Raw genomic sequence first — 48528 nt, 5'->3', positions numbered from 1 at the left:
CGCTCCCCCACCCGACCGCCCATAGAATACTGCCGTTGGGTGGTCGGGTGGGGGAGCGGGCCGGTGCCGCCTCGAAAATCGCTCTTTCGCGATTTTTCAAACAGTCGCTCAGTCGCGCTCCAGCTTCCACGCGGCGTCGAGATAGTCCTCCGCCGCGCGCCGCAATGCCGGCGCCTTCTCGAACGCCTCGGCCGGCAGCGGCGCGATCCCCAGCCCGTCCATCAGCGTCCAGAGCGCGAATTTCCGGCCCGCATCGCGCTCGACGCCGAAATCAACCGCCAGCTTTTCCTTGCCCAGCGTCAAGGCGTCCTCGGTGATCGCGTCCAGATCGTCGGTACCGAAATAGTGGCGGATCAGGGTTTCGAGATTCATCGACGGGGCCCGACTTCGAGTGCCTGTGCGACCGTCATGGAACACGACCGCGCACATGTCGTTGAGCGATTATCGAAAGAACAAGGGGAGAGCGAGATGCTCTGGACGATCGTCGTAATTCTTCTGGTCCTGTGGTTGCTCGGCTTCAGCATGAGCATCGGCGGCGGGATCATTCATCTGCTGCTGGTGGTCGCGCTGGTGATCGGACTGATCCAGCTCTTCACCGGCCGCCGCGTCGTATAGCACACCCGGTCGCCCGCCCCGCCGCGCGGGACGGGCGCAAGGATCGGCCCGACCTGCCGCCCCGCGCCTCGGCACGGGGTGGCCGGTTACTTGGCCAGCTTCTCGATCTTGTCCTGAAGCTGCGCGAGCTGGGCCTTGAGCGCGGCGACATCGTCGGCGCTCTCGGACGGCGCAGCGGGTGCGGCGGTCGCGGGCGAAGCAGGCGCACCGCCTACGCCCTCACCCGGCTTGAACGCGCTCGCCGCGGCTTCGAACATCGCCATGTTGCGCTTGGCCATCTCGGCGAAGGGCGAGTTGGCGAAGGCGCCCTCGACCGCCGACTTGAACTGCTCCTGGTTGCGCCGGAAGCTGTCCATCGACGCCTCGAGATAGCCCGGCACCATCGCCTGCATCGAGTCGCCATAAAGCGCGATCAGTTGGCGCAGGAAGTTCACCGGCAGCATCGTCTGGCCGCGCGCTTCCTCCTCCATGATGATCTGGGTCAGGACATTATGGGTGATGTCGTCTTCGGTCTTGGCATCGACAACCTTGAAATCCCGCCCCTCGCGCGTCATCGCAGCGAGATGGTCGAGCGTGATGTAGGAAGAGGTTTCCGTATTGTAGAGACGCCGATTGGCGTACTTCTTGATGATGACCGGGCCGTTGCCGTTCGCCGTCTTCTTCATCGTCGTGGAACCTCGCCCCTGTGAGTTACTCCCGTCTATCACCGATTCATTCCGCGGCGCAACACGGCCCTCGCCCCTTGCCCCTGTTCCTCGAGCTGTTGCGCAGCGAAACTGCAGCATCGCCCGAACGTCGCGCCGCAGCATTGGCGGGATTGACCGCCTATCAGTCGGCCCCCCGCCCTGCCGCGCGCCCGCCCCGCAAGCTGATCGCACAGGCAGGTAGGGCGCGGCTGCTCGACCTTGGCGGCCATGGCCAGCCGGTCGTATTCGTCCCCTCGCTGATCAACCCGCCCCGGGTACTGGACCTCGCCCGCGGAAATTCGCTGGCGCGCTGGATGGGGCGCCAGGGGGTGCGGTCGCTGCTCGTCGACTGGGGCACGCCAGGCCCGGTCGATCGCGACCAGGACATCGCGTTCCATATCGAGACGCTGTTGCTGCCGATGCTGCGCACGCTGCGCCGCCCGCCGATACTGGTCGGCTATTGCCTGGGCGGTACGATGGCGACCGCCGCCGCGTGCCTGACGCCCGTCGCCGGGCTCATCAGCATCGCCGCGCCATGGCATTTCGCCGGTTATGGCGATGCGCTCGAGTCGATGAGCGCCCTGTGGGACCAGGCACATCCGGTCTGCGAGCGGCTGGGGCTGGTGCCGATGGAGGTCCTGCAGTCGGGCTTCTGGCAACTCGATCCGCGCCGGACGATCGCCAAATATGAGCGGTTCGGTAAGATGAAGCCAGGCAGCGCGGAGGCACGCGCCTTCGTCGCGCTGGAGGACTGGGCGAATGCCGGGGCGCCGCTGACCTACGCGGCAGGGCGCCAGCTGTTCGACGACCTGCTGAGCGCCGACCTGCCCGGCCGCAGCCGCTGGTCGGTCGCCGGCATGGCGGTCGGCCCCGATCGTCTCGCCTGTCCCTCGATCGGCTTCGTATCGCTGACCGACCGGATCGTCCCGGCCGCGACCGCGGCTGAGTTCGATCGCAACGTATCGCTCGCGATGGGCCATGTCGGCATGATCGTCGGATCGCGCGCGCGGGCGGCGCTGTGGGAGCCGCTGCGCGACTGGATCCTCGACCCCGCCTGAAATGGATCGGCATATGCTGGATATCGATGCTGCAGCGCACTAGATAGCCCGGGAAACAACACCGGAGTCCGCTGAATGTCCGCATCCGATATCGTCATTGCCGCCGCCAAGCGTACGCCGGTGGGCAGCTTCCTCGGCGCCTTCGCCGCGACCCCGGCCCACGAGCTGGGCCGCGTCGCGATCGAGGCGGCGCTCGCCCAGGCCGGCGTCGCGGGTGAGGACGTTTCCGAAGTGATCATGGGCCAGGTGCTGACCGCCGGCCAGGGCCAGAACCCGGCGCGCCAGGCCTCGATGGCCGCCGGCGTGCCCAAGGAAGTCCCGGCCTGGGGCGTGCAGCAGGTCTGCGGATCGGGCCTTCGCGCGGTCGCGCTCGCCTATCAGGCGGTGCTGACCGGCGATGCGAAGATCGTCGTGGCCGGCGGCCAGGAGAGCATGTCGCTGAGCCCCCACGCCCAGTCGCTGCGCCCGGGCGCGAAGATGGGCGATGTCAGCCTGGTCGACACGATGATCAAGGATGGCCTGACCGACGTGTTCAACGGCTATCACATGGGCATCACCGCCGAGAATCTGGCCGAGCAATATCAGGTCACGCGCCCCGAGCAGGACGAATTTGCCGTCGCTTCGCAGAACAAGGCGGAGAAGGCGCGCGCCGAGGGCCGGTTCAAGGACGAGATCGCCGCGGTGACCATCAAGGGCCGCAAGGGCGACACGGTGGTGGACCAGGATGAATATATCCGCGCCGGCGCGACGATCGACAGCGTCGCCGGACTGCGCCCCGCATTCAAGAAGGACGGCACCGTGACCGCCGCCAATGCCTCGGGCCTGAACGACGGCGCGGCGGCGCTGGTGATCATGACGCGCGAGGAGGCCGAGAAGCGCGGCGCGCCCGTGCTGGCACGCATCGCCAGCTGGGCCTCGGCCGGCGTCGATCCCTCGATCATGGGCATCGGCCCGGTCCCCGCGACCAGGAAGGCGCTGGAAAAGGCGGGCTGGACCGTCGGCGACCTCGACCTGATCGAGGCGAACGAGGCGTTCGCGGCGCAGGCCCTGTCGGTCGGCAAGGAACTGGGCTGGGATGCCGACAAGGTGAACGTCAATGGCGGCGCGATCGCCATCGGTCACCCGATCGGCGCATCGGGCGCCCGCGTGCTGACCACGCTGATCTACGAGATGGAAAAGCGCGACGCCAAAAAGGGTCTCGCCACGCTCTGCATCGGCGGCGGCATGGGAATCGCCATGTGCGTCGAACGCTGAACTGAAACACTCCGTCGCGGGGGCCCATGACCCCCGCGACATATCCTTTCGCGGCAGCGCGGCAAATGCGAATATCGTTACACCGCGACTTAAATAGCCGTCAAAAATCCTCAGCTTAGCGGCTTCGGTGTCGCAATAGTGCAACACCAGATGCACAAATCCTACGCCGCACTGCGATGCGACTTGCATCAGCGGGCCAAGGTTGGCCACCATAGCCCCATCAGGCATTCAGCCTGTAAAAGGGGCACATTCATGAAACTTACCAAGCTGTTGGGCGCGACCGCGCTCGCAGGTAGCCTGCTTGTATTGCCGGGAGTGGCATTCGCGCAGGAAACTGATGATCAGACGGTCACGACGTCCGACGAGACTGCCGAATCGAACCAGGGTAGCGAAATTCTGGTCGTCGGTTCGCGCATCCGTCGCAGTAACCTGACCTCCGCCGATCCAGTCACGATTATCGGACGCGAAGAGACCACGCTCGCCGGCTTCAACTCGACTGCCGACGTCCTCCAAAGCGCTCAGGTCACCGGCGGCACCAGCCAGATCAACAACTCCTTCGGCGGCTTTGTGACTGCCGGCGGTCCGGGCGCGAACACGCTGTCGCTTCGCGGTTTCGGCCCAAGCCGCAGCCTGGTGCTCCTCAACGGCCGTCGTATCTCGCCTGCCGGGTCGCGTGGTCAGGTCGGCGCTGCCGATCTAACGTCGCTACCCAATTCGATCCTCGAGCGCATCGAAGTTCTGAACACGGGCGCCTCGTCGATCTATGGCTCGGATGCGATCGCGGGCGTCGTGAACCTGGTGACGCGCACGGACATCAACGGTGTCATCCTTGAGGCGCAGCACAACATCCCGGAAATCGGCGCGGGTACCAGCCAACGCTATTCGGCGGTGTTCGGCACGCGTCGCGATGGCTTCAAGATTGCGGGCTCGCTCGAATATCTGAAGCGCGACCGCGTCACCCTGGGCGATGTCGACTTCACCCGTTGCCAGCTCGGTCTGCGCGGCAGCGCTGCCAACAACACGCCCGGCTCGGCCGATCTGATCGACCCGGCGACCGGTCAGCCCAAGTGCTTCGGTGAGATCAGCGTCACCGGCGCAAGCGGCGTGACCGTCAACACGATCGGCACCCGCGATTATGCGCCCGGCACGGTCGCACTTGCCCCCGGCGTTCCTGTCGGTTTCGGCTCGCTGCCGAGCTCGGCGGGCTACGGCACGATCGCACAGCAGGTCTGCAACCGGTTCCGGCCGAATCCGGCGGTGACTACCGGCGCGCTTCCCGGGTTCGAATGCGTTGGCGGCGGTCTTCTGCCCGTCGGCCTTCGCGACACCCAGCCGCGCAACTTCTTCGAGAACGACCTGGTCTCGGGTGGTGAGGTCTTCAACGGCTTCCTGCAGGCAAGCGTGGAAATCGGCGCGCTCGGCGATGCCGAAGTCTATGTCGAACTCCTCGGCAATCGCCGCAAGTCCAAGCAGATCAGCGGCAGCCGTCAGCTGACGCTCGACTATCCGCAGGGCAGCCCGCTGTACAACGCCGCGCAGTTCCCCGGTTTCGTGCTTGGGCCGCAGCCCAACGGCACCACGGGCACGAACAATATCGGCGTTCGCGTCTTCTCCGAATATGGCACCAACGAAAACCGTCAGACGGCAGACTATGTCCGCGGCCTGGTCGGTCTGCGCGGCAACCTGTTCGGGGGCTGGCGCTATGACGGCTACGTCCTGCGCAGCTGGTCGGACGCACGCTACGAGGTCGATTCGGTTCTCGTCAGCAAGCTCGCTCAGAGCGTCGACGTCGTCGCGTCGGGTTCCGGCTTCGTCTGTCGCAACCCGCTGAACGGCTGCGTCGCGGCACCGGCCTTCTCGGCCGATGTCGTCGCCGGCGTCAATCGTCCGCAGGCATGGTTCGACTTCATCAGCGACACCGTGACCGGCGTCACCAAGTATCGCGAGACGATCGCCAACCTGACTCTCGACGGTCCGCTGTTCCGTCTGCCGGGCGGTGATGTCTCTGCCGCCGTCGGCGTCGAATACCGCACCGCGCGGATCGACGACACGCCGGGTCCGGACAGCGTCTCGAACAACCTGCTCGCACTGACGTCATCGTCGCCAACGCGCGGTTCGGATTCGGTCAAGGAAGCCTTCGCCGAAATCGAAGCGCCGATCCTTGCCGACATGCCGTTCTTCTACCGTCTGACGCTGAATGCGTCGGGCCGCTATACCGACTATAAGTCCTATGGGTCGCAGTGGACCTACAAGGTGGGCGGTCTCTATGCGCCGACCGAATGGCTCTCGTTCCGCGGCAGCTATGGCACGTCGTACCGCGCGCCAGCATTGTTCGAGCAGTTCCTGGGCGCCACCAGCGGCTTCCAGCAGGGCACGAACGATGTCTGCAACAACTACGGCACGCGTGACGCTACGTCGAACCGCTACATCAACTGCGCCTCGCTCGGCCTGCCGACCACGTTCAACGCAACGACCGGCATCCAGGTGAACCAGCAGGGCGGCGCGGCAACCGGTCTGTCGGCCGAAACCTCGCGCGCATACACCTTCGGCGGCGTGTTCGAGCCCAAGCTGGGCAGCTTCGGCCGCCTCTCGCTCGGTGTCGACTACTTCAACCTGCTCGTGAACAACGGCGTTTCGCAGCTGACGTTCTCGAATATCCTGTCGACCTGCTACGACAGCGCGCCGGCGGAATTCAACGCACGGGTCGACACCTGCGCGCTGATCACCCGCGGCACGACTGCCCCGTACGCGCTGACCGTGACCACCGGCTATGTGAACATCTCGAACGCCGCGGTCAGCGGCATCGACTTCACCGCCCGGTACTCGGTGCCGCTGCTGGACGGCAATTTCCGCCTGAATGCGCAGGTCACGAAGTTCGACGAGCGCTATAACCAGACGCTGCCGACCGATCCGATCCGCAACCTGATCGGCTCGGTGAACAATCCGGAATGGACCGGGACGTTCGAGGGCGCGTACACGCGGGATCGCTGGACCCTGCGTTACGGCGTCGAGTGGCTGGATGGCACCAATACCTCCGCGTTCCAGCTCGGCACGACCGACGCGGTTCGGGCGACCTATTACTTCCAGACGCCCGATTACTTCCTGCACTCCGCTTCGGTGCGCTACCAGGCCGATCATTTCGGCCTGATCCTGGGCGTGCGGAACCTGACCAACTCGAGCCTGCCCGAAATCTCGTCAGGCGCGTACAACCGCGTTGGCAATGTTCCGCTCTACAGCGGCTACGATTATCTCGGCCGGACGTTCTTCGTGAACGTGACGACTGCGTTCTGATTTCCGCTGCCCCTGCGTGCGGGGGCAACGGTTTCACAAACTGAAGGGCCGGCAGTCGCAAGACTGCCGGCCCTTTTCTTCTCGCGCGTGACGACCGCCGCAGCTTCTATCGCTCGGCGGACTTGACCCGCTCATAGGGGATGAAGTCACCCAGGAGCACGAAGCCGTTCCAGATGCGCGAATAGCGGTCGACCAGGTCCACCTTGTCGGTCTGGCATAGCTGGGCACCGTACAGGGTCGTGACGAGCACATCGGCATCGTCGAGCGATTCGGCACCGGAACGAGGCCGATTGACGTACAAGGTCGATCCGCGGCGATAGACGATCGCGGTGCCGTCGATGATCGTGCTGCTATCCAGGGTATGGGATGGCAGGCAGCGCAAGGGCTGCCCCGCGGTGCGACCTTCGATCATCTCGGTCAGCCTCGCCTCTCCAGCCTGGTTGACCTTGTCCTGAGCGAATGCGGGCGCCTGGAAAGCGATCAGCGCAAGCGACGCAGTCACGATGAATATGCGCATCGTAATTCTCCCGTTCGTACGGGAACAACATGACGCCGCTGCAGCCGTTCCATCAATATCCGCTACGGATCAATCCCACACCCGGTCGAACCGCCGCCCCAATCCGGTCAGCAACTCGTATTGCGACAGCCCGCTGAGCGCCGAGGTTGCCGGCAGGTCATAGTCGAGCGACACCCAGTCGCCCTCGCCCAGTCCCGGCAGCGCATCGACCGCGATCGCGGTCAGGTCCATCGAGATGCGGCCGATCACGGGCACATCGACGCCATCGACCCGCGCCATGCCCTTGCTCGAGAAGCAGCGCAGATAGCCGTCGGCATAGCCGATATTGAGCACCGCCACGTCCATGTCGCGCGGCACGACGAAGGTGCCGTTATATCCGACGATCCCGCCCGCCGGCACGCGGCGGCGCTGGAGTACCTGCGCCTGCGGCGTCACCACCGGACGGATCGCCCCGCGATGCGCCTCGGCGGCGATCCCGCCATACAGGCTGATGCCGGGCCGGGTCAGGTCGAAGGCATAATCTGCGCCAAGCGCGATGCCGGCCGAATTGGCCAGGCTCATCCGCTTCGCCGAGGTGCGGCCGCGCAGCGCGGTGAACTCAGCGCACTGCGCGACATTGAGCGGCGAGTCCGGTTCGTCGGCACTCGCCAGATGGCTGGCCAGAACCTCGATCTCCAGCCCGTCGAGCAGGCCCGCGGCGATCTCGGCCGGCGCGACGCCCAGCCGGTTCATGCCGGTATCGACCATCACGTCGCAGCGTCCGCCGCCGCCCTCGCGCCAGCGGCGCACCTGATCGGCGCTGTTCAGCATCGGTCGTGCCGGGCCGTGCGGCGCGATCGCCATGTCCTCGTCGCGAACCCCGTGCAGCACCGTCACCGACAGGCCCTGCCCGGCCAGTTCGGCCGCCTCGCCCCAGCTGGCGACGAAAAAGTCGCGGCATCCCGCCGCCGCCAGCCGCTGTGCAACCCCGGTCGCGCCGAGGCCATAGCCATTCGCCTTGACCGCCGCGCCGCACGCGGCACGTCCGCTCATCCTTGCCAGCGCGCGCCAGTTCGACACGAGCGCTTCGGAATCGAGGATCAGGCGGAGCGGTGCGGCAGGATCGGTCACGTCCCGCCCGCTAGGCCAAATCGCCGCGCATGATAACCCCTCAGGGTGCCGGGACGCCGCGCGTCTCCTTCAGCCCCCACAGGGTCACGAGCAGCGCCATCGCCACCACCGCAAAGGTGTACCACAGGCCCGAATAGGGATCGCCGGTCCTGGCGACGACATATTGGCTGATGAACGGCAGGAACCCGCCGAAATAGCCGGTGCCGATATGATAGGGAATCGACATCGAGCTGTAACGGATGCGCGTCGGGAACATCTCGGTCAGCAACGCCGCGACCGGCCCGTAGGTGGCGCCTGCCAGGCACATCAGCCCCAGGATCGCCAGCACGATGACCGCGATATTACCCGCCGACGGCGTCTGCACCGACAGGTCATAGCCCGCGGCACCCAGCGCGGCATCAAGGCCTTGCGGGCTGATATCGGAGACCGGCTGGTCGCCGATCGACACGCCGACCGACGGCGTCCGCTCCTTGGTGTAGGACACGCCCCGCTTCGACAGATGATCGAGCAGCTGGCCGCAGAGATCGGCCTGCTTCGCCGCGAACGGATCATAGTCGCAGGCCGGACCGAACACGACCACCGGTGCGCGCCGCGCCGCATGCGCCAGCTCGGGATTGGCGGCGCCGCCGATCGCCCAGAACAGCGGGAACATCAGCACGAGCGTCAAGGCATAGCCGATCACGATCGGCGCCTTGCGCCCTACCCGGTCGGACAGCCTCCCGAAGAAGATGAAGAAGCCCAACCCGACCAGCGCCGATCCGCCGCAGATCAGCTGCGCGACCGTCGGCGTCACCCGCATCGGCCCCGTCAGGAACGACAGGACCGAGAACATCGCGGTGTACCAGATCACCGTCAGCCCCGCGGCGATCCCGAACAGGGCGACGAACAGCCGCTTGAGGTTGCCGGGATAGGTGAAGCTCTCGACGAACGGATTGGACGCGGTCTCGCCCGCTTCCTTCATCGCCTTGAACACCGGGCTCTCCGACAGCTTCAGCCGCATCCACAGCGAAATGGCGAGCAGCAGGATCGAGAACAGGAACGGCATCCGCCAGCCCCACGCCTCCCAATGATCCGCCAGCGCGAAGCGGAAGGTCAGCACCACCGCCAGGCTGAGGATGAATCCGCCGACGACGCTCGCCTGGATGAAGCTGGTGTGGAACCCCGCGCGCCCCTGCGGCGAATGTTCGGCGACATAGATCGCCGCCCCGCCATATTCGCCGCCCAACGCCAGCCCCTGGCAGATGCGCAGCAGGATGATGATCAGCGGCGCCGCCAGCCCGATCGACGCATAGCTGGGCACCAGACCGACGCCCGCGGTCGCCACGCCCATCAGCGTGATGGTGACGAGGAACGTATATTTGCGCCCCAGCTTGTCGCCCAGATAACCGAACAGCACCGCCCCCAGCGGTCGGAAACCGAACCCGACCGCGAAGGTCGCCCATACGAGCAACGTGGCGAAGATCGGCTGTTCGGACGGGAAGAAGGTCGTCGCCATCGTCGCGGCCAGCGTGCCGTAGATGAAGAAATCATACCATTCGAACACGGTGCCCGCGGACGACGCCGCGATCACCATCCGCATTTCCTTCGCGCTGGGCTCGCCCACCGCGCCTGGCGCATCCGCGATCGTCGCCATCCCCGTCCCCCGAACCCTGCTTTCACGTGAGTCTAGCGGGTTGCTGGCCCGCAGCAAGCTGCATGCGACGTACAATTCGGCCGTCGCCCGTTCGCCCGATTGCGCCTAACCTCGGTCGCGATGACGCCCCCTCCCCTTTCCCGTCGCGATCTGATCGGCAGGGCCAGCGCCGCGCTGGCATTCGCCGCCAGTCCGGTTCGCGCGAAGGAACGCCGCCGGGCGCGGCTCCGCGACCTGATGCCGGACTTCTGGCGTGTCCATGACGGGGTGCAGGGTCGGTCGGTGACCGAACGGGCAGACAGGATCGGCCGGTTGTTCTTCCAGCGCCATGCGGAGCTGTACGCGGCGCTCGGCATCGCGACCGGTCCCGGCATGAGCAGCCTGATCCACACATGGCTGGCCCGGCTGGATGCGGTGAATCCTCAGGCGCGGGCGGTCTCGCGGCAGGCGCCGCTCGCCTGGGCCGCGCGCGAGGCCCGCTTTCTCGCCACCTTTCCTGACCAGGCGGCAGGTTCGCCCATCTGGTTCCTGCCCAGCCTCGGCCAGTTCAACGGCCTTGGCCGCGTCTGGCGGCGACAGCCCGGCCTGTGGTTCGGGATCGACGGCATCGTCCTGTTCCAGGGTGCCGATGCCAACCTGCCGGTGCTGTTCGACCATGAGGCGTTCCACCTCTATTTCATGCAGGTCGGCCCGCGCGAGCCGCTGTCGCCCTTATGGTACCGGGTCTGGGGCGAAGGATTGGCGACCGTCGTCAGCGCACGCCTCAATCCGGGCGCGACGCGGCGCGACCTGCTGATGACCGAGACACTTGCCGCCACGACGCCGGATCAGCTGCGCAAGGCTGCCGCGGCCGTGCTGCCGGTGCTCGATGCCCGCGACCGCGCCGTGCAGGACCGGTTTCTTGCCGCGGACGTGTCGGACGGGTTGCCGGCGCGGACCGGCTATCTGCTCGGATGGCAGGCGATCGACGCGGTTGCAGGAGACACGCCACTGCCGACGCTGGCGAAGCTGCGCTCGCCGGACGCGCGCGCGATGCTGACGGCCGGGTTGGAGCGGCTGGCGAAGGGCTAATCTCCCTACCCCGTCATGCCGGCCGAAGTGCCGGCATCCATCGGTCGGCACATCCCGGAGCCGCGGGTGCGCGGGGCCGCCGGCCCCTGCCCCTGATGGTCCGGGATGGAGGAGGGGTGGGCCCCGGCACTTCGGCCGGGGCGACGAAAGCTAAGCGCTCAATCCAGGTTCGGTCGCAGCCAGCGCGTGGCCCGCTCGATGTCGACCCCGCGCCGCACGGCATAATCCTCCAGCTGATCCTGGCCGATCCGTGCCACGCCGAAATACTCGGCCTGCGGATGGCCGAAATAGAAGCCCGAGACGGCCGCGGTCGGCAGCATCGCGAAGCTTTCGGTCAGCGAGATGCCGGTACGGTGATGCGCATCCAGCATCTTGAACAGGATCGGCTTCAGGCTGTGCTCGGGACAGGCGGGATAGCCCGGCGCCGGGCGGATGCCGCGATATTGCTCGCGGATCAGCGCGTCATTGTCGAGTTGCTCGCCCTCGGCATAGCCCCACAAGGCGGTACGGACATAATGGTGCAGCCGCTCGGCAAAGGCCTCGGCCAGGCGATCGGCCAGCGCCTTCAGCAGGATGTCGGAATAATCGTCGATCGCCGCCTTGAAGCGCGCAAGGTGCGGCTCGATCCCGTGGATCGACACGGCGAACCCGCCGATCCAGTCGCCCTGCCGGTCGATGAAGTCGGCCAGGCACATGTTCGCCCGCCCCTCGCGCTTCTGGATCTGCTGGCGCAGCATCGGCAGGCGGACGTGGGCCTCGTCCTCGACATGGACGACGATATCGTCGCCGTCGCGGCGGCACGGCCACAGCCCGACCACGCCGCGCGCGGTCAGCCAATGCTCGTTCACGATCCGGTCGAGCATCTTCTGAGCATCGGCGAACAGCGATCGGGCACTCTCGCCCACCACCTCGTCCTCCAGGATCGCGGGATAATTGCCCGCCAGTTCCCAGGCACGGAAGAAGGGCGTCCAGTCGATATAGGTGCGCAGGTCCTTCAGGTCCCAGGCGTCGAACGTGTGAACGCCCGGCTGGCGCGGCTTGCCCGGCTTCAGGCTCATGTCCGCGTCGAAGGCATTGTCGCGCGCCTTGTCGATCGGGACCAGCTCGCTTTGGCCGCGGCCGGCGCGCGCGACGCGGACCTGCTCATATTCGGCCGCGATCTTCGCGACATAATCGTCGCGGATCGTGTCGCTGACCAACGTCGTCGCCACGCCCACCGCGCGGCTGGCGTCGAGCACATGCACCACGGGGCCCTTATAGGCAGGCTCGATGCGCAGCGCGGTGTGGACGCGGCTGGTCGTCGCCCCGCCGATCAGCAGCGGCATCGTCATGTTCGACCGCTGCATCTCCTCGGCGACCGTCACCATCTCGTCGAGCGACGGCGTGATCAGCCCCGACAGGCCGATCATGTCGGCATCATTCTCGTTCGCCGCCTCCAGGATCTTCGACCAGGGGACCATCACGCCCAGGTCGACGACCTCGAACCCGTTGCACTGCAGGACGACGCCGACGATGTTCTTGCCGATGTCATGCACGTCGCCCTTGACGGTCGCCATGATGATCTTGCCCTTGCCCTTCGCCCCGGGCTCCTTCGATGCCTCGATATAGGGCAGCAGATGGGCGACCGCCTTCTTCATCACACGCGCCGACTTCACCACCTGCGGCAGGAACATCTTGCCCGATCCGAACAGGTCCCCGACGACGTTCATGCCGTCCATCAGCGGACCTTCGATCACCTCGATCGGCCGGGCAAAGGCGAGGCGGCATTCCTCGGTATCCTCGACGACATGCGCGTCGATCCCCTTGACCAGCGCATGTTCCAGCCGCCGCGCCACGTCCCAGCCACGCCACTCCGCCGCCTGTTTCTCCGCCACCGCGTCGGTGCCGCGGAACCGCTCGGCCAGCGCGACCAGCCGGTCGCCCGCCTCGGGATCGCGGTTGAGGATGACGTCCTCGCACGCCTGGCGCAGTTCGGGGTCGATCGTGTCGTACACGTCCAGCTGGCCGGCATTGACGATCGCCATGTCCATGCCCGCGGGGATGGCATAATAGAGGAACACCGAGTGCATCGCCCGGCGCACCGGCTCGTTGCCGCGGAAGCTGAAGCTCAGGTTCGACAGGCCGCCCGAGATATGGACATGCGGGCAGCGCGCCTTGATCTCGCGGGTGGCCTCGATGAAGTCGACGCCGTAATTATTGTGTTCCTCAATCCCGGTCGCCACCGCGAACACGTTGGGATCGAAGATGATGTCCTCCGGCGGAAAGCCGACGCCGGTCAGGATCTTGTAGGCGCGCTCGCAAATCTCGATCTTGCGCTCCCGGGTATCGGCCTGACCCACCTCGTCGAACGCCATCACCACCACCGCGGCGCCGTACGCCATGCACTTGCGCGCATGGTCGAGGAACTGATCGACGCCTTCCTTCATGCTGATCGAGTTCACGATCGGCTTGCCGCTGACGCATTTCAGTCCTGCCTCGATGACATCCCATTTCGAGCTGTCGATCATCACCGGCACGCGCGCGATGTCGGGCTCGGCCGCGATCAGCTTGAGGAAGGTCGTCATCGCCTCGTGCGCGTCGAGCAGGCCCTCGTCCATGTTGACGTCGATGACCTGCGCGCCATTCTCGACCTGCTGGCGCGCGACCTCGACCGCCCTGGTATAGTCGCCGGCCATGATCAGCTTCTTGAACGCCGCCGATCCGGTGACGTTGGTGCGTTCGCCGACATTGACGAAGTTGGTGGAGGAAGACGTGGTCATGGTTTCTGTCTCACTCCCCTCCCGCGTGCGGGAGGGGCTGGGGGAGGGCTTGTCTAAGCTCGCGGCGGCATCGGTGGAGGGACAGGCCCTCCCCTGACCCCTCCCGCAAGCGGGAGGGGGACTAGGCCCCCATCACGAACGGCTCGAGGCCGGCCAGTCGGGTGCGCACTTCGGGTTTCGCGATCGCGCGCGGGGGCAGCGCGGCGACCGCCTCGGCGATCGCCCGGATATGCGCCGGGGTCGATCCGCAGCAGCCGCCCAGCACATTGACCTGGCCCTGGTCGGCCCATTCCCTGACCAGCGCCGCGGTGGTCTCGGGCAGCTCGTCATAGGCGCCCAGTTCGTTGGGCAGGCCGGCATTGGGATAGACCATGATCAGCGTGTCGCACAGCGCCGACAGCGTCTTGACGTGCGGGCGCAGCTGCTCCGCGCCGAACGAGCAGTTCAGCCCGATCGTCACCGGCTTCGCATGGCGCACCGCATGCCAGAATGCCTCGACCGTATGGCCCGACAGGTTGCGGCCCGACAGGTCGGTCAGCGTCATCGACATCATGATCGGCAGGTCGCGGCCCATCGCCTCGCCCGCCTCGATCGCCGCCATGATGCCGGCCTTGGCATTCAGCGTGTCGAACACCGTCTCGATCAGGACGAAGTCGATCCCGCCCTCGACCAGCGCGTCGATCTGTTCGCGGTAGACGTCCTTCAGCGTGTCGAAATCGATCTCGCGATAGCCGGGATCGTTGACGTCGGGCGACAGCGACAGCGTCTTGTTGGTCGGCCCCAGCGCGCCGGCGACGAAGCGCGGTCGGCCGTCCTTCGCCTCGAACTCGTCGGCGACGCGGCGCGCCAGCTTCGCGCTCTCGACATTGATCTCGCGCACCAGATGCTCGGCGCCGTAATCGGCCTGGCTGATCCGGTTGGCCGAGAAGGTGTTGGTCTCGGCGATGTCGGCCCCGGCAGCGAAATAGGCGCGGTGGATCGACTCGGGCACGTCGGGCCGGGTCAGTGCCAGGATGTCGTTATTGCCCTTCTGGTCATGGCCCAGGCCCAGGTCGCCGGCATAGGCGGCCTCGTCCAGCTTCCAGTTCTGGATCTCGGTACCGAAGGCGCCATCGGTGATCAGGATGCGCTTGGCGGCTTCGGCCAGAAGTTTCTCGCGTGCAGTCATCGCTTCGTCCTCAAATGGCCGCCGACGCGCCGGGCCGCACGCCCAGCAGGTGGCAGATGGCGTAGCTCAGCTCGGCGCGGTTCAGCGTGTAGAAGTGGAACTGGCGGACGCCGCCGGCATAGAGCTTGCGGCACAGTTCGGCCGTCAGCGTCGCGGCGACCAGCTGGCGCGCGGCGGGGTGATCGTCCAGCCCCTCGAACAGCCGCGCCATCCAGGCCGGCACGTCGGTGCCGCACATCGCCGACATGCGCACGACGCTGGCATAGTTCATCACCGGCATGATGCCCGGTACGATCTCGGCGGTGATGCCTGCCGCCGCCGCATCGTCGCGAAAGCGGAAAAAGGTCTCGGGCTCGAAGAAGAACTGGGTAATCGCCCGGGTCGCGCCCGCATCGATCTTGCGTTTCAGATTGTCGAGATCGGCCGCGGCATGCGGCGAATCCGGATGGCATTCGGGATAGGCCGCGACCGAGATCTCGAACGGGTGCAGCCGCCGCAACCCCTCGACCAGCGCCGCGGCATTTTCATATCCGCCGGGATGGGTGGAATATTTCTCGCCGGCGCGCGGCGGATCGCCGCGCAGCGCGACGATGTGGCGCACGCCCGCATCCCAATAGGCCTCGGCGACCTGGTCGATCTCCTCGCGGGTCGCCTCGACGCAGGTCAGGTGCGCGGCGGCGGCAAGCGACGTCTCGCCTGCGATCCGGGCGACGGTGTTGTGCGTGCGCTCACGGGTCGAACCGCCCGCGCCATAGGTGACCGACACGAAACGCGGCGCAAACGGCGCGAGCGTCTGGATCGACTCCCACAACGTCTCTTCCATCTTTTCCGTCTTGGGCGGGAAAAACTCGAACGAAACCTCGATATCGCCCGCCACGTCCGCGAACAGCGGCGGCGCCAGCGGGTCCACCTTGTTACTCATGCCGCTTTCACTTTCCCCGTCTCGTTCGTCTCGTTGCCGGTCGCCGTCTTGCGACCCAGCCACAGTTTCACGCTCAATTCGCCGCCCTCCAGCGTCTCGACCTGCACCGGGCTCAGCCCCTGCGCGTCGAACCAGCCGAGGATCTGTTCGTCCGAAAAGCCCAGTCGCGCATGCGCATCCTTGGCGCGCAGTTCCTCGCGCTCGTGCGGCGCGAAATCGGCGATCAGCAGCCGCCCGCCCGGGCCCAGCACGCGCGCGGCCTCGGCGATCGCCGCCCCCGGCTGCTGCGCGAAATGCAGGACATGATGCAGGATCGCGGTGTCCGCCCCGCCATCGGGCAGCGGCAGCGCATAGAGATCGGCCTGACGCAGCTCGGTGTTGCCGACATCCGCCAGCTTGGCGCGCGCCAGCCGCAGCATTTCCGACGACCGATCGATGCCCAGCGCCTGTTCGGCGCGCGGCGCGAACAGTTCGAGCATCCGGCCGGTCCCGGTGCCGATATCGATCAACTGGCCGAGCGACCCGTCGCCCAGCGCCTTCGCCATTGCCGCCTCGACCTCGCTCTCGGCGATATGGAGCGACCGGATCGCGTCCCAGTCGCCGGCATGCGCCTCGAACCATTCGTTCGCCGCGGAGGCGCGGTCCGCGCGCACGGCCGCCAGCCGTGCTTCGTCGGCGACGGCCCAGTGATCCGGCTCGCGCCAGGCGTCCAGCGCGGCGAAGACCGGGCCCGTCTGCGCCGGATCGCCCAGCGCGACGAACACCCAGCTGCCTTCCTTGCGCCGCTCGGCAAGGCCGGCGTCGCACAGGATCTTCACATGGCGGCTGACGCGCGGCTGGCTCTGCCCCAGAACCTGCGCCAGTTCGCCGACCGACAATTCCATCGCGCGCAGCAGCGCCATGATGCGCAGCCGCGTCGAGTCCGCCAGAGCGCGGAAGGTGCCGAGTGCCTGGTTCATGGGATAACGATATAAAGATATCTTTATATCAGGTCAACGCAGACCCGCAGCTTGCATGCGACGGGCGCGAGCGGGTAACCGATGCGGCCGAAACCAAAAGGCGAAACCCATGCGCAAGACCCTCCTGATCCCGACCCTCGCCCTTGCCGCCATCGGCCTTGGGGCATGCGGGTCGAAAGCGCCGAACGAGGCGCTGGAAGCGAACGAGACGATCCCGGGCGACAGCAACGCCATGGGCGAAGCGGTGGAGGACGTGAACATCGCCTTCGCCAATTCCAACATCGGCGATGACAATGCCGCCGCCCCGGCCCCGGCGGATATGGTCGGGAACGAAAGCGGCCAGGAAGGCAGCGGCGACGAATGATCCGTGCGCGCATCCTATTGCCCGTTGCGCCGTTCCTGCTGCTCGCGGCCTGCCAGTCGGACAGCGATCCGGTCGCAGGCGGCGTGACCCGCGGCGAAGCGCGTCAGCTGGACGAGGCGGCCGCGGCGACCGACATCAATGCCGCGGCATCCGACGCCGATGGCGAGAACGCAACGGAGATAGAATGAGCGAGCTTCGCCCCGTCGGCACGTCCGGCCTTCAGATCCGCCCGCTGGTCCTGGGCGGCAACGTCTTCGACTGGACCGCCGACAAGGCGACGAGCTTCCGCATCCTCGATCGCTTCGCCGAGGCGGGGCAGGTGATGATCGATACCGCCGACGTCTATTCGGCCTGGATCCCCGGCCATCAGGGCGGCGAATCTGAAACCGTGATCGGCGAATGGCTGAAGACCTCGGGCAAGCGCGACAAGGTCGTCCTGGCGACCAAGGTCGGCATGCTGCCCGGCGAGGGCGGCGAGAAGCTTGCCCCAGCCCGGATCGCCGCCGCGGCCGAAGCGTCGCTGAAGCGGCTGGGCGTCGAGACGATCGACCTCTATTACGCGCATCAGGACGATGACGCGGTGCCCCAGGCCGAGGTGCTTGCCGCGTTCGCCCGGCTGATCGACGCGGGCAAGGTTCACGCGATCGGCGCATCCAACTTCTCGGCCATCCGGCTGAAATCGGCGCTCGACCTGGCGACGAAAGAAGGCTTGCCGCATTACCGGGCGCTGCAGAACGAATACAATCTGGTCAGCCGCCACAAGTTCGAGGGCGAGATGCAGGACCTGTGCGTCACGCACAACATCGCCGGCCTGCCCTTTTACGGCCTCGCCTCGGGCTATCTGACCGGCAAGTACCGCTCGGCCGAAGACACCGGCAAGAGCGTCCGCGGCGGCCGGATGGGCGCCTATATGGACGGCAACGGCCCCGCGGTGCTCGCGGTGATGGACCAGGTCGCGGCCGAGACCGGAGCGTCGCTCGCCCAGATCGCGCTTGCCTGGCTGATGGCCCAGCCGGGCATCACCGCCCCCATCGCAAGCGCGACCAGCATCGAGCAGCTCGAGGAACTGCTGGGCGCGCTGGATGTGGAGCTGAGCGCCGACCAGCTGGAAAGGCTGAGCGAAGCGGGAGTTTGAAAGACAACGCTTTCCTCCCCCGGAGCCGCAGGTTCCTGGGGAGGAGACGCTGATCGGCTCGAAAGGCTCACCGCCTGCGCCTGCGCCAGCGCCGGCTCACCCGCACGGCCGCGAACAGACCGCGTCCCGTTGCCAGCGCCGCCGCGCCCGCGCTCGACGACATAAATCCGCCCAGCGCCAGCAGACACGCCTCGGCCCCCTGCGGACGATGCCCCGCGCACAGCCGTGACAGGCTCGCCAGTGCCAGCGCAGCAAGCGCGACCAGCGCCAGGCCCGCCGCGCGGACGATCAGGTCGCCGCGCCAGCCCATGTGATGGACCATCATGGCCGCCGCATCCTGTGGCTGCGGATGCGCATCGGCAGGTCGCGGTGGCGGCTGCGCTCTACCCGCAATGCGGCGGCGACCCGCCTGCCCTGCACCGCCAGCACAAGCCCCGCCATCGCCAGCGAGAAGCCGAGCAGCCCGAGCACTTCCATGCCGGCCGCATCGGATCTCGCGCCAAGCGAGGCGCTCCAGCCGAGTATGATCATCGCCACGCCCGCGGCGCGCCAGCCCAGGTCGCGCCGGGTCATGCCACCGCCTCCGCAGCCAGCGCCACTTTCCCGGCACTGCGCGCAACCTCGGCCGGGACCGATCGCGAATAGAGGATCAGGTCCGCCGGCGCTTCCGCCTCGTCGGCCAGCGCCGCACGGGCATAGCCGCTCTCGAAGCTGAGGCCGATCGCCGGATCAGCCAGCAGCTTCGCGGTCGACCGGGCACGCGCGATGGCCGCCGGATCGCGATCGATGCCGCGCCCCTCGATCGCCAGGAAGCCGATCGACCGCGCATGGCGCGCCGCCTGGATCAGCAGGTCGCCGGCACCGCAGCCGGCATCGACGATGCGGATGCTGCGCCGCCCGGCCTTGCGCATCGCGAAGAGAAGGCGCTCGATCGCGGGCCAGCGCCGGTCTGCACGCGCCCTGCGCACCGAACCGTGCAGGATCGCCGACCTGAGGCTGTCGGCAGCGAAGGCGGGACGAACGACCCCCGCCGGACTCATCACGCTGAACATCAACACGCTCCACCGATCCGGTCGAACTGCCGGATCCGGATCAGCGAAATACGCCTTGTCGCATAGCCATTCGAGATCGAAACCCGGCTATCGCATAGTGGCCGCATAGTGCGCGGCGCGGCGATGTTCAGCCGTCGGAGAGCAGCCGGTATCCCACGCCCAGTTCGTTGGCGATCACCGACCCGACCGGTCCCGGCGCCTCCAGCTTCTGGCGCAGGTTGCGCACGACGATGCGCAGATACTCGATCCGCGGATCCTCCTCGCGGCTCCACGCGGCCGCCAGGATGCGGTCGTGCGTCACCACCCGGCCGATGTTGCGCGCCAGCATCGCCAGCACGTCATATTCCTTGCGCGTCAGATGGAGTTCCTCGTCGCCGCGCCGCACCTGGCGCGCGTCCAGGTCGATCTCCAGATCCCCCCGGCGAACGATCTTCGCCGGCGCACCCCCGGCGCCGCGATGGCGCAGTGCGACGCGCAGCCGCGCCAGCAATTCCTCGGTATCGAACGGCTTGGTCACATAATCGTCGGCGCCGAGATCGAGCGCAGCGACCTTCTGGTCGGTCGCGTCGCGCGCCGAGATCACCAGGATCACCGCCTCGCCAGCCTTGCGCAGCAACGGCACCAGTTCCAGTCCGTCGCGATCGGGCAGGCCCAGATCGAGCAGCACCGCGCCCGGCGCCTCGCCGCGGAACCGCACCAGCGCATCGGCCGCGTTCATCGCCTCGACCACGCGGTACCCCGCCCGCTCCAGCGTGTTGCGCAGCAGGCGGCGGATCGGCTGTTCGTCGTCAATCACCAGCACGGTGTCGGACATCGCTTATGGCGCTCCGGTTGCGGTCGAGCGGACGATCAGCCCGGCGGGGAAGGTCAGGCTAAACCGCGCGCCACGCCCGTCGTCCCGATTGGCTGCCTCGACGGCGATGCCCATCGCATCGGCGAACGCCTTGACGATGGCAAGGCCCAGGCCGGTGCCGCCGGCGGCGCGGTCCGACCCCTCGAACCGGCGGAACGTCTCGAACACCAATTGCTCCTGCCCCGGCGGCAGCCCCGGCCCCTCGTCGAGTACCGACAGCTGGAGCACGCCGAAGCGATGCTCGCCGCGGATCACCAGCGGCGTCCCCGGATCGCCATAGCGCCCGGCATTGTCGAGCAGGTTGAGCAGGCAATGGTGCAGCAGCTGCGGATCGGCGCGTACCAGCGGCAGGTCGGGCGGCACGTCGAGCACCACCTCATGTCCCTGCAGCGCCCCGCGCACATCATGTGCCGCGCCGGTCACCGCATCGCTCAGGTCGATCGCCTCGATATTCAGCTTCAGCGCCCCCGCCTCGACCCGCGCCATGTCGAGCAGGTTCGAAACGAACCGGTTCAGCCGCGCCGCCTCGGACCGGATCGTCTCGATCAGCTCGGGCGTGGCGCCATGGTCCAGCTGATCCGCAGCCGCCATCACCGAGGTCAGCGGCGTGCGCAGGTCGTGGCTGACCGACGACAGCAGGGCACCGCGCAGCCGGTCGCGGGTGCGGATCGCGTCGACGTCGCGCATCTCCGCCTCCAGCCGGAAACGCTGCAGCACCAGCGCCGCCTGGTCGACCAGGTTCATCAGCAGCGGCAGCTGGTCGGGCCGCACCGGATCCCCCGCCGCCTCGTCCGACAGGCCGATCACCGCTAGCGCATGGTCACCCGCGCTCAGCGGCTGGAACAGCCATTCGGACGCGGCCAGCGTGCCCGACCCCTTGCCGGCAGGCGCGCGGGTATCGAACGCCCATTGCGCCGCCGCCAGGTCCATCGTGTCGAGTTGGTAGCCGGTGCCGCTTGCGGCCTGCACCACCATCCCCTGTCCCTCGACCGGCGCCAGCATCACCACTTCGCGACCGAACAGCCGCGCGATCTCGTCGCAGATCGCACGCTCCACCGCCTCGCGGTCGCCCAGCGCGGTCAGCTTGCGCAGGAATCCCGCAAGCGCCGCATTGGTCCGGGCGCTGGCCGCCGCCAGATCGGCCTGCGACCGGACGCGCGAGGTCAACTGACTGGTGACGATCGCGGTGCCCAGCAGCACGATGACCGAGATGACATTCTCGGGATTGTTGATCGAGAGCGTACCGACCGGGGGCAGGAACAGGAAATTATAGGCCAGGCTGGACGCCAGCCCGGCGAACAGGCCCGTGCGCAGCCCGAACAGGCTGGCCGCGGCCATCACCGGCAGCAGATAGAGCAAGGCGACATTGCCAAGGTCGAGGATATGGAGCAGCGCGCGTCCGGCAAAGGTGACCCCCGCGACCATCGCCGCGGTCCACAGATAGCCGGCAAGGCTGCCCCAGCCGCCGTGCGGCCGTCGCTCGCGCCGGGGCGCGGGCGGGCCGGCGCCCTCGATCGGCAGGACATGGACCGCGACGCCCGGCGTCTGGCGCACCAGCCGGTCGACCACCGATCCATGCCACAGCTCGAACCAGCGCGAACGCTGCGACTTGCCGACGATCAGCTGGGTCGCGCGCGCCTCGGTGACGAAGGTCGTCAGCCCGTCCAGCACGCTGGTCGCGGGCACCGTCGCGATCTGCGCGCCCAGCTGGGTCGCCAGCGTGATCGTCTGGGCCAGCCGGCGATGGTCCTGCGGCGAAAAATTCTGGCTGCGCGAGGTTTCGATGAACACCGCGGTCCAGGGCCCGCGCAGCGCATCGGCGATCCGCTTGGCGGCGCGGACCAGCGCATCGGCCCCCGGCTGCTCGCTGATCGCCACCACGATCCGCTCGCCCCCCGCCCAGGTGCCGCCGACGCCCAGCGCGCGGACATGGTCGAGCATCTGCGCATCGACCGCCTGCGCCGCGCGGCGCAGCGCCAGCTCGCGCAGCGCCGAGAGATTCGACTTGGAAAAGAAATGCGACAGCGCCCGGGTCGCTTCCTCGGGCAGATAGACCTTGCCTGCCTTCAACCGTTCGATCAGCTCGTCGGGCGGGATGTCGACCACCTCGATCTCGGCGGTTTCCAGCACGCTGTCCGGCACCGTCTCGCGCACCCGCACCCGGGTGAAGCTGGCGACGATGTCATTCAGGCTCTCGATATGCTGGATGTTGATCGTCGAATAGACATGGATACCCGCCGCCAGCAGCTCCTCGACATCCTGATACCGCTTGGGATGGCGGCTGCCGGGCGCATTGCTGTGGGCAAGCTCGTCGACCAGCACCAGCCGCGGCGCGCGCGCCAGGATCGCGTCCAGATCCATCTCGTGCAGCGTGCGCCCCTCATAGGGGGCATCGCGCCGCGGCACGATCTCGTACCCACGCACCAGCGCCTCGGTCTCCCCCCGGCCATGCGTCTCGACCACCCCGATCACGACATCGACGCCGTCACGCCGCTGCGCCGCGCCGTCGCTCAGCATCTCATAGGTCTTGCCGACGCCGGGCGCGGCGCCGAGGAATATCTTGAGCGTGCCACGACCCTCCTGCGCCGCCTGGCGCAGAAGGGCATCCGGCGAAGGGCGGCCCGGATCGGTCAACTCAGCCGGTCGAGCGCGCGGTTGAGCGCCAGCACATTGACCCGCGGCTCACCCAGGAAGCCGAGCAGCGGGTGTTCGACCTGCCCCTCGACCAAAGCGCGCACCCGGTCGGCCGGGATGCCGCGCACCCGCGCGACGCGGTCGACCTGCGCCAGCGCGCCGGCAGGCGACAGGTCGGGGTCGAGACCCGATCCGCTGGTCGTCACCAGGTCGGCAGGCACCGGTCCGGCAACCCCCTCGGCACGGCGGGCGGCGACATCGGCCTTCACCCGATCGGCCAGCGCCTGCGAGGTCGGCCCGAGATTGGAGCCCGACGAGGCGAGCCCGTCATAGCCCTTGCCCGCCGCCGACGGCCGCGTCTGGAAATAGCGCGGGCTGGTAAAGGCCTGCCCCACCACGTCCGATCCGATGAGCTTGCCATTCTCGCTGATCAGGCTGCCATTGGCCTGGCTTGGGAACAGCGCCTGGCCGATCCCGGTCATTGCCAGCGGATAGGCCAGGCCGAGCAGGGCCGCGAACAGGATCGTCATGACGATCGCGGGACGCAGTGCGGAAGTGAAATCCTTGCCCATGATATTCCTCCTTATGCCAGGCCGAGGCCGCCGACCACCAGGTCGATCAGCTTGATGCCGATGAACGGGGCGATCAGGCCGCCCAGGCCATAGACGGTGAGGTTGCGCGCCAGCAGCGGGCCCGCCGCCATCGGCCGATAGGCGACGCCCTTCAGCGCGAGCGGCACCAGCAGCGGAATGATCAGCGCGTTGAAGATGATCGCCGACAGGATCGCGCTTTCGGGGCTGCCCAGCCCCATCACGTTCAGCACGCCCAGTCCCGGATAGAGCGCGACGAACATCGCCGGGATGATCGCGAAATATTTGGCGACATCGTTCGCGACCGAGAAGGTCGTCAGCGCGCCGCGCGTCATCAGCAGCTGCTTGCCCAGGCCGACGACCTCGATCAGCTTGGTCGGATCGCTGTCCAGGTCGACCATGTTGCCGGCCTCGCGCGCGGCCTGGGTACCGGTGTTCATCGCCACGCCGACATCGGACTGCGCCAGCGCAGGCGCATCATTGGTGCCGTCGCCGCACATCGCGACCAGCCTGCCGCCCTCCTGTTCCTTGCGGATCAGCGCCAGCTTGTCCTCCGGCGTCGCCTGGGCGAGGAAGTCGTCGACCCCCGCCTCGGCCGCGATCGCCGCGGCGGTCAGCGGATTGTCGCCGGTGATCATCACCGTGCGGATCCCCATCGCGCGCAGTTCGCCGAAGCGTTCGCGGATGCCGGCCTTCACCACGTCCTTCAGGAAGATCGCGCCCAGCAGGCGGCCGTCCTTCGCCACTGCAAGCGGGGTGCCGCCGGCACGCGCGATCTCGTCGGTGACGCGGCGCAGCTCGGTCGCCGCCGCAGTTTCGCCCGCGCCGGGATTGGCCTTCAGGATCGAATCGACCGCACCCTTCTGCACCAGCATGTCTCCGCTGCGCAGTCCGGACACGCGCGTCTGCGCGGTGAACGGGATCACCTCCGCACCCTCGGGCATGGGACGCGACAGGCCGAACTTCTCGCGCGCCAGCACCACGATCGACCGGCCCTCGGGCGTCTCGTCGGCCAGGCTGGCCATCAGCGCCGCCTCGGCCAGTTCCTCGCCCGACGCGCCGCCCACCGCGCGGAACTCCGACGCCTGGCGGTCGCCGATCGTGATCGTGCCGGTCTTGTCGAGCAGCAGCACGTCGACATCGCCCGCAGCCTCGACCGCGCGGCCGGACTTCGCCAGAACGTTGAACCGCACCAGCCGGTCCATGCCGGCGATGCCGATCGCCGACAGCAGGGCCGCGATCGTCGTCGGGATCAGCGTGATCAGCAGCGCCGCGAGGATCGCCACCGGGATCGATCCCCCGGCATAGCTGGCAAAGCCGGGAATCGTCGACACCGCGATCAGGAATACGATCGTCAGCCCGACCAGCAACAGCGTCAGCGCGACCTCGTTCGGCGTCTTCTGCCGCTCGGCGCCTTCGACCAGCGCGATCATCCGGTCGAGAAATCCCTGGCCCGGATCGGCGGTGACGCGCACCGTGATCTGGTCGGAGATGACCCGCGTGCCGGCCGTCACCGCCGACCGGTCGCCGCCCGCCTCGCGGATCACCGGCGCGCTTTCGCCGGTGATCGCCGCTTCGTTGACCGATGCGACGCCGGCGATCACCTCGCCGTCCGCCGGGATCAGGTCGCCGGTCTCGACCAGCACCGTGTCGCCGGCGCGCAGCAGGCTGGCGGCGACATCCTCGGTCCGGCCGTTCTTCAGCCGCTTCGCGGTCAGCTCGGCCTTGGTCGCGCGCAGCGAGGCGGCCTGCGCCTTGCCGCGCCCCTCGGCCAGTGCCTCGGCAAAGGTGCCGAACAACACCGTCAGCCACAGCCACACGACCAGCTGAAGCTTGAAGCCGATCGCCAGCCCGTCCTGCCCGACGACGAGCAGCACGGTCAGCAGCGCCGCGACGACCGCGGTGGTGAACATCACCGGATTGCGGATCAGCTCGCGGGGATCCAGCTTGAGGAAGGATGCCTTGATCGCGGGCACGATCAGGGCGGCGGTGAACAGGCTCTGCGCCTGGTTTGCCTTGTCTTGGGCCATGGTTGGCGCCCCTCAGAACATTTGGCCGCGGATCATCGCGAGATGATCGGCGATGGGACCGAGCGCGAGGCTCGGCAGGAAGGTGAGACCGCCCAGGATCAGGATGATCCCGACCAGCAGGCCGACCCACAGGCCGCCCGTCGTCGGGAACGACCCCGAGCTTTCCGGCGTGTATTTCTTCGCCGCCAGGCTGCCGGCGATCGCCAGCATCGGCACGATCACGAAGAACCGGCCCAGCCACATCGCCACGCCCAGCAGCCCGTTATACCAAGGCGTGTTGGCGCTCAGCCCGGCAAAGGCCGACCCGTTGTTGGCGACGCCACTGGTGAAAGCGTACAGCATCTCGGTAAAGCCGTGCGGCCCTTTGTTCAGCGGGCCGGCCAGGCCCTGCGCGGTCACCGCGGACAGCGCGGTGAAGCCCAGGATGATCAGCGGCAGCACCGCGATCGCCAGCACCGCCAGCTTCACCTCGCGCGCCTCGATCTTCTTGCCGACATATTCGGGCGTGCGTCCCACCATCAGCCCGGCGACGAACACCGCCAGGATCGCGAACAGCAGGAAGCCGTAGATGCCCGCGCCGACGCCGCCGATCACCACTTCGCCCAGCTGCATGTTCAGCAGCGGGATCATTCCGCCCAGTGCGGTAAAGCTGTCGTGCATCGCGTTGACCGCGCCGCACGACGCCGCGGTGGTCACGACCGAGAACAGCGACGAGGCGGCGATGCCGAAGCGCACCTCCTTGCCCTCCATGTTGCCGCCCGCCACGCCCAGCTGGTGCAGCATCGGATTGCCCGCGGCTTCCTGCCAGTAGGTGACGGTCGTGCCGGCCAGGAACAGGATCATCATCGCCGCCAGGATCGCCCAGCCCTGGCGCGGATTGCCCACCGCCTTGCCGAAGGTCCAGGTCAGCCCGGTGCCGATCACGAAGATCGACAGCATCTGGATGAAGTTGACCAAAGCGGTCGGGTTCTCGAGCGGGTGCGCCGAATTGGCGTTGAAGAAGCCGCCGCCATTGGTGCCCAGCATCTTGATCGCTTCCTGGCTGGCCACCGGGCCCAGCAGGATCGACTGTTTCGCCCCCTCCAGCGTGGTCAGGTCGACGACGCCCGACAGCGTCTGCGGCACGCCCGATGCGATCAGGAAGATCGTGTAGACGATGCAGATCGGCAGCAGCAGGTACAGCGTCACCCGCGTCATGTCGGCCCAGAAATTGCCGACCGTCTTCGCCTCGCGCCGGGCAAAGCCGCGGAACAGCGCGAACGCCAGCGCGATGCCGGTCGCCGCCGACAGGAAATTGTGGATCGTCAGGCCCAGCATCTGCCCCAGGTTCGACATGGTCGATTCGCCGGCATAGCTCTGCCAGTTGGTGTTCGCGGTGAAGCTGATCGCGGTGTTGAACGACAGGTCGGACCCGAGGCCCGGCAGCCCCTGCGGATTGCCGGGCAGCACGCCCTGCAGCCGCAGCACCGCATAGGTGAACAGCAGCAGCACCGTGTTGAAGATCAGCATGTGGACGGCGTAGCGGCGCCAGCCCTGCTCGGCCGCCGGGTCGATCCCCGACAGGCGATAGAAGCCGCGCTCGACCGGGCCCAGCACCAGGTGCAGCGGCGTCCGCCGCCCCTCGTACAGCGCGTGCAGCCACAGCCCTATCGGCTTGGCAAGCGCGATCAGGATGCCGGTAAAGGCGAGGATCAGGATCCATCCCTGGAATGTCATGATGCTTCCCCCGTTCAGAAGCGTTCGGGGCGGAGCAAGACCGCCACCAGATAGGCGAGCAGGCCGGCGGCGCAGATCGCGGCCAGCCAGAGGTCGATCGTCATCGCCGCCCCCTCACGAATTGTCGCACAGGCGGACATAGGCGAGCGTCAGCGCCACCAGTCCCGCCAGGATCGCGATCCACAACATGTCCTGCATCGTTCGTCCTTTCGTTCAGAAGGCCGCGGTCAGCGTGACCAGCGCGGTCGACCCGGCGATGCTGCCGCTGCCGTCCTGGCCCTTGCTGAAGCTCGGCTGGAGATAGGCCGCATCGCGGTCCGAAATGTCGGTATCGACCCAGGCAACGCCCAGCGTCAGGTTGCGCCAGGTCGCGTCCGCGCCCAGCGACCAGTCCCAATAGCTGCCGGTCGGGCTCAGGCTGGTCGCGTTGGGGCCCAGCCCGTCATTGCCCCAGCTATGCCCGACATGCGCCTTGGCGGTGATCGGCGTGCCGGCGATCCCGATCGCGGCATCGCCCCACAGGTACAGATTGTCCTCTCGGTCGCCCGGATCGGTATAGGTGCCCGCCGCAGCATCGGCGCCGGTCGCATACCAGCGACCCAGCGCCTTCTGCTTGGGTGCATAGGCGATCCCAGCGGTCAGCGTCGCCGGTCCGGTGGTGCCGGTCAGCTTCGCATAAGGCTCGATGAACTCGGTCGTGTCAGCACCGCCGGGATAGACATAATAGATGGCGCCGACGTCCAGCGTCGCGCGGTCCGACAGCTTCGCCTTGTACCCTGCGATCAGGTCGAGCTCGAGATTGGCGCCACCGAACGTGCCCCATCCGGCCAGGTTCGATCCCCAGATGCCGGCATAAACGCCGCTCTCATGCGTCAGCGTCAGCCCGCCCTGCACCGCCACCTGCCGGTCGGTCTGCGACACGCCGCGAAAGCGATAGTCCGACGCGATCCCGACCGATCCACTGACGGTGATCGCCGGCGTCGGTGCCGGCTCGACCACCGTCGTCGTTGCGACCGGTCCGGCCGCCACATCCTGTGCCTGAGCTGCAAAAGGCACTGACAGCGACGCGACGACGATCGAAATTGGCAAGAGTCTCAAGCGATGCACCCCAGAAACGGGCGGCGCCGATGCGCCTGACCCGGGTTTGTTCAGGGCATCCGATTAGGAGCGGGCGGCATATCAATTCGAGATCGAAACCCGCGAACCGCATAGTGCTGGCATATAGTTGGAATGAGCATGATTGACGCCCGCTGCTCCGTCCCGAGGAAAGCAGTCGTTGTACGACAGCGCCACGGCAGGCCGCCCACCCCCGCAACCCTACCTAATGGCGCCGCGCGGCGATTGTGGCATAGCGCGTTGACGGGCCTGTAGCTGCGCAGGCCGGCGATTGACCCGGCGCGACTTCAGAAGTCGTTTCCGAACAACCGCTTGGGACAGGTGCGGCGGATAGAGTAGAAACAGGGCAATGGAGTCGGTCGAGCCATACGCACCCCATCAGGGCGCTCCCATTCCCGCCGACGAAGCGGTGCGGATGGATGCGGTTGCGCGCTATCGGCTGGGCGGCCTGGGGCGCGAGCCGGTGTTCGACCATATCGCCCAGCTGGCGACCGACCTGTTCGACGTGCCAATGTCGGTCGTGTCGATCATCGATGCCGACATGCAGTGCTTTCGCGGCGCATGCGGCCTGGACGACGACGGCACCTCGCGCGACCTGGCCTTCTGCGCCTTCGCCATCCTGGATGAGGGGATCATGGTCGTGCCCGACGCGACCCAGGATCCGCGCTTTCGCAACAATCCGATGGTCACCGGCGACCCGTTCGTGCGCTTCTATGCCGGCGTGCCGCTGGTCGTCGGCGGCCAGGCGGTGGGAACGCTGTGCCTGATCGACCGCGTCGCGCGCGAGCTGAGCAACCACGACCGCGCCAATCTGGAGCGGCTGGCGCGCACCGTCGTCGACCTGATCGAGCTGCGCGTCGAGCGGTTCGAAGCGGAGGAACAAAGGCGCAAGCTGGCCGAGGAACGCGAGTTGCTGAAGCTCACGGTCGAGAATGTGACCGAGGGCGTGGCGCTGGTCGACGGCGACCTGCGCCTGATCCTGTGGAACGAATGCTTCGCGACCCTCTTCGGTTATGACGAAGAGGTGCTGTGCGAGGGGTGCGAGGCGCGGACGCTGATGGTGATCACCGCCGCGCGCGGAGAGCTCGGACCCGGCGATCCCGACGAGATCGTGGATGACTTCATCAACGCGATCCTGATTACGGAGAGCGGCAGGATCGAGGTCCGTCGAATGAACGGCACGGTGCTTGAAGTCTGGCGCAAGACCATCTCGGGCAATCGGTTCATCCTGACCGCACGCGACGTCACCCACGAGCGCCAGGCGGCCCGGCTGAAGGAAGAACTGGTCTCGACCGTCAGCCACGAGCTTCGCACACCGCTCACCGCAATTTCGGGCGCGCTGCACCTGATGGGCGCGGGCTCCGTCGGCGAATTGCCACCCAAGGCGTCGAACCTGGTCGCGATCGGCCGCCGCAACGCCGACCGGCTGATCGCGCTGGTCAACGACCTGCTCGAGATGGACAAGCTCCATTCGGGAAAGCTTTCCCTCCAGCTCGCCGAGACCGACCTGCGCCAGCTGGTCGCCGAGTCCGCCGAGCAGAACCAGCCCTATGGCGACCGCTACGGCGTCACGCTCAAGACCGGCCTGCCCGATGCGCCGGTGCGCGCACGGGTGGACCTTCGCCGGATCCAGCAGGTGATGAGCAACCTCCTGTCCAACGCCTGCAAATTCTCGCCGCGCGACAGCGAGGTGTGCATCGCGCTGGACACGGAGGGAAGCTGGGCGCGGATCAGCGTGTCAGACCAGGGCCCTGGAATCTCGCCGGAATTCCGCCCCCGCCTGTTCACCCGCTTCGCGCAGGAGGACGGATCGCATCAGCGCGGCCATGCCGGCACGGGCCTGGGCCTGGCGATCACCAAGGGCATCGTCGAGGCACATCGCGGCACGATCGAGCTCGACTCCTCGCCGGGCAAGGGCGCAACCTTCATCATCCGCCTGCCGCTCGCAGGCTGAACCTGCGGCGGACCCGAGCAACGCGCCCGGTCAGGGCTGGCGTTCATTTGTATGAGTTGATACGCTGAACCCGTGCCGCCCGCTCCTGGGCCGGCGTTCAGGATCGACGGGCCCGCAAGAGGCCGCAACTCGAAGGGGAGAGCGATGGCGGATCATCCGGGAGCGAGCCTGACGCGGCGAACGTTGCTGGCCGGCGCAGCCACCGGCGCGATCGCCCTGCTCGCCACCCCGCTGCCCGCCGCGATGCGCGTCGGCAAGGCGGCGCCCTTCCCCCTCATCCGCGACGGCGTGCCGGCGACGGTCGTGGTGGACAGCGCCGCCGACCCCGCCGTGCTGCACGCCGCCAAAAGCTTCGCAGCGGATCTCGGGCGGGTCGGCGGCACCCCGGCCCGGCTGGTCGAGGGCGGGATCGAGGCGGCGCGCGGCACGGTCGTCGTGATCGGCGTGCTGGGCCACAGCCCGTTCCTCGACGCGCTGGCCGCCGCCGGCAGGATCGAGGCCGCCGACCTGCGCGGCCAGTGGGAGGCCTGTCGCCAGCAGGTGGTCGACCGCCCCGCCCCCGGCATCGACCGGGCGCTGGTGATCATCGGCTCCGATCGGCGTGGCGCGGTGTTCGGCACCTACGATCTGTCGCGCCGCATCGGGGTGTCGCCCTGGCACTGGTTCGCCGATATTCCGGTCCGGCAGCAGCGCGACCTGATGCTGCCCGCGGACAGCCGCCGCGACCAGCCGAAGGTCCGCTATCGCGGCTTCTTCATCAACGACGAGGCGCCGTGCCTCAGCGTCTGGGCGCAGAGGAAGTTCGGCGGCTTCAACGCCAGGATGTACGCCCATGTGTTCGAACTGCTGCTGCGGATGAAGGGCAATTATCTGTGGCCGGCGATGTGGGCGCCCCGCGCCTTCGCCGCCGACGATCCGCAGAACATGGTGCTGGCCGACGCGATGGGCGTGGTGATGGGCAATTCGCACCACGAACCGATGCTGCGCGCGCATGACGAATGGCATCGTGGCACCGCGGGCGGGATCACCGGCGGGCCGTGGGATTATACGAAGAACCGCGACAAGCTGCGGCAATTCTGGCGCGGCGGCATCGAGCGGATGATGTCTAAGGGTGACGGGCGCGGCTATGAATCGCTCGTCACGGTCGGCATGCGCGGCGACGGCGACGAGGCAATGGCCGAGGGAACCGCAATCCCGCTGCTCGAACGGATCGTCACCGATCAGCGCAGCATCATCGAACAGGTGACGAAGCGCCCGGCCGCGCAAACCCCTCAACTCTGGGCACTCTACAAGGAAGTCCAGGACTATTACGATCACGGGATGCGGGTGCCCGACGACGTCACCCTGTTGTTCGCCGACGACAATTGGGGGCAGATCCGCCGCCTGCCCACGCCCGGCGCGCCCCCGCGCAGCGGCGGGCACGGCGTCTATTATCACTTCGACTATGTCGGGGCGCCGCGAAACTATAAATGGATCAATACCAATCAGATCGAGAAGGTCTGGCAACAGATGGACCTCGCCTGGCGGCGCGACGCGCGGGCGATCTGGATCGTCAATGTCGGCGACATCAAGCCGATGGAATTCCCGCTGAGCTTCTTCCTCGACCAGGCCTGGGACCCCGAGGCGATGACTCCGGCGGCGCTCGCCGCCTATCCGAAATCCTGGGCCGAGGCCGCGTTCGGCCGCGAGCAAGGCACCGCGATTGGCGAGATGCTGACCACCTATGGCCAATATGCCGCGCGCCGAAAGCCCGAACTGATCGACCAGGACAGTTTCGCACTGGGCGGGATCACGCCCGAAGGGTTGGACGGCGGCGAGTTCGGCGCGATGGTCGCCGAATGGGATGCGCTGGAGCGGCGCATGCTGAAGACCCGCACGCGCCTGAGCGAGGACCAGCTCGACGCCTATTTCCAGCTGGTCGAGCATCCGGTCGCGGCGATGGCCAATCTCTACCGCCTCTATTACGCCGCCGCCTGGAACAAGCTGCTGGCCTCTCGCAACGACGCGCGCGCCAATTACTTCGCCGACCAGGTCGAGGAGACCTTCCGCCGCGATGCCGAGCTGACCACCCGCTATCACTCGATCAACGGCGGCAAGTGGGACGGCATGATGGCGCAGGTCCATATGAGCTACGTCATCTGGAACGACCCGACCCAGCAAACCATGCCCAGCATCACCCGCGTCCGCGGCGACACCCCGGACGGGCGACGCAATCCCCAGCCCAAATTCGTCGCTCCGCCGCGTCCTGGCGACGGCATGATCGCGATCGAGGCACCGGCTTTCACTCGCGCCCGCGGTGGCAAGGGACTGACCTGGACCCGCATCCCCCATCTCGGCCGCACCAATGGCGCGGTGCTCGCTTTACCCCAGGGCCTGCCGCCGACCACGGCCGAGGACGGCATCCGCCTCGACTATGACGTGACGATCCGAAAGGCGGGCCCGGCGCTGCTCACCCTCTATCTCGCCCCAACGCTCGACACGATCGGCAAGGCGCCGCCCCGGATCGGCGTGTCGCTCGACGGCGAACGGGTCCAGCCGCTCGCCATCGACCTCGAACCCACCGGCGGCGCCCAGGATAATCCGGGCAAGAAACGCTGGGCAAAGGCGGTCTGCGACAATGTCGTCCAGCTTGCCTGCGATCTGGGCCAGGTGACGGCAGGCCGCCACACGATCCGCATCTGGCGCCTGGACGACAATGTCGTGCTGCAAAAGCTCGTGCTCAGCACCCAAGGTCCGCCGACGGGCTATCTTGGGCCTGTCCAAGCTTAGGGCGAAGCGTCCGAATCAGTCGAGATGATCGAGAATATTTCTCCACAAAAGATGCGGGGATAAGCCGGCATATCCGGCCTCCTGCGCGTCGTTGCATTCGATCACAATCCAGTCACCATCGCGTGTCCGCGCAATGTCGACAACGAGGAACGGCACCTCGACACGGCGGGCAACCTCACGAGCGAGCTCGATACCGATCCGCAGATCTGCAGCACCGTAAGCGGGCAACTGATACCAATAATGACCGCATCCGACGAAATTTCCGCGCCACCAGAAGGTGCGAAATTCGCGCGAGGCACGGACTTTCCCAGGGACTTCCCCCGGGATGGGATCGAGCTCGACAAAGTTCCTGACGACCGGTCGCTGCCAATGTAGGATAGGGTCTTTCGCATAGCCGTCGCACAGACGCGCATACTCATCCGCGTTTCGCGCAACGGCCAGGTCCGGGTTGTGCTTGCTGGTTTGACGGGACCCCTTCACGAACACCGGCCATCCAAAGTCGCTTTCGATGCGGGATGCTGGAGGGAGATGATCGAAAATGCGCGTCGCCGGCGTCAGATCCCGGATGAGCGGATACCATCCCTCCAACTCGCTGGCCCGAAAATGCTCCTCGGGTGAGTTGACCGGCCGCAACCCCCAGTCGAGCCTTTCAGCATAGTCGCTGCCATAGTCCGGCACGGGTCCGAGCCGCAGCACGCATAGCTCGCCCTCCCGGAACCGGAAGGGATGCGTGCATCTGAAGTTCAGGTCGAAATCGAAATCATAGGCCGGAGCACCGATCGCGCGGCTGATGACGAGGAGTTGGTCTTCCACACGCGAGATGGTGACGTCCATCCCGCAGGTCTAGGTTGAACGCTTCCGGATCACCAGCCATCGCGTCGACATACCTCTCTGACTCACCGCCAGGGCTCGACCTTGCATCCGCCGAAGATCATCGGTCGCGGCAGCTGGAAGATGAAATAGGGGTTCGGCAGATCCAGCGCACCGGCGGCGTCGAGCCGTGCCTGCTGGTCGGGGCTGAACGCGATGTCGAGCGCGGCGACGTTCTCGCGAAGCTGCTCGGGCCGGCTCGCGCCGATCAGCACCGATCCGACGCCGGGCCGGTTGGCGGCCCAGGCGAGCGCCACCTGCGCCATCGGCCGGTCGAGTTCAGCCGCCACCCCGCGCAGCACGTCGACCACGTCGAAATTGCGGTCGGTGAACAACATGCCGCCGAACGGATTGTCGCCGTTCAGCCGTCCGTCGCTGCCGCCGTCCGGGGTCTCGCCCGCGCGATCCGGCAAGGCGACCGACGCACCCTCCACACCGATCTTGTCACGGCCATATTTGCCGGTCAGCAGGCCGGCCGCCAGCGGGCTCCATGCCACCAGCCCCATGCCCAGCGCCTGCCCGGCAGGCAGGATCTCGAGCTCGACCCCGCGATCGACCAGCGAATAGGCATATTGCAACCCGACCGGCTCGGGCAGGCCGTGCGCGCGGGCCAGCGTCGCGACCTGCGCCGCATACCAGGCGGGGGCGTTGGAGAAGCCGTAATAGAGAATGTCGCCGCGCCGCACCGCGTCGGTCAGGGCGCGCAACGCTTCCTCGGGCGGGGTGGTCCGGTCCCACACATGCGTCCAGTACAGATCGATGAACCCGGTGCCGAGCCGGCGCAGCGATCCCTCGATCCCGTCGCGAATGTTGCGGGCGCTGTTGCCGCCGGCCAGCGGCGTGCCCTGCGTTCGCGGAAAGCCCGACTTGGTGGCGATCACCAGCCGGTCGCGTATCCCGCGCTCCGCGACGAACCGACCCAGCATCGCCTCGCTCTCGCCGGCCGAATAGACGTCGGCGGTGTCGATGAAATTGCCGCCCGCATCGACATAGGCATCGAAGATCGCGCGCGACGCCGCCTCGTCCGCGCCCCAGCGTCCCGCGCCGAAGGTCATGGTGCCCAGCGCCAGCGGACTGACGATCAGGCCCGAGCGGCCCAGCGTGTGGTGGTCGGTCAACGTCATTGTTGCATCTCCTGACAAGCTGCCACCAAGCTAGGCAGCGCAAGCTGAGAGGATTAGAGGCGGGACATCGCAAGGGCTTGTGAAGGATATGCAGCAATGAAGCGCGGCGACCTGGACGATCTGGCGGCATTCGCGGCGGTTGCCCGCGCGCGCAGCTTCACCCGCGCCGCCGCGGCGCTGGGCCTGTCGCCTTCGGCGCTCAGCCATGCGATGCGCGGGCTCGAGGCGCGGCTTGGCGTCCGCCTGCTGGCGCGCACGACGCGCAGCGTGGCACCGACCCCGGCGGGCGAACGGCTGCTCGCCTCGCTGGGCCCGGCGCTGGACGAGGTCGGGCGCGGACTCGCCGCGCTGGCCGACTGGCGCGGGGCACCGTCGGGCACGCTGCGCCTTACCACCTTTTCCTCCGGCGCGCGAATGGTGCTGGCGCCGCGCCTCCCGCAATTCCTGCTCGATCATCCCGACGTCTCGATCGAGGTGATCGTCGACGACCGCTTCACCGATCTGGTGGCCGAGGGTTTCGATGCCGGCATCCGCCTTGGCGAGTCGGTCGATCGCGACATGATCGCGATCCGCGTGGGGCCGGACATGCGCACATTGGTGGTCGGCACGCCCGGTTATTTCGATCGGCGTGCCAGGCCGGTCACGCCGGACCAGCTCGACGCCCATGTCTGCGTCAACTACCGGCTGATCGGCGGCGGTGGCCTGTTGCCCTGGGAGTTCGGACAGGGCGGGCGCGAGATCCGCTATCGCCCGACCGGACAGCTGATCGTCAATGACGAGGTGCTGGCGGGCGCCGCCGTCCGCGCCGGCGCCGGGCTGGGCTATATGATCGAATCCGACGTCGCTGCCGAGATTGCCGATGGCCGACTGATCCAGGTGCTGGACGACTGGTGCCCGCCCTTCGACGGATATTATCTCTATTACCCCAGCCGCCAGGTCACCCCGGCGCTCCGCGCACTGATCGACGCGCTGCGCTGGTCGGGGCCGAACCCGACGCAAAGCCCGATTGGCTTGGCGGACGAATTGGCCTAAGGGCGCCGCCGTGGAGCGGTTCGCCGCTTCGCACAGATCGCGCCGGTGTCCCCCTCGGGGGACTTAAAACGGGAATGCGGTGCGGGCGGTCCTCCGTCCAAATCCGCGGCTGTCCCTGCAACTGTAAGCGGCGAGCGTGACGCACTGGCTCCCCCCTCGAGGGAGCAGCCACTGGATCGCAGGATCCGGGAAGGCCGTGCATCCCGCCCTGACCCGCGAGCCAGGAGACCTGCCGGCGCACCGGTCGCTCTTGCCTTGGTCCAGGGATTGGCCACGGCACGGTACTCCGTCTGAGCGACGACCAAGCGGCCGGGGCCGCTTCGGTGCTGCGCGGCAGGCGTCGGACGCCCGTCTCTCGCGCATGCGCCGGCCGGGGGCATCATCGCCCCGGGCAGGACCCGGCAGTCGTTGCGCGGCTGTCCGGGGGTATCCATGTTCAAGACCGGTTTCGTTTCGCTGATCGCCATCGCCGCGGCCACGCCTGCCTTTGCCCAGCCCGATCCCGAGCCGGCGGCCGCGCCCGCCGACGACCAGATCGTCGTCACCGCCTCGCGGTCGGGCGAAGGCATTCCGATCGACCAGCTTGCCGCTTCGGTGACGGTGATCGACGCCGAAGCGCTGGAGCAGCGCCAGACGCGGATCGTCTCCGACGTGCTGCGCGACGTACCCGGCGTGTCGGTCAGCCGCGTCGGCGCGGTCGGTGCCCAGACCCAGATCCGCATCCGCGGGTCGGAGAGCAACCATGTCCTGGTCCTGATCGACGGGATCGAGGCTGCCGATCCCTATTATGGCGAATATGATTTCGGCACGCTGATCGCCGATCCCAGCGCCCGGATCGAGGTGCTGCGCGGCCAGCAATCCTCGCTTTACGGATCCGACGCGATCGGCGGCGTGATCAACTACATCACCTTGTCGGGCGCCGAGGCGCCGGGGCTGAGCGCGCGCGGCGAGGCCGGCTCGTTCGGCACGATCAGCAGCGCAGCGCGCGCCGCCGGCACCAGCGGGACGTTCGACTATGCCGTCTCGGGCAGCTGGTATCACACCGACGGCACGCCGACCGCGCGCGGCGGCACCCGTGATATCGGGTCGGACAGCGTCGGCGCCTCGGCCAAGCTGAACTGGAAGCCGAGCGACACGTTCCGCCTGACCGGCGTGCTGCGCTATAGCCATACCGCCGCCGACAACAACAACAGCGAGAGCAACCCCGCCAGCCCGAATTTCGGCCTGATCGTCGACAGCCCGGGCGTGCGCTTCGTCAATGACGGCTATTACGGCCTGCTCGCCGCCGAGCTGACCGCGATGGACGGTCGCTGGATCAACACCCTGTCGGGTCAGTTCGCCGACACCACGCGGACCGGCTACACGCTGTCGGGCGTCGACTATGGCGACAAGGGGCGGCGCTACAAGGGGTCGTTCACCTCCAGTTTCCGCTTCGACACTGCATCGCTCACCCACCGCATCACCGGCGCGGTCGATGTCGAGCGCGAGGAGTTCGAGAACACGACCCCGGGCACCGGGTCGCCCTTCGACCCGTTTCGCGGCCGTCGCAGCACCGACAATGTCGGCCTGGTCGCGCAATATGAGCTGACCGCCGGCGCCTTCACCGGCGGCGCATCGGTGCGACGCGACGAGAATAACCGTTTTGCCGACACGACCACCTGGCGGGTCCAGGGCGGCTATCGCCTGCCGACCGACACGCGGATCCATGCCGCCTATGGCACCGGCGTGAAGAACCCCGGCTATTACGAGCTCTATGGCTATTCGGAAGACACCTATATCGGCAATCCGAACCTGCGCCCGGAACAGTCGGAGGGCTGGGAAGCCGGCGTCGAGCAGCGGTTCCTCGACGGCAATGCGACGATCGGCGCGACCTATTTCGACTCCACGCTGACCGACGAGATCTACACCGCCTATCCCGCACCGAACTTCGTCGCGACGCCGGCGAACCGCGCGACCGAGTCGAAGCAGCACGGCGTCGAGCTCTATGCAAGCATCCGCCCGTCCTCGCAGTTCCGTCTCGACGCGGCCTATACCCATCTCAAGGCGCGCGAGAACGGGATCCTCGAGGTCCGCCGCCCCGGCGACATCGCCAGCGTCAACGCGACCGTCTCCAGTGCGGACCAGCGGCTCTCCGGCACGCTGACCGTGCGCTATAACGGCCGGATCCGCGACGTCGCCTATACCGACCGTAACTACGTCCCCGTCGATGTCTCGCTGAAACCGTTCACGCTGGTGAACCTCAACGCCCAGTTCCGGATCACCGACAAGGTCAGCATCTTCGGCCGCGTCGAGAATCTGTTCGACGTCGATTACGAGGAAGTGTTCGGCTACGCGACGCCCGGCATCGCCGCCTATGGCGGGCTGCGCATCGGCCTGTAAGGCTCGCGCCCGGACGGTCCCGCCGTCCGGGCGCTCGCTTCCCGCACAATCGAGCCGAAGGAGTGTCGCGATGAAACCGCGCACCGATGCCGAACACACCGCGAAGATGAAGAAGGTCCAGGCGGCGCAGGCGAAGAAGCTTGCCACCAAGACCGTCGAGAAGGGCCTGGTCATCGTCCATACCGGCCCGGGCAAGGGCAAGACCTCGGCCGCCTTGGGCATGGTCGTGCGGGCGATCGGCCACGGGATGAAGGTGGGCGTCGTCCAGTTCGTGAAGGGGGCGATGGCCACCGGCGAGAAGGCCGTGTTCGACCGCTTCCCCGACCTGGTCGAGTTCAAGCCGATGGGCGAAGGCTTCACCTGGGACACGCAGGACCGCAGCCGCGACATCGCCGTCGCGCGCGAGGCATGGGACGAGGTCAAGCGGATGATCGCCGACCCCGGCTATGCGATGGTCGTCGCCGACGAGCTGAACATCGTCCTGCGCTACGACTATCTCCCGGTCGATGAGGTTCTGGAGGTGCTGGCCGCGAAGCCGGAAATGACCCATGTCATCGTCACCGGCCGCAATGCACCGCAGGTGCTGATCGAAGCCGCTGACCTGGTCACCGAAATGGCGCAGGTGAAGCACCCGTTCCGCGAACAGAATGTCAGGGCGCAGCGCGGAATCGAGTTCTAGTCGTGGCGCGCCAGCTGTTCCGCGATGCCGCGCGCCGCCCGGACATAGGCCGGGCTGCCGCACACCGTCCACGCCTGGGGGATGCTGATCCGCGGGATGCCGGCCAGCGCGGGATGGTGCAGCATCTCGGTCCCCTGGTCGCTGACCCGGTCGGTCGCGCTTTCGACGATCAGGAAATCGGGCCTGGCCGCGACCATCTCCTCGAGGCTCAGCTGCGACAGCGCCGGCTTGCCCAGCTTGCCCGCAAGGTTGACCAGCCCGGCGCGGGTCATCAGCTCGTCGATCAGCGTGCCGGTGCCGGTCATGTAGCCGCGCCGCTGGTAGTAGGCAGCGACCCGGCCACGGCCCAGCCTTGCCAGCCCGGCAAGATCGGCCTGCATCCGTGCCACCAGCGCCTCGCCGCGTTCGGGATGGCCGACCGCCGCCGCGGTCTCGCGGATCGAGGCATAGATCTCGTCGACCGTGTTCGCGGTCTTCAGGTCGAGCAGGCGATAGTCCTGCCCCTTCAGCGCGGTCATCGCCGCGCTGCGCCGTGCAGGCATGCCGACAACCAGGTCGGGCTCGATCGCCAGGATCTGCTCGGCGGAATTGGAAATCAGCGTCAGCCCGCGGGCCCTGGCCGCCTCGCCCGACATTTCGGGATCAGTCGCGTTGCGCGTCAGCCCGGCGATCTGGTCGCGATCGGCCAGCGCAAGCACCAGCTGGTCGGCGCACAGGTTGAGCGAGACGATCCGCTTCGGCGGGCCGGCGGGCGCGGACGGCACTGTGCCGGTGCCGGCCCACAGGGCGGCGCTTCCCAGTGCGGCCAGCGGCAGCGCGAGCATCCAGAGGCGGTGACGACCCATCGCCGCCTCCATAGCCGCGCCATTCCTCCCTTCAAGTCTTTCGGAGTCGCCGCATGATCGCCGCCCGTCATCGCACGGTGCTGATCGCCGCGCTCGGCCTTCTTGCGCTGGCCGCTGCGATCGGCTCGCTGCTGCTCGGCCCGGTGCCCCTGTCGCTGCCGCGCATGGTCGCCGCCTTCACCGGCAATGGCGACCGCGTCGCGACCAGCATCCTGTTCGACCTGCGCCTGCCGCGCACCATCCTGGGCCTCGCCGTCGGGGCGATGCTCGGCCTGTCGGGCGCGGCGCTTCAGGGCTATCTGCGCAATCCGCTGGCCGAGCCGTCGGTGCTCGGCACCTCGACCGCGGCGGCGCTTGGCGCGGTTGGCGCGATCTATTTCGGCCTCGCGCTGGTGCATCCGCTGATCCTGCCGGTGATGGCGGTGCTCGCGGCACTGGCCTCGCTGGCGCTGCTGTTCCTGCTCGCGGGCCGGTCGGAAAGCCCGCTGACGCTGATCCTGGCGGGCATCGCGCTGATGACCCTGGCGAGCGCGGGGATCAGCCTGTCGCTCAACCTCTCGCCAAATCCGTTCGCGGCGATGGAGATCATGACCTGGCTGCTGGGCAGCCTCGAGAACCGGTCGTTCGACCATGTCCGCGTCGCGCTGCCCTGTATCGCGATCGGCGCGGCGATGCTGTTGTGGCACGGTCGCGCGCTCGACGCGCTGACGCTGGGCGAGGACGGCGCGCAGGCGCTGGGCGTCGACCTGAGCGCGACCCGCCTCAGGTTGCTGCTGGGCACCGCGATCGGCGTGGGCGGCGCGGTGGCGGTGTCGGGCGCGATCGGGTTCGTCGGGCTGATCGTCCCGCACCTGATCCGACCGCTGACCGACCGCAGCCCCTCGGCGATCCTGCTGCCGTCCGCGATTGGCGGCGCCGCGTTGCTGACCCTGGCCGACCTCGCGGTGCGGCTGATCGACACCAAGGCCGAGCTGAAGCTGGGCGTCGTCACTGCGTTCCTCGGCGTGCCGGTCTTCCTCGTCCACCTCATGCGGGAGCGGCGGCTATGGTGAGCATCCGGATCGAGGGGCTCGGCGTCACGCTGGGCAGGCGCGCCGTGCTGCGCGACGTGACCGCGTCGTTCGCGCCCGCCACGCTGACCGGAATCGTCGGCCCCAATGGCGCAGGCAAGTCGACGCTGGCGCGCGCGATGCTGGCGCTGGTGCCGACGACCGGGCGCGTGCGGGTCGATGACCGCGACGTCGCGACCATGCCGCGCGCCGAACTGGCCAGGCGCATCGCCTATCTGCCGCAAGGCCAGACGCTGCACTGGCCGCTGTCGGTCGAGCGGCTGGTCGGGCTCGGCCGGCTGCCGCATCTGGGGCCGATGTCGCGCGTGGCCGAGGGCGACGCCGCCGCGATCCAGCGGGCGATGGTGCGCGCCGACGTGACCGCGCTGCGCGACCGGATCGCGACCGAGTTGTCGGGCGGCGAGCGCGCCCGCGTCCTGCTGGCGCGCTCGCTGGCGGTCGAGGCACCCGGCCTGATCGCCGATGAACCGCTCGCCAGCCTCGACCCCGGCCACCAGATCGACGTGATGGACCTGCTCCGCGCCGAGGCGCGCGGCGGCGCGCTGGTGATCGCGGTGCTGCACGACCTGACGATGGCCGCGCGCTATTGCGACCGGCTGCTGCTGGTCGACCGCGGAACCGTCGTGGCGGACGGTGCGCCGGCCGACGTGCTGGCGCCGGCGAACCTGCGCGCGGTCTATGGCATCGATGCGCGGATCGACCTGGACGGCGACTGGCCGAGCATCGTGACGCTGGGCCGCGCGCGATGAACGCGCAGGAAATTTCCTATGCTCGCGACGGCTACGCCATTGTGCCGTTATACGACCGTACAACAATAATGGCCGCCCGGGCCGATATCGTCGAGCAGATCGATCGCGTGTCGCGCGCGCTGTATCTGCCGTTCGAGGCGAGCTGTCCCGACGCGCCGCTGGAAGAGCGGATCGACCGCGTCTTCGCCCGGGACCGCAGCCATGCCGACCTGCTGCGCCGCGTGGTCTGCACCGATGCGCAGCGCGGTCCGCGGCTGTCGGCGATCGCCGCCGACCCGCGGCTGATCGAGACGGCGCAGCGGATCGGCGGGCGCGCGCTGGCGGGATCGATCGTCCGTGTCCGTGCCAGCATTGCGAGCTTTCCCGGGCATCGCCACGCCTGGCATTCGGACGTGGTCCGCGACGACGGCACCGCCTGCGGCCGGGTATGGATCACCGCCTGGATCCCGCTGAGCGATGCCGGCCCCGGGCGCGGCGGGCTGGAGGTCCTTCCCGGGCGCCGGCCCGCGCCGATGGCGCAGGCGACCGATCGCGGGTTCGAGATTCCCGAGGCGGCGATCGCCGGCCTGCCGCACATCCAGCCCGAATGCCCCGCGGGCACCGTCCTCTTCCTCGACCGGTTCACGCCGCATCGCACGCTGCCGTCGGTCGCGGCGCGGTTCGCGCTGGTGGTGTGGATGATGGCGGCGTGATGCCGATTGCCAGCCGCGGCGCGCGGCCCTAAGGGCGGCGACGCGACAGGTTCCCCGGAGACGGGGATGAAAAGGGAACGGGATCAAACCCGGCTGCCCCTGCAACTGTAAGCGGCGAGCCATCGGCCGAATGCCATTGGGACCCCGGTCCTGAGAAGGCGGCCGAACCGGCACCGACCCGCTAGCCAGGAGACCTGCCCGTCGCGGTCGTCCTTCGTGCGGACAGGGTGTGTCGCGCGGACGGGGGTGAACCCGAGAGACGACAGAGCTGACCGCGTTCGCGCGGGATGCGGCTGTGCGTCCTTCGCGGACACGGCGTCGCATTCCCGTGCGGGTGCGGCCGTGTCGTCGAAGGATATGAAGTTGAAGTCGCTGTTCCGTCTCGCCGTTTCCGTTTCCGCCCTCGCCGCCGCCTCGGGCGCGCTTGCCCAGCAGGCCCCGGCCCCCGATGCCGCAGCACCCGCCGCCTCGACCGAGGACAGCGGCGAGATCATCGTCACCGCCACCCGCGCGCCGGTCGCGATCGACCAGGTCCCGGCATCGGTCACCGTGCTCGACAAGGCGGCGATCGACCGCAGCCAGGACATCGGCGTGACCGAGCTGCTGCTGCGCACGCCCGGCATCACCATGTCGCGCAACGGCGGCTATGGCACGTCCACCTCGCTACGCATTCGCGGCGCCGAATCGGACCAGACCGTCGTCGTCATCGACGGGGTGAAGCTGAACGACCCCGCCTCGACCGGCGGCGGCTATAACTTCGCCAACCTGCTGACCGGGGACGCATCGCGGATCGAGATCCTGCGCGGGCCGCAATCGACCCTGTGGGGCAGCCAGGCGATCGGCGGCGTGGTCAACATCGTCACCGCCATGCCCGAGGCGCCGATCGAGGGCAGTTTCGACTTGGAGGCCGGGTCGCGCGCGACCGTCAGCGCGCGCGCCGCGATCGGCGGGCGGACCGGCCCGCTCAGCTGGCGGCTGGGCGGCCAGAGCTTCACCACCGACGGCATCTCGGCGATCGCGCCGACGTTCGGCGGGCACGAGACCGACGGCTACACCAATCGCAGCGCCACCGGCCGCGCCGAGCTGGAACTGGCGACCAATCTGAGCGTCGAGCTGCGCGGCTATTATTCGAGCGGGCGGGTCAACATCGATTCGACCAGCGGCGACAATCCCGACTTTTCCACGAACAAGGAGTTCGTCGGCTATGCCGGGGTGAACTTCGCGCTGCTCGACGGCCGCTTTCGCAACCGCGTCGCCTATGCCCATACCGACACCGACCGCGACAGCTTCTCGCCGCTGCGCGCCCGCGCGCTCAGCTTCGAATCGAACGGCCAGAACCGCCGCTGGGAATATCAGGGCAGCTTCGCCTTCACCCAGCGCATCTCGGCGGTGTTCGGGCTGGAGAATGAACGCTCGAAGTTCGAGAGCCGCTCGCCCGCCGGCGCACTGGCCACGCCGCTGCCGCCCTTTGCGACCGGCGATGCCGAGATCACCAGCGTCTATGGCCAGCTGAGCATCGAGCCGGTCGACGGGCTGACGGTCAATGGCGGGGTGCGTCATGACGATCACAGCCGCTATGGCGGCCAGACCCTGTTCTCGACCGGCGCGGTGTGGCGCCTGCCCACCGACACGATCCTGCGCGCCAGCTATGGCGAGGGGTTCAAGGCACCGACCCTGTACCAGCTGTTCAGCGAATATGGGAACGTCGCGCTCGACCCCGAACAGGCGCGCGGATGGGAAGCCGGTGTCGAGCAGCAACTGTTCGACCGCAAGCTGAGCTTCGGCGCGACCTATTTCGAGCGCGTCACCACCAACCAGATCATCTTCAACAGCTGCAGCGCGACCTCGCCCAGCCCGTTGTGCCTGGTGCCGGGCAGCACGACGCGCCGCTCGGGCTATTATTCCAACGTCTCGCGCGGCGAGGCGCACGGGATCGAGGCGGCGGCTGCGCTGAAGCTGGGCGGCCTGACGCTCGACGGCAATTACAGCTGGACGGTTGCCGAGGACCGGTCGCCGGGCACGGCCAATTTCGGCAAGTGGCTGCCGCGCCGCCCTCAGGACAGCGGCAATGCATCGGTCAGCTATGCCTTTCCGTTCGGGCTGAGCACCGGCGCGGCAGTGCGCTGGGCCGGGCACAGTTTCGACAATGCGAGCAATGCGACGCGGTTGGACGGCTATGCGCTGGTCGACCTGCGCGCCGAGTTCGCGGTGAGCGAGCGGTTCCGGCTGTTCGCGCGGGCGGAGAACGTCTTCGACGAGGAGTATATGACCGCCTATCGCTACGGCACGCTGGGCCGCAGCTTCTATGCCGGCGTGCGCGGCCGGTTCTGACCGCGCGCACGCATCCCACTGCCCGGGCCTGCGCATCGTGCAGGCCCGGGTCGCCCTTCCGGAACCCGATCGAGGAGCCGTCATGACCCAGGGACATTCGACCCGCGCCGCATCGACCTTGTGGATCCTGCTGCTGACGCTTGCCAGCACCGCGACGACACTGGTGTTCGCCTGCGCCACCCCGTTTCCGGCACTGGCCGCGCTTGCCGCAGTCCATATGCGGCGCAGCGACGGCATCTGGCTGATGCTGGCGGCGTGGCTGGCCAGCCAGGCGGTGGGCTTCTGCCTGCTCGACTATCCGCGCGATGCCGGCACGTTCGGCTGGGCGGCGGGCCTCGCCACCGCCGCGGTCGCATCGGTGATCGGCGCGCATGCCGCACTTCGCCTCGCCGGAGACCGGCCGGTGCCGGTGCGGTTGGCGCTCGCCTATCTCGCCGGCTTCGTCGCGTTCAAGGCAGTCGTGCTGGGCTGGGCCTTCTTCCTTGGCGGCGTGGCCAGCACGATCGATCCCGCGATCCTGCAGCGCCAGTTCCTGCGCAACGGCGCGATCCTGGTCGGTCTCTATGCGCTGTACCGCCTGCTGACCGCGATCGGGGTGCCTCAGCCTGCCCCGCGCGTCGCGACTGCCTGAGCGCCGCGCGGTGCTGAAGCGTGTCGAGGACGGGCCGGCGATCGTCGCCTGCAACAGCTGTCGCCTGTCTCCGGAGACGCGCGCGGACGGCGACGGCGTCACCGGCGGCGGACGCCTGGTCGAGGCGTTGCGCACGGTCAAGGCGCGCGACCCGCGCTATGCGGGGATCGCGGTGCAGGACATGGCCTGCCTGTTCGCCTGCCAGGATCATTGCACCGTCCATCTGCGCGCCCCCGACAAGGTCGGCTATGTCATGGGCAGGTTCGCACCCGATGCGGATGCCGCGCGCGCGATCCTGGACTATGCCGTCGCCTATGCCGACAGCGACCATGGCCGCGTCGCCTATTCGGACTGGCCCGAGGGGGTGAAGGGCCATTTCATCACCCGCACCCCACCGCCGGGATTTGTCGTCGAATGAGCCATTTTCCCACTCCAGCCGCGTTTCGTACCGCGCTGGCCGCATTGCCGGTCGCCGACGCGACCGCGCGCGCCGCGGCACAGCGGCGGCAGGATCAGCTGACCAAGCCCGCCGGATCGCTCGGCCGGCTGGAGGCGATCGCGGTCTTCATCGCCGGGTGGCAGGGTCGCGAGCGACCGCGGATCGAGCGCGCGCGCGCCGCGATCTTCGCCGGCAATCACGGCTTCACCGTCCACGGCGTCAGCGCCTTTCCGGCGAGCGTGACCGCTCAGATGGTCGCCAATTTCGAGGCCGGGGGCGCGGCGATCAACGCCCTGTCGGGCGCGGCGGGAATGGAACTGAGCGTCACCGCGATCGACCTCGACACGCCGACCGCGGATTTCACCACCGGTCCGGCGATGTCCGAGGCCGAATGCCTCGCCGCACTGGAGGCGGGCGCGGCGGCGGTCACGCCCGATCTCGACCTGATCGCGGTCGGCGAGATGGGCATCGGCAATTCGACCGCCGCGGCGGCCCTGTGCGCGCGCAGCTTCGGCGGGGCGGTCGCCGACTGGGTCGGTCCGGGCACCGGCGTCGATGCCGAGGGGATCGGCCGCAAGGTCGCGGTGATCGAGCGCGCGCTGGCGTTGCACGGCGACGCCGCGGACGATCCGTTCGAGACGCTGCGGCGGCTGGGCGGACGCGAGATCGCGGCGATCGCCGGCGCCGTCGTCCGCGCGCGCCAGCTGGGCGTGCCGGTGGTGCTGGACGGGTTCATCAGCTGCGCGGCACTGGCGCCGCTGGCCGAGGCAGCGCCCGGGATCACCGCGCATTGCATCGCCGGCCATTGTTCGACCGAGCCGGGGCATCGGCGGCTGCTCGACCATCTGGGGCTGGAGCCTTTGCTGAGCCTGGGCATGCGGCTGGGCGAATGCAGCGGCGCCGCGGTCGCGGTCGGCGTGATCCGGTCGGCGCTGGCGGCGCATGACCGGATGGCGACGTTCGACGAAGCCGCGGTCTCCGGGGCGCTGTGAGCGGCTTCGCGCTTCATCTGCTGCGCCACGGGGCTCCCGAACGGCCCGGGCGGCTGATGGGGCGCACCGACGATGGGCCGACTGCCGAGGGGATCGCCGCCTGCATGGCGAGCGCGCAGGGTCTGGCGATCGCGCGGCTGGTGACGTCCGACCTCCAGCGCGCCCGTCGCGCCGCCGAGGCGATCGCCCGCGACCTCGGCCTGGTTCCGGTGACCGATCCACGCTGGCGCGAACTGGATTTCGGAGACTGGGACGGGTGCGATCCCGCCACGATCGACCCCGGCGCGCTTGCCCGATTTCATGCCGATCCGGAACACGCACCGCCGCCCGGCGGCGAGCGCTGGTCGCAGCTGACCGAGCGGGTGTCCGCCGCGATCGACGCACTGGCGCCGCTTCCAACGCTGGTCGTCACCCATGGCGGAGCGATGCGCGCTGCGCTGCACCTGTTGTGCGGGTTCGACGCGCGCCAGATCTGGGCGTTCGACCTGCCCTGTGCCGCCTTGCTGTCTCTTCGGGTCTGGCCGGGCGAGAAGCGGTTCGCGCAGATCACCGGACTGCGCACATGAAGGGGCTGATCGTCGCGATCCAGTTCCTGACGCGCCTGCCGACGCCGCGCCTGTCGGTGACGTCGGATGAATTCGCAGCGTCGATGCGCTGGTTTCCTGCCGTCGGCCTGCTGATCGGCGCGCTCGTTGCCGGCGCAGGATGGGCGGGCACTTGGATCGATCCCTGGACCGGTGCGCTGGTGGCGCTCCTCCTCTGGGTCGCGGTCACCGGGGCGCTGCATCTCGACGGACTGGGCGATGTCGCCGATGCGTGTGGCGCGGCGCACAAGGATCGCGACCGGATGCTGGCGGTGCTTGCCGACCCACATCTGGGCAGTTTCGGCGCGGTCTCGATCGCGCTGCAGCTGATCGCCAAGCTGGTGCTGCTGCACGGGCTGATCGAGGCGCAGGCATGGCCGGCGATCGCGCTGGTCCCGTTCGCGGCGCGGATCGGCCCGCTGACCTGGTCGCGCTGGCTGCCCGATCTCCATGCCGGGCTGGCCTCGCGGTTTCGCAATGCGGTGCGGCCGGTCGACCTTGCCATCTGGTTCACGCTGCTGCTGACGGGCGTATGGGTCGTGCCCGACCTGCTCGCCGCGCCGCTGCTGATCGCAGGCTGGGGCCTGTGGCTTCGCGCGCGGCTGGGCGGCATTTCCGGCGACGGGCATGGCGGGGGAATCGAGATTGTCGAGAGCGGGCTGCTGCTCGCCGCGCTGATCGCGCTGCGGCTCGCATGAGCGCGCGCTGGACCTGGCATGGCGGCGGGATCGACGCGGCGCGGCGTGCCTTTGGCGAAGGCGATGCGCCATGGATCGACCTGTCGACCGGGATCAACCCGCATCCCTGGCCGGGCGTCGAGGCGCTGACGATCGACTGGTGCAGCCTGCCGGGACG

The 48528-nt window shown here is 68.1% G+C and carries 45 protein-coding genes and 2 riboswitches (1 of these 47 running past the window's edge); of the genes, 23 read left to right on the top strand and 22 right to left on the bottom strand.

Annotated elements, in window-relative coordinates:
• Positions 1 to 108: 108 nt before the first annotated feature.
• Positions 109 to 372 (bottom strand): hypothetical protein, encoded by a 264-nt coding sequence (locus tag TPR58_RS13670; protein WP_346247237.1) that lies wholly within the window; start codon positions 370 to 372, stop codon positions 109 to 111.
• Positions 373 to 468: 96 nt separating this feature from the next.
• Here TPR58_RS13670 and TPR58_RS13665 point away from each other — a divergent pair, with 96 nt between their 5' ends.
• A complete protein-coding gene (locus tag TPR58_RS13665; RefSeq protein ID WP_346247236.1) occupies positions 469 to 615 on the top strand; it encodes a lmo0937 family membrane protein in 147 nt (48 codons plus the stop codon).
• A gap of 86 nt (positions 616 to 701) precedes the next feature.
• On the opposite strand, the gene phaR is transcribed toward TPR58_RS13665, so the two are convergent.
• On the bottom strand, positions 702 to 1280 hold the full coding sequence (gene phaR / locus TPR58_RS13660; RefSeq protein ID WP_346247235.1) for a polyhydroxyalkanoate synthesis repressor PhaR: 579 nt from the start codon (positions 1278 to 1280) through the stop codon (positions 702 to 704).
• Between the two features lie 77 nt (positions 1281 to 1357).
• On the opposite strand from phaR, the gene TPR58_RS13655 reads away from it, so the two are divergent.
• From TPR58_RS13655 to TPR58_RS13645, 3 genes are all read left to right on the top strand, one after another.
• On the top strand, positions 1358 to 2359 hold the full coding sequence (locus tag TPR58_RS13655) for an alpha/beta fold hydrolase (protein ID WP_346247234.1): 1002 nt from the start codon (positions 1358 to 1360) through the stop codon (positions 2357 to 2359).
• Between the two features lie 75 nt (positions 2360 to 2434).
• On the top strand, positions 2435 to 3613 hold the full coding sequence (locus TPR58_RS13650; protein WP_346247233.1) for an acetyl-CoA C-acetyltransferase: 1179 nt from the start codon (positions 2435 to 2437) through the stop codon (positions 3611 to 3613).
• Positions 3614 to 3865: 252 nt separating this feature from the next.
• Positions 3866 to 6904: a TonB-dependent receptor domain-containing protein gene (locus tag TPR58_RS13645; protein WP_346247232.1), complete on the top strand. Its 3039-nt coding sequence runs from the start codon at positions 3866 to 3868 to the stop codon at positions 6902 to 6904.
• A gap of 106 nt (positions 6905 to 7010) precedes the next feature.
• On the opposite strand, the gene TPR58_RS13640 is transcribed toward TPR58_RS13645, so the two are convergent.
• The 3 genes from TPR58_RS13640 to TPR58_RS13630 form a co-directional block, all read right to left on the bottom strand.
• On the bottom strand, positions 7011 to 7421 hold the full coding sequence (locus TPR58_RS13640) for a hypothetical protein (protein WP_346247231.1): 411 nt from the start codon (positions 7419 to 7421) through the stop codon (positions 7011 to 7013).
• 69 nt (positions 7422 to 7490) lie between these two features.
• On the bottom strand, positions 7491 to 8531 hold the full coding sequence (gene alr, locus TPR58_RS13635) for an alanine racemase (RefSeq protein WP_346247230.1): 1041 nt from the start codon (positions 8529 to 8531) through the stop codon (positions 7491 to 7493).
• Between the two features lie 40 nt (positions 8532 to 8571).
• Positions 8572 to 10164 (bottom strand): MFS transporter, encoded by a 1593-nt coding sequence (locus TPR58_RS13630; protein ID WP_346247229.1) that lies wholly within the window; start codon positions 10162 to 10164, stop codon positions 8572 to 8574.
• A gap of 120 nt (positions 10165 to 10284) precedes the next feature.
• Here TPR58_RS13630 and TPR58_RS13625 point away from each other — a divergent pair, with 120 nt between their 5' ends.
• Positions 10285 to 11235 carry a DUF2268 domain-containing putative Zn-dependent protease gene (locus TPR58_RS13625; RefSeq protein WP_346247228.1) on the top strand — a complete coding sequence of 317 codons (951 nt, stop codon included), beginning with the start codon at positions 10285 to 10287 and terminating at the stop codon, positions 11233 to 11235.
• Between the two features lie 158 nt (positions 11236 to 11393).
• On the opposite strand, the gene metH is transcribed toward TPR58_RS13625, so the two are convergent.
• The 4 genes from metH to TPR58_RS13605 all read right to left on the bottom strand — a co-directional run bounded on the left by metH (position 11394) and on the right by TPR58_RS13605 (position 17043).
• On the bottom strand, positions 11394 to 13994 hold the full coding sequence (gene metH / locus TPR58_RS13620; RefSeq protein WP_346247227.1) for a methionine synthase: 2601 nt from the start codon (positions 13992 to 13994) through the stop codon (positions 11394 to 11396).
• A gap of 121 nt (positions 13995 to 14115) precedes the next feature.
• Entirely contained in the window at positions 14116 to 15162 is a 1047-nt protein-coding gene (locus TPR58_RS13615; protein WP_346247226.1) for a homocysteine S-methyltransferase family protein, read from the bottom strand.
• A 10-nt stretch (positions 15163 to 15172) separates the two neighbouring features.
• Positions 15173 to 16084 (bottom strand): methylenetetrahydrofolate reductase, encoded by a 912-nt coding sequence (metF, locus tag TPR58_RS13610; RefSeq protein ID WP_346247225.1) that lies wholly within the window; start codon positions 16082 to 16084, stop codon positions 15173 to 15175.
• Positions 16081 to 17043 (bottom strand): ArsR/SmtB family transcription factor, encoded by a 963-nt coding sequence (locus TPR58_RS13605; protein WP_346247224.1) that lies wholly within the window; start codon positions 17041 to 17043, stop codon positions 16081 to 16083. Before TPR58_RS13605 ends, metF begins: the two co-directional genes overlap by 4 nt.
• A gap of 109 nt (positions 17044 to 17152) precedes the next feature.
• Between TPR58_RS13605 and TPR58_RS13600 the strand changes: the two genes are divergently transcribed.
• From TPR58_RS13600 to TPR58_RS13590, 3 genes are read left to right on the top strand one after another with little or no spacing between them, the layout of a single operon-like run.
• Positions 17153 to 17407, top strand: a complete 255-nt coding sequence (locus TPR58_RS13600) for a hypothetical protein (RefSeq protein WP_346247223.1) — start codon at positions 17153 to 17155, stop codon at positions 17405 to 17407.
• Positions 17404 to 17595, top strand: coding sequence for a hypothetical protein (locus tag TPR58_RS13595; RefSeq protein WP_346247222.1), 192 nt, complete (start codon positions 17404 to 17406; stop codon positions 17593 to 17595). The genes TPR58_RS13600 and TPR58_RS13595 overlap by 4 nt, the downstream gene beginning before the upstream one ends.
• Entirely contained in the window at positions 17592 to 18542 is a 951-nt protein-coding gene (locus TPR58_RS13590; protein WP_346247221.1) for an aldo/keto reductase, read from the top strand. Before TPR58_RS13595 ends, TPR58_RS13590 begins: the two co-directional genes overlap by 4 nt.
• Positions 18543 to 18609: 67 nt before the next feature.
• Here the strand turns inward: TPR58_RS13590 and TPR58_RS13585 are convergent, their stop codons facing one another.
• The 10 genes from TPR58_RS13585 to TPR58_RS13540 form a co-directional block, all read right to left on the bottom strand.
• Complete coding sequence (locus tag TPR58_RS13585; RefSeq protein WP_346247220.1) at positions 18610 to 18867, bottom strand: hypothetical protein; 258 nt, start codon at positions 18865 to 18867, stop codon at positions 18610 to 18612.
• Entirely contained in the window at positions 18864 to 19115 is a 252-nt protein-coding gene (locus tag TPR58_RS13580; protein ID WP_346247219.1) for a hypothetical protein, read from the bottom strand. The genes TPR58_RS13585 and TPR58_RS13580 overlap by 4 nt, the downstream gene beginning before the upstream one ends.
• Positions 19112 to 19594, bottom strand: coding sequence for a methyltransferase domain-containing protein (locus tag TPR58_RS13575; RefSeq protein ID WP_346247218.1), 483 nt, complete (start codon positions 19592 to 19594; stop codon positions 19112 to 19114). The genes TPR58_RS13580 and TPR58_RS13575 overlap by 4 nt, the downstream gene beginning before the upstream one ends.
• A 127-nt stretch (positions 19595 to 19721) precedes the next feature.
• A complete protein-coding gene (locus TPR58_RS13570; RefSeq protein ID WP_346247217.1) occupies positions 19722 to 20408 on the bottom strand; it encodes a response regulator transcription factor in 687 nt (228 codons plus the stop codon).
• 3 nt (positions 20409 to 20411) lie between these two features.
• A complete protein-coding gene (locus TPR58_RS13565) occupies positions 20412 to 23081 on the bottom strand; it encodes a DUF4118 domain-containing protein (RefSeq protein WP_346247216.1) in 2670 nt (889 codons plus the stop codon).
• Positions 23078 to 23653: a potassium-transporting ATPase subunit KdpC gene (gene kdpC / locus TPR58_RS13560; RefSeq protein ID WP_346247215.1), complete on the bottom strand. Its 576-nt coding sequence runs from the start codon at positions 23651 to 23653 to the stop codon at positions 23078 to 23080. Before kdpC ends, TPR58_RS13565 begins: the two co-directional genes overlap by 4 nt.
• A gap of 11 nt (positions 23654 to 23664) precedes the next feature.
• Complete coding sequence (kdpB, locus tag TPR58_RS13555; RefSeq protein ID WP_346247214.1) at positions 23665 to 25701, bottom strand: potassium-transporting ATPase subunit KdpB; 2037 nt, start codon at positions 25699 to 25701, stop codon at positions 23665 to 23667.
• A 12-nt stretch (positions 25702 to 25713) separates the two neighbouring features.
• Complete coding sequence (gene kdpA / locus TPR58_RS13550; RefSeq protein ID WP_346247213.1) at positions 25714 to 27417, bottom strand: potassium-transporting ATPase subunit KdpA; 1704 nt, start codon at positions 27415 to 27417, stop codon at positions 25714 to 25716.
• Between the two features lie 14 nt (positions 27418 to 27431).
• Positions 27432 to 27521, bottom strand: coding sequence for a K(+)-transporting ATPase subunit F (gene kdpF, locus TPR58_RS13545; protein WP_110153381.1), 90 nt, complete (start codon positions 27519 to 27521; stop codon positions 27432 to 27434).
• A gap of 109 nt (positions 27522 to 27630) precedes the next feature.
• Positions 27631 to 28446 carry a TorF family putative porin gene (locus TPR58_RS13540; protein ID WP_346247212.1) on the bottom strand — a complete coding sequence of 272 codons (816 nt, stop codon included), beginning with the start codon at positions 28444 to 28446 and terminating at the stop codon, positions 27631 to 27633.
• Between the two features lie 502 nt (positions 28447 to 28948).
• On the opposite strand from TPR58_RS13540, the gene TPR58_RS13535 reads away from it, so the two are divergent.
• Together TPR58_RS13535 and TPR58_RS13530 are read left to right on the top strand one after the other, a co-directional pair.
• Positions 28949 to 30487, top strand: a complete 1539-nt coding sequence (locus TPR58_RS13535) for a GAF domain-containing sensor histidine kinase (protein WP_346247211.1) — start codon at positions 28949 to 28951, stop codon at positions 30485 to 30487.
• A 144-nt stretch (positions 30488 to 30631) separates the two neighbouring features.
• The gene (locus TPR58_RS13530) at positions 30632 to 33256 is read left to right on the top strand and encodes a glycosyl hydrolase 115 family protein (RefSeq protein WP_346247210.1); all 2625 of its coding nucleotides are present in this window, start codon (positions 30632 to 30634) and stop codon (positions 33254 to 33256) included.
• Between the two features lie 15 nt (positions 33257 to 33271).
• On the opposite strand, the gene TPR58_RS13525 is transcribed toward TPR58_RS13530, so the two are convergent.
• Together TPR58_RS13525 and TPR58_RS13520 are read right to left on the bottom strand one after the other, a co-directional pair.
• A complete protein-coding gene (locus tag TPR58_RS13525; protein ID WP_346247209.1) occupies positions 33272 to 34090 on the bottom strand; it encodes an ATP-grasp domain-containing protein in 819 nt (272 codons plus the stop codon).
• Between the two features lie 62 nt (positions 34091 to 34152).
• Complete coding sequence (locus TPR58_RS13520; protein ID WP_346247208.1) at positions 34153 to 35250, bottom strand: aldo/keto reductase; 1098 nt, start codon at positions 35248 to 35250, stop codon at positions 34153 to 34155.
• Between the two features lie 96 nt (positions 35251 to 35346).
• Between TPR58_RS13520 and TPR58_RS13515 the strand changes: the two genes are divergently transcribed.
• From TPR58_RS13515 to cobO, 3 genes are all read left to right on the top strand, one after another.
• Positions 35347 to 36282 carry a LysR family transcriptional regulator gene (locus TPR58_RS13515; protein WP_346247207.1) on the top strand — a complete coding sequence of 312 codons (936 nt, stop codon included), beginning with the start codon at positions 35347 to 35349 and terminating at the stop codon, positions 36280 to 36282.
• A 26-nt stretch (positions 36283 to 36308) separates the two neighbouring features.
• Positions 36309 to 36533, top strand: a riboswitch (cobalamin riboswitch).
• A 181-nt stretch (positions 36534 to 36714) separates the two neighbouring features.
• Positions 36715 to 38661, top strand: a complete 1947-nt coding sequence (locus TPR58_RS13510) for a TonB-dependent receptor plug domain-containing protein (protein ID WP_346247206.1) — start codon at positions 36715 to 36717, stop codon at positions 38659 to 38661.
• A gap of 70 nt (positions 38662 to 38731) precedes the next feature.
• Complete coding sequence (gene cobO / locus TPR58_RS13505) at positions 38732 to 39340, top strand: cob(I)yrinic acid a,c-diamide adenosyltransferase (RefSeq protein ID WP_346247205.1); 609 nt, start codon at positions 38732 to 38734, stop codon at positions 39338 to 39340.
• Here the strand turns inward: cobO and TPR58_RS13500 are convergent.
• Positions 39337 to 40185 carry an ABC transporter substrate-binding protein gene (locus tag TPR58_RS13500; RefSeq protein WP_346247204.1) on the bottom strand — a complete coding sequence of 283 codons (849 nt, stop codon included), beginning with the start codon at positions 40183 to 40185 and terminating at the stop codon, positions 39337 to 39339. The genes cobO and TPR58_RS13500 overlap by 4 nt on opposite strands.
• A 53-nt stretch (positions 40186 to 40238) precedes the next feature.
• Between TPR58_RS13500 and TPR58_RS13495 the strand changes: the two genes are divergently transcribed.
• The 10 genes from TPR58_RS13495 to TPR58_RS13450 all read left to right on the top strand — a co-directional run.
• Entirely contained in the window at positions 40239 to 41237 is a 999-nt protein-coding gene (locus tag TPR58_RS13495; RefSeq protein ID WP_346247202.1) for a FecCD family ABC transporter permease, read from the top strand.
• A complete protein-coding gene (locus TPR58_RS13490; protein WP_346247201.1) occupies positions 41231 to 42004 on the top strand; it encodes an ABC transporter ATP-binding protein in 774 nt (257 codons plus the stop codon). Before TPR58_RS13495 ends, TPR58_RS13490 begins: the two co-directional genes overlap by 7 nt.
• A complete protein-coding gene (locus tag TPR58_RS13485) occupies positions 42001 to 42696 on the top strand; it encodes a phytanoyl-CoA dioxygenase family protein (RefSeq protein ID WP_346247200.1) in 696 nt (231 codons plus the stop codon). Before TPR58_RS13490 ends, TPR58_RS13485 begins: the two co-directional genes overlap by 4 nt.
• 30 nt (positions 42697 to 42726) lie before the next feature.
• Positions 42727 to 42912: riboswitch (cobalamin riboswitch) on the top strand.
• Between the two features lie 156 nt (positions 42913 to 43068).
• Complete coding sequence (locus tag TPR58_RS13480; protein ID WP_428835717.1) at positions 43069 to 45027, top strand: TonB-dependent receptor plug domain-containing protein; 1959 nt, start codon at positions 43069 to 43071, stop codon at positions 45025 to 45027.
• 82 nt (positions 45028 to 45109) lie between these two features.
• Positions 45110 to 45658, top strand: coding sequence for a hypothetical protein (locus TPR58_RS13475; RefSeq protein ID WP_346247198.1), 549 nt, complete (start codon positions 45110 to 45112; stop codon positions 45656 to 45658).
• A gap of 10 nt (positions 45659 to 45668) precedes the next feature.
• On the top strand, positions 45669 to 46076 hold the full coding sequence (locus tag TPR58_RS13470; protein ID WP_346247197.1) for a DUF1636 domain-containing protein: 408 nt from the start codon (positions 45669 to 45671) through the stop codon (positions 46074 to 46076).
• Positions 46073 to 47089 carry a nicotinate-nucleotide--dimethylbenzimidazole phosphoribosyltransferase gene (cobT, locus tag TPR58_RS13465; protein ID WP_346247196.1) on the top strand — a complete coding sequence of 339 codons (1017 nt, stop codon included), beginning with the start codon at positions 46073 to 46075 and terminating at the stop codon, positions 47087 to 47089. Before TPR58_RS13470 ends, cobT begins: the two co-directional genes overlap by 4 nt.
• Entirely contained in the window at positions 47086 to 47655 is a 570-nt protein-coding gene (locus tag TPR58_RS13460; protein WP_346247195.1) for a histidine phosphatase family protein, read from the top strand. Before cobT ends, TPR58_RS13460 begins: the two co-directional genes overlap by 4 nt.
• Complete coding sequence (locus TPR58_RS13455) at positions 47652 to 48371, top strand: adenosylcobinamide-GDP ribazoletransferase (protein WP_346247194.1); 720 nt, start codon at positions 47652 to 47654, stop codon at positions 48369 to 48371. Before TPR58_RS13460 ends, TPR58_RS13455 begins: the two co-directional genes overlap by 4 nt.
• Positions 48368 to 48528, top strand: partial view of an aminotransferase class I/II-fold pyridoxal phosphate-dependent enzyme gene (locus TPR58_RS13450; RefSeq protein WP_346247193.1) — the beginning only. 820 nt of this gene lie beyond the right edge of the window; 161 of the gene's 981 nt are visible here — the first part of the coding sequence; it begins with the start codon at positions 48368 to 48370; the stop codon falls past the right edge of the window. The genes TPR58_RS13455 and TPR58_RS13450 overlap by 4 nt, the downstream gene beginning before the upstream one ends.

Source organism: Sphingomonas rustica, assembly GCF_039652585.1.
Lineage (GTDB): Bacteria > Pseudomonadota > Alphaproteobacteria > Sphingomonadales > Sphingomonadaceae > Sphingomonas > Sphingomonas rustica.
The sequence above is the reverse complement of the archived record's forward strand: the minus strand, read 5'-3'. Positions and strand labels throughout refer to the sequence as shown.

Excerpts from the sequence above, each read along its gene's own strand:
- TPR58_RS13500 (WP_346247204.1), bottom strand. The coding sequence starts at position 40,185 with ATGGGTCGTCACCGCCTCTGGATGCTCGCGCTGCCGCTGGCCGCACTG.
- TPR58_RS13645 (WP_346247232.1), top strand. The coding sequence starts at position 3,866 with ATGAAACTTACCAAGCTGTTGGGCGCGACCGCGCTCGCAGGTAGCCTG.
- TPR58_RS13605 (WP_346247224.1), bottom strand. The coding sequence starts at position 17,043 with ATGAACCAGGCACTCGGCACCTTCCGCGCTCTGGCGGACTCGACGCGG.
- TPR58_RS13515 (WP_346247207.1), top strand. The coding sequence starts at position 35,347 with ATGAAGCGCGGCGACCTGGACGATCTGGCGGCATTCGCGGCGGTTGCC.
- TPR58_RS13490 (WP_346247201.1), top strand. The coding sequence starts at position 41,231 with ATGGTGAGCATCCGGATCGAGGGGCTCGGCGTCACGCTGGGCAGGCGC.
- TPR58_RS13495 (WP_346247202.1), top strand. The coding sequence starts at position 40,239 with ATGATCGCCGCCCGTCATCGCACGGTGCTGATCGCCGCGCTCGGCCTT.
- TPR58_RS13570 (WP_346247217.1), bottom strand. The coding sequence starts at position 20,408 with ATGTCCGACACCGTGCTGGTGATTGACGACGAACAGCCGATCCGCCGC.
- TPR58_RS13520 (WP_346247208.1), bottom strand. The coding sequence starts at position 35,250 with ATGACGTTGACCGACCACCACACGCTGGGCCGCTCGGGCCTGATCGTC.
- TPR58_RS13590 (WP_346247221.1), top strand. The coding sequence starts at position 17,592 with ATGAGCGAGCTTCGCCCCGTCGGCACGTCCGGCCTTCAGATCCGCCCG.
- kdpB (WP_346247214.1), bottom strand. The coding sequence starts at position 25,701 with ATGGCCCAAGACAAGGCAAACCAGGCGCAGAGCCTGTTCACCGCCGCC.
- TPR58_RS13535 (WP_346247211.1), top strand. The coding sequence starts at position 28,949 with ATGGATGCGGTTGCGCGCTATCGGCTGGGCGGCCTGGGGCGCGAGCCG.
- metH (WP_346247227.1), bottom strand. The coding sequence starts at position 13,994 with ATGACCACGTCTTCCTCCACCAACTTCGTCAATGTCGGCGAACGCACC.
- metF (WP_346247225.1), bottom strand. The coding sequence starts at position 16,084 with ATGAGTAACAAGGTGGACCCGCTGGCGCCGCCGCTGTTCGCGGACGTG.
- TPR58_RS13485 (WP_346247200.1), top strand. The coding sequence starts at position 42,001 with ATGAACGCGCAGGAAATTTCCTATGCTCGCGACGGCTACGCCATTGTG.
- TPR58_RS13510 (WP_346247206.1), top strand. The coding sequence starts at position 36,715 with ATGTTCAAGACCGGTTTCGTTTCGCTGATCGCCATCGCCGCGGCCACG.
- cobO (WP_346247205.1), top strand. The coding sequence starts at position 38,732 with ATGAAACCGCGCACCGATGCCGAACACACCGCGAAGATGAAGAAGGTC.
- TPR58_RS13670 (WP_346247237.1), bottom strand. The coding sequence starts at position 372 with ATGAATCTCGAAACCCTGATCCGCCACTATTTCGGTACCGACGATCTG.
- TPR58_RS13530 (WP_346247210.1), top strand. The coding sequence starts at position 30,632 with ATGGCGGATCATCCGGGAGCGAGCCTGACGCGGCGAACGTTGCTGGCC.
- TPR58_RS13525 (WP_346247209.1), bottom strand. The coding sequence starts at position 34,090 with ATGGACGTCACCATCTCGCGTGTGGAAGACCAACTCCTCGTCATCAGC.
- TPR58_RS13600 (WP_346247223.1), top strand. The coding sequence starts at position 17,153 with ATGCGCAAGACCCTCCTGATCCCGACCCTCGCCCTTGCCGCCATCGGC.
- phaR (WP_346247235.1), bottom strand. The coding sequence starts at position 1,280 with ATGAAGAAGACGGCGAACGGCAACGGCCCGGTCATCATCAAGAAGTAC.
- TPR58_RS13585 (WP_346247220.1), bottom strand. The coding sequence starts at position 18,867 with ATGATGGTCCATCACATGGGCTGGCGCGGCGACCTGATCGTCCGCGCG.
- kdpA (WP_346247213.1), bottom strand. The coding sequence starts at position 27,417 with ATGACATTCCAGGGATGGATCCTGATCCTCGCCTTTACCGGCATCCTG.
- kdpC (WP_346247215.1), bottom strand. The coding sequence starts at position 23,653 with ATGGGCAAGGATTTCACTTCCGCACTGCGTCCCGCGATCGTCATGACG.
- TPR58_RS13580 (WP_346247219.1), bottom strand. The coding sequence starts at position 19,115 with ATGACCCGGCGCGACCTGGGCTGGCGCGCCGCGGGCGTGGCGATGATC.
- TPR58_RS13665 (WP_346247236.1), top strand. The coding sequence starts at position 469 with ATGCTCTGGACGATCGTCGTAATTCTTCTGGTCCTGTGGTTGCTCGGC.
- TPR58_RS13595 (WP_346247222.1), top strand. The coding sequence starts at position 17,404 with ATGATCCGTGCGCGCATCCTATTGCCCGTTGCGCCGTTCCTGCTGCTC.
- TPR58_RS13475 (WP_346247198.1), top strand. The coding sequence starts at position 45,110 with ATGACCCAGGGACATTCGACCCGCGCCGCATCGACCTTGTGGATCCTG.
- TPR58_RS13615 (WP_346247226.1), bottom strand. The coding sequence starts at position 15,162 with ATGACTGCACGCGAGAAACTTCTGGCCGAAGCCGCCAAGCGCATCCTG.
- TPR58_RS13640 (WP_346247231.1), bottom strand. The coding sequence starts at position 7,421 with ATGCGCATATTCATCGTGACTGCGTCGCTTGCGCTGATCGCTTTCCAG.
- TPR58_RS13625 (WP_346247228.1), top strand. The coding sequence starts at position 10,285 with ATGACGCCCCCTCCCCTTTCCCGTCGCGATCTGATCGGCAGGGCCAGC.
- kdpF (WP_110153381.1), bottom strand. The coding sequence starts at position 27,521 with ATGACGATCGACCTCTGGCTGGCCGCGATCTGCGCCGCCGGCCTGCTC.
- TPR58_RS13455 (WP_346247194.1), top strand. The coding sequence starts at position 47,652 with ATGAAGGGGCTGATCGTCGCGATCCAGTTCCTGACGCGCCTGCCGACG.
- TPR58_RS13630 (WP_346247229.1), bottom strand. The coding sequence starts at position 10,164 with ATGGCGACGATCGCGGATGCGCCAGGCGCGGTGGGCGAGCCCAGCGCG.
- TPR58_RS13575 (WP_346247218.1), bottom strand. The coding sequence starts at position 19,594 with ATGTTCAGCGTGATGAGTCCGGCGGGGGTCGTTCGTCCCGCCTTCGCT.
- cobT (WP_346247196.1), top strand. The coding sequence starts at position 46,073 with ATGAGCCATTTTCCCACTCCAGCCGCGTTTCGTACCGCGCTGGCCGCA.
- TPR58_RS13650 (WP_346247233.1), top strand. The coding sequence starts at position 2,435 with ATGTCCGCATCCGATATCGTCATTGCCGCCGCCAAGCGTACGCCGGTG.